Origin of the sequence: Aeromonas sp. FDAARGOS 1408 (assembly GCF_019048665.1) — a bacterium.
Lineage (GTDB): Bacteria > Pseudomonadota > Gammaproteobacteria > Enterobacterales > Aeromonadaceae > Aeromonas > Aeromonas dhakensis.
This window is the reverse complement of record NZ_CP077394.1, coordinates 1,075,406-1,131,386: the sequence shown is the minus strand read 5'-3', so window position 1 is coordinate 1,131,386 and position 55,981 is coordinate 1,075,406. Positions and strand designations below refer to the sequence as shown.

Sequence of the window (55,981 nt, the reverse complement as noted above, 5' to 3'; positions counted from 1 at the left end):
AGACCCAGCGTGGTCTGCAGCGCGGCGATCCCGGCGGTGGGGTTGATCACCGCCAGCGCAATGGAGCCCACCAGCCCGGCCAGAGTCATGGCGGAGCTGCTCGCCTGCGCTTCCATATAGCGGGCGATGTGGCGCTGGGTCACGTGGGTGATTTCGTGGGCCAGTACCGAGGCGAGCTCGCTCTCGCTGTCGGCATAGAGAAACAGACCGGTGTGCACCTTGACCCGCCCGCCGAGGAAGGCGGCCGCGTTGATGCTGGGGTCGTTGATGAGGAAGAAGGTGAACGGGAAACGCACCCCGTCGGCGTTGGAGAGCAGCCGCTGGCCCAGATCGTCGATGTACTGGCTCAACACGGGATCATCTATGATCGGCAAACCGGCCCGGGCAAAGCGCATGAAGGCGTTGCCGTAGCGCACCTCCTGCTCGATGGGCAGAGCGGCCACCCCGGCGGTGCCGATATCGGGAAGCTGGTTGCTGGCCTGGGCATGGAAAGTGGCGCCCATCAGGGAAGCCAGCAGGGGGAGCGATGCCATCAGGGGGGAAAAGCGTGCCACGTTATCTCTATCTCCAATCAGACCCTACCGGGACACCGGCAGAATACCCTTGCCCATCAAGGGCTACAAGCGTTGTTTCGTGCTCTCATCACGGCCATAATAGCCGCCATCACGCGCGATGGAGCCTCCATGGAATACCTCGACCTGACCCCCTGGCGTTGCCCCGAGCCGCTGATCCGGCTCAAGCTCTGGTTGCGCCAGGCCAAAACCGGTCAAGCCCTCGCCATCCGGCTGGCCGATGCCGGCTCCCGGCAGGACATTCCCGCCTATCTGCAGCGCCAGGGTCACCCCTTCACCTTGCAGGAAGCGCCGGACAATACCCTCTCTTTGCAGTTGGTGGTCGGGGCCAGGCACCACAGCCAGCCCCAGTAACGTAAAGGATGTCGCCATGTTAGAAGTCATCAAGCGCTGGTATCAGACCCGCTTCTCCGATCCCGATGCCGTCACCCTGTTTCTGCTGCTGGCGGCCTGTTTCGCCGTGCTCTGGCTGTTTGGCGATCTGCTGGCGCCACTGTTGGTCGCGCTGGTGATGGCCTACCTGCTGGAGTGGCCGGTGAGCCGGCTGCAGCGGGCCGGGCTCTCCCGCACCCTGGCTACCAGCCTTATCCTGCTGCTGTTCATCGCCCTCACCGCCATGGCGTTTCTCGGCCTCATCCCGACTCTGGCAAGCCAGGGGCTGAACCTGGCCAAGGAGTCCCCGGCCATGCTCTCCCATGCCCAGGACTATGTGCGCACCCTGCCGGAACAGTACCCCGAGCTGGTCGATGTCAGCCTGGTGGAGACCGTCATCGACAACATGCGACAGCGTATCCTGAGCGGGGGCGAGCAGCTGGTGACCGCCTCCCTCGGCTCCCTCATCAACGTGGTGGCCATCCTCATCTACGCCATCCTGGTGCCCTTGATGGTCTTCTTCATGCTCAAGGACAAAGAGATATTGATGGGGGGGCTGCGCCGCTTCCTGCCGCGCAACCGCACCCTGGTCAACCGGGTCTGGGTGGAGATGAACGAGCAGATCCTCAACTACATCCGCGGCAAGGTGATCGAGATCCTCATCGTTGGGGTGGCGACCTATATCCCATTCGCCCTGATGGGGCTGCGCTACTCGGCGCTGCTGGCGGTGGCGGTGGGCTTCTCGGTGCTGATCCCCTACATAGGCGCCGCCGCGGTGACGGTGCCGGTGGCCATGGTGGCCCTGTTCCAGTGGGGGCTGACCCCCGAGTTCACCTGGCTGATGGTGGCCTATCTGGTGATCCAGGCCCTCGACGGCAATCTGCTGGTACCTCTGCTCTTCTCCGAGGCGGTCAACCTGCATCCGGTGGCCATCATCGTTGCCGTGCTGGTGTTTGGCGGCCTGTGGGGCTTCTGGGGGGTCTTCTTCGCCATCCCCCTCGCCACCCTGGTCAAGGCGGTGCTCAATGCCTGGCCCAAGCGCGAAGAGCTGCCCGCCGTGCCCAAATAATGCGATAGTCGTGCCTGGCCATCGATGACAACGGAGTGTCCATGAAGATATTGCAAATGCTCACACGGACGGGGCTGGCTGCCCTGCTCCTGACCACCCTGCCGGCCCGGGCCGATCTCGATATCGGGGCGCTCAGCGCCTTCTCCAGCGACAGCCCCGACAGCCCCATCCCAAAAGGGTTGGTGCTGGGCGGGGCCGTCATCGGCGGTCAGGCCCGCTATCAGCACCAGGATGACACCCTGCTGCCGATCCCGGGTGCCCTCTACTTTGGCGACAACCTCATGTACCTGGGGGATCGGGCCCGCTACTACCTGAGCCGCAATGGCGGCCTCTCCACCTACGCCTTCGGCCGGATGCGCTTTGGCAATCTGGATCCGGACGATGATCCCTTCCTGCACGGCCTCGACAAGCGCAAGGGTGAGTTCGAAGCCGGGATCGGGGCCGATCTCATCACCCCCTATGCCCTCTGGAGCGTGCGGGCCACCAGCGACGTGACCGGCACCAGCAATGGCCAGGAGCTGATGCTGTGGGCCAACTTCCCCATCATCCGCGGCCCGCTGCTGCTGATGCCGGGGGCCGGCGTCATGCTGCGCAGCCACAACCTCGCCAACTACTACTTCGGCGGTGTCTCGCAAGATGAAGCGAGGGCGGACAGGCCGGCATGGAACACCGGCACCACCCTCTCCCCCATGGTCTCCCTCATCGGCAGCTATCGCTTCAACGCCAACTGGATCGGCGGCTTTGGCATCAACTACGAGCGCTATGACGGTGACATCGCGGACAGCCCCCTCGTCCAGCATCAGGGGGAACTCTATGCCGGGCTGGGGCTCGGCTATATCTGGTAACGCCCAGACCACACCCGCACCAAAGAGAAAAGGAGCCCATGGCTCCTTTTCTTGTTATCCGGCAGAGAACTCTGTCACAGGCAGGCCAGAAACTCGGCCAGCGCGTCGTTGACGAAGGCAGGGTTCTCCAGCGAGGCGATGTGGCCGGCCGCCGAGATCTCCTTGAACGGGCAGCCCAGCACCTCGGCCATCAGGTAGCCTTCCAGCACAGGGCGGGCCTTGTCCTGGCAACCCGTCATCACCAGCGCGGGCAGCCTCATTTCTTCCAGCCACTCGATGCGATCTTCGCGGGTCACGAAGCTGCGGCCCACCGCCACCATGGCGGCCACCTTGTCGGCCGGCCAGGCGGCGAGGCGCGTCTTGAAACCGCTCATCAGGGCGACATCCGGCTGGTCGGCAAAAAACAGCGGCGCCACCTGCTCGACGATGGGAGCCGGGATGGTGCCAAGCTGCTCGATCATGGCCAGCATGCCGAGGTAACGCTCGCAGGTGATCTGGGGCTCGAGGCCGACGAAGCTGTCCATCAGCACCAGTCCCTTGAGGCGCGCAGGCGCCATGCGCGCCAGCTCCACGCCCCACATGCCGCCGATGGAGAGACCCACCAGCACGAACTCGTCGATGCCGAGCGCATCGAGCAGGGCCAGGTGGTCGCGGGCCAGGGTCGCCAGGGTGCAGCCCCCCTCGGGCAGCGCATCGGAATCACCGTGGCCCCACAGTTCGGGCACGATGCAGCGGTACTGCCCCTTGAGGGCCTCCACCTGGGGCGCCCACATGGCGCTGTCCCACAGGTAGCTGTGACCAAACAGCACGACCGGGCCCTGCCCCTCGTCCAGATAGGCCATCTGGCGGCCCGCTATCTCCATAACTTGCTTCATGTTTTCTCCTGTTGCCAACAGCCGGTGATGAGACGGCAGTGCAAATCGCCATCACTGGCGTCATGTTTTTTCTATTGCCTGCCGGCGGCTCGTGAGGCGGCAGTGTAACACGACCCCCTTGGCAGTGACGCCCGCCTGGTGCAATCTGGAAAGGACTCAATAAGGAGACAATCATGCCGAAGGACAAGAGCAAGAAGCGCCCGCGCCTGGACAAGAAGACCTACGAGCACCACCTGGCCCATCTGCAGGAGGAGCTGGTCAAGCTGCAGGAGTGGGTCAAGCAGGAGGGGCTGAAGGTGGTGGTGCTGTTCGAGGGCCGCGACGCCGCCGGCAAGGGGGGCGTCATCAAGGCGATCACCGAGCCCCTCAACCCCCGGGTCTGCCGGGTCAGCGCCCTGCCAGCTCCCTCTGACCGGGAGCGCTCCCAGTGGTACTTTCAGCGCTACGTGACCCACCTGCCCGCCGCCGGCGAGATGGTGCTGTTCGACCGCTCCTGGTACAACCGGGCCGGGGTCGAGCGGGTGATGGGCTTTTGCAGCGACAACGAGTATCGCGAGTTTCTGCGCGCCTGCCCCGAGTTCGAGCGGATGCTGACTCGCTCAGGCATCACCCTCATCAAGTACTGGTTCTCGGTCAGCGATGAGGAGCAGGAGAAGCGCTTCAAGGAGCGGATCAACACCCCCATCAAACGCTGGAAGTTCAGCCCGATGGATCTGCAGTCCCGCTCGCGCTGGGTGGAGTACTCCCGCGCCAAGGACGACATGTTCACCTACACCGACACCGAGGATTGCCCCTGGTTCGTGGTGGAGGCAGACGACAAGCGCCGCGCCCGCCTCAACTGCATCTCTCACCTGCTGGGCAAGGTGCCCTACGAGGCGATCCACTACGAGCCCATCACCCTGCCCCCCATCAACACCGAGGGCTACGAGCGCCCGCCGCTCACCAGCCAGCACTTCGTGCCGGACATCACAGCCGCGCTCGAGGCCTGAGCCCTGCCACCTTGCCTGCCGTTCTCGCCAAACGGCAGGCAATAAAAAGCCGGTCTTGCGACCGGCAAAAAGGCATTGAATATAAAGAAAAGGAAACCTCGGCAGCCGCCCCTTGTCAGGTGCGGATGTATTTGGCCGTGCGCGGGAAGGCTTGCTCCTTGGCATCGAACAGGTAGCAGGCCTCGGCCGGGATCCCCACGCTGTAGGTCTGACCGGCCGCCACGTCCACGTCCGAGGTGGTCTTGACGGTGAAGTCGTGGCCTGCCACGTCCATGTAGACGAAGGATTCGGCCCCCAGGTGTTCAGCCACCAGCACCACCCCGCTCACGCGGCTGTCGGCATGGGCGTGATCGAGCGGCACCAGGTGCTCGGGACGAATGCCCAGCTCCACCTTGTCGCCAACCGCGCCGCGGCGGGCATCGACCCGCACCCGCACGCTGTCGCCCGTGGTCAGCTTGACCAGGCACTCCTGCTCGCCAATCTCCACCAGCTCGCCCGCCAGGAAGTTCATCTTGGGAGAGCCGATGAAGCCCGCCACGAACTTGTTGTCCGGGTTGTGGTAGAGCTCGAGCGGGGTGCCGAACTGTTCCAGGTTGGTGGTCGCGTCCGCCTTGAGCGGGCTCAGCACCACGATGCGGTTGGCCAGGGTCATGGCCTCCACCTGGTCGTGGGTCACGTAGATAATGGTGGAGTTGAGCTCCTTGTGCAGCTTGGCGATCTCGATGCGCATCTTGACCCGCAAGGCGGCGTCGAGGTTCGACAGCGGCTCGTCAAACAGGAACACCTGCGGCTGCTGGACGATGGAGCGACCGATGGCGACCCGCTGGCGCTGACCGCCGGAGAGCGCCTTGGGCTTGCGGTCCAGCAGCGGCTCGAGACCCAGGATCTCGGCGGCGCGCATCACCCGCTTGTGGATGTTCTCTTTGTCCATCTTCTTGAGCTTGAGGCCGAAGGCCATGTTCTCGTAGATGTTCATGTGCGGATAGAGGGCGTAGGACTGGAACACCATGCCCACGTTGCGCTCTACCGGCGGCACGTCGTTCATGTAGCGCCCGCCGATGGTCAGCTCGCCGCTGGTGATGTCTTCCAGACCGGCGATCATCCGCAGCAGGGTGGACTTGCCGCAACCGGACGGGCCGACGAAGACGATGAACTCCCCTTCCTTGATGGCCAGGTTGATATTGCGCAGGGTGTCCTTGTGGACAGCCGGGTCGTAATTTTTGCGAACGTTGTTGAGTACTACTTCAGCCATGTCGAGCTCCGCTCTTGAATCTTTGCAAATCGTGATGGCGGGGGGAGTCGGCTCCCCCGGCCATGAACCGTTAACCTTTCACGCCGCCGGCAGTGAGACCACCCACCAGCCAGCGCTGGGCGAGCAGGAAGACGACCGTGATGGGGAAGCCCGACAGCACGGCGGCCGCGGCGAAGTCACCCCACAGGTAGTTCTGCGGATAGAGGTACTGCTGGGCCCCGACCGCCAGGGTTAGGTTGTTCACATCCTGCAGCAGGATGGAGGCCATGGGCACCTCGGTGATGGAACCGATGAAGGCCAGGATGAACACCACCGCCAGGATGGGCACCGACAGCGGCAGCAGGATCAACCGGAACGCCTGCCACGGGGTGGCACCGTCGATGGCCGCCGCCTCTTCCAGGGAGGAGTCGATGGTCTCGAAGTAGCCCTTGATGGTCCAGACGTGCAGGGCGATGCCGCCCATGTAGGCCAGGATAAGGCCGCCGTGGGTGTTGAGACCCAGCCAGGGGATGTAGTCACCAATCTTGTTGAAGAGCGCATAGATGGCCACCAGTGCCAGCACCGCCGGGAACATCTGGAAAATCAGCATGCCCTGCAGGATGGTGGACTTGCCACGGAACCGCAGGCGGGCGAAGGCGTAGGCACAGGTGGTGGAGAGCACCACTATCATCAGGGCGGTGATGCCCGCGATCTTGATGGAGTTCCACAACCAGGTCAGCACCGGGAATGGCGGCGGCGTGATGCTGCCGTCGGCGTTGGTGATGGACATGCCCAGCGCCAGCTTCCAGTGATCCAGGGTTGGGTTGGAGGGGATGATCTCCCCTACCGCGAAGTTGCCGTTTCTAAACGAGATGGCGATGACCATGATCAGCGGGAAGATGATCAGTGCCAGGAAGCCCCACATCACCAGGTGGGTTGCCCACACCCGGTATTTGACTGATTTGGGTTGTACGATTGCCATGTTGAAGCCTCCTTACAGTTGCTTGTCGGCTTTGGACAATTTCAGGTTGAGCAAGGCCAGCGCACCCACGATGAGGAAGATGGCGGTGGCGATGGCACTGGCCAGACCGTAGTCCTGACCACCCGAGCCCTGGAACGCGATCCGGTAGGTGTAGCTCACCAGCAGGTCGGTGGTCCCGGCCGGGGTGCTGGCGCCAATGATGTCCGGCGCGCCGTTGGTCAACAACTGGATAAGCACAAAGTTGTTGAAGTTGAACGCGAACGAGGCAATCAACAGGGGCGTCAGCGGCTTCATCAGGAGCGGTACTGTGATCTTGAAGAAGTTCTGCACCGGACCGGCACCGTCCATGGCGGACGCCTCATAGAGATCTTCCGGAATGGCTTTGAGCAGGCCCATGCAGAGGATCATCATGTAGGGGTAGCCAAGCCAGGTGTTGACGATGAGGATCATCACCTTGGCCAGGAAGGGGTTGGTATACCAGTCAGGCTTGATGCCGAACGCCGCTTCCAGGAACAGGTTGATCTCGCCGAAGTTCTGGTTGAACAAACCCTTGAACACCAGGATGGAGATGAACGCCGGGATGGCATAGGGCAGGATCAACATGACCCGGTAGAAACCGCGCCCCTTGAGAGACTCCCACTGCACCAGACAGGCCAGCACCATGCCGATGGCCAGGGTGAAGCCCACCGAACAGGCGGAGAAGATCACGGTCCAGACGAAGATCTGCAGGAACGGCGCCTGGATACCCGGGTCGGTGACGATGCGGGCGAAGTTCTTCCAGCCCACGCTCACCACGAAACCGGGTGCCACGCTCTTGCCGACGAATTGGCCCTGCTCATCGACATATTGATAGAAGCCGGTGTCGCCGTTGGGCAGCATCAGCTCGCCGCTCTGGTTGTCACGCAGCAGATTGCTGTCTTTGATCACCACCCCGGACTTGAGCACGGCACCGTCCAGCAGACGGGTGTACTGCTGTTTCTGGGCGGCGAACTTGCGCAGGCTGCTCAGGGTCAGGTGGGTTCCGCCATCTGGCAGCACCAGATCGAGGGCGCTCAGGTGGGTGCGGTGGTCGACGATGGCCCGGATGGGCGCCACCTGATCCACGGCCTCACCGGCCAGGGGTTGCAGCTGAACAACTTGTACCTTGTCATGAACCCTGCCCTCGCGGACAGCCAGTTCACGGGCCTTGTTGTTCATCAGGGTAACGGGTTGACTGATAAAGGATTGGTCGTCCTGTTTCAGCAGCAGCTGAAACTGATTGTTCTCACCACCCAGGAGGGTGAAATCGAATTCACCGCCCGCCACCTTATAGGTTTTTTTCAGATGGTAATCCCGCGCCTGCTCGATGGAGAGCAGGTTGGATCCCGAATAGTTGGTGAAGGCGATGCCGATCGTGTAGGCAAGAGGGAAGATGATAAAAACAACCATGCCAGCCACACCGGGGAAGATATAGCGGTGGGCATAGGTCTTCTTGTTCATGAAGACATACAGACCGACGGAGACCACCACCAGATCAAGCAGAGCGAATACCCACTCACCGCTGGCGTACATCATCACGGCTGCATAACCGTTGAGGATGGCTACCAGGGCAGCAATGGTCCACTTAAGCCAGGTGTGCTTATCCTTCGGACCGGCATAGGATTCGATAGAAGGTACTACTTCCATGCCAATTAACCTTTATAACGCCAAGAGAGATTTGAGAGAGTGGGAGGCCGTTGCGGCCTCCCGGGTAGTACGTGCTTACTGAACGATACGCTTGGCAGCGGTATCCAGGGCTTCGTCAACGCTCTGACGGCCGGAGGTCACGTTCTTGAGGGCAGTTTCGAAGGAGGACCAGAAACGGCTCATTTCAGGCACGGACGGCATCGGCTCGCCATTCTGGGCGTTCACCATGGTGGCCTTGATGTGCGGATCCGCTTCCAGGGTCTTCTGGAAGGACTTCAGCGCCACGGCGCCCAGCGGCTTGTCGGCGTTGACCGGCGCCAGACCGGCGTCGGTCAGCAGGTAGTTTTCCAGGAACTCGATGGCCAGATCCTTGTTCGGGCTGGCGGCGTTGATGGTGGCACCCAGCACGCCGACGAAGGCCTTGGCCGGTTTACCCTTCAGGGTCGGCAGGGAGGCAACGCCGTACTTGATGCCGCTCTTGTCCAGGTTGCTCCAGGCCCAGGGACCGTTGATCATCATGGCCACTTCGCCCTTGTTGAACTTGGCGTCCATCACACCGTAGTCGATGCCTTTTTCCAGGTGACCGGACTTGATCATCTCGGAGATGTAGCCGACACCGGCCTTGGCACCCGCGTTGTTCACGCCGGTGTCTTTCACGTCATAACCGGTAGCGGTCTTCTTGAAGGCGTAGCCACCGTTGGCAGCCACCAGCGGGTAGCTGAAGTAGGGGGTGTCATAGGCCCACATGATGGCGCGCTTGCCGCTCTTCTTCAGGGTCTCGTCAATCTTGGCGATCTCTTCGAAGGTCTTCGGCGGCTCCGGCAGCAGATCCTTGTTGTAGATCAGGCTGACGGCTTCGACGGCAACCGGATAACCGTAGGTCTTGCCATCAACGGTCATGGCATCCCAGGCGAACTGTTCAAACTTGGCTTTGGTGGCGGCATTCGGGGTCACGGGGACCAGCAGACCGGCCTTGACCCACTCACCGTAACGGTCGTGAGCCCAGAAGAAGATGTCCGGGCCGTTGCCGGTGGCAGCGGCTTGCTGGAATTTCACTTCCACCTGATCAGGGTGAGCAACCGTCACCTTGATGCCGGTTTCGGCTTCAAATTTCTTACCTACTTCGGCCAGACCATTGTATCCCTTGTCACCGTTGATCCAGATGGTCAGTTGGCCTTCGTCAATGGCGGCAGTGGCAGAGCAAGCCACACCCAGAGTAGCCAGACCGATCAGGGATGACAGCAATTTCTTTTTCATGAGCCTTTCCTTGTATTAGTTCCGCGCTGCAAGAGCATTGTGTGCGAGATGAATATTATCCCAAGCCGTTACCGCCTCACATGACGCAACTCGCATTTTTGAAACGCAATTACGTATTTTCTTCCGGAAAGTTCTGAAAACATTTTCTTATTTCAGGGGGTTAACGCCATTTATTGGCATATTTATCGCCAAATTAAGAAATTAAATTACCAAAGAGAAATAAATAAACATGAATGAAAGGGTTTTCACCTCATTGAAAACCCTTTCACAGGGATTATTCTGTTTAATTTGTTAACAAATCACCGAGTTGGTTTCGCTGCCACCTACCCCGTTAAATAAAAAGACACCGCAGCAGGCTGCGGTGTCTTTTTGCCAAAAGTGGAAAGCAGATCACATTACGACTGGCGCAGCAACTGATCCTTGAGGTTGGGTGGCACCCCCTTGATGGTCAGGGTATCGGTCTGGGGATCGTAGAAAATCCGGCTGTTGAGCAGCTTCTGCTCGAAGCTCAACGTCAGCCCGCCACCGGAGCCGACGAACTTGGTCAGCCCGCGCAGGGTGGAGCGGTCCGCCGGGAAGCGCTCTTCCAGCTCGTACTCCTGACCGATGAAGCTGTAAAAATCGAGGTCGCCCTCCCCTGCTTCTTTTGACGAGAGCTCTGCCGACAGCTCCCTGATCTCGATCTCTTCACCGGCGCTGGCCTGCTCGGTGCAATATTTGAAGACCTGTTTCTTGTAGTCGTTGCGCTCGGCCGGCTCCAGCTGGCGGCTGTCGCAATAGTCGTCCACCGCCTGCAGCAACCCCTTGTTCTGGATCTTGGCATCCATCCCCTCGCGGGCCCCCAGCAGATCCATGAAAAAATCACCCAGCTTGCGACCGACCCGGCCCTTGCTGAAAGTGATGTAACGGCGCGAATCAGCCTGGGTTTTCCATTCGGTGAGATCGATGCGGGCCACCAGGTTCAATTTGCCGATATCCAGATACTGGATGTGGCGCAGTTCCAGCGCCTCGCTGACGGTGACGCTCTCCTTGCCCTCCAGCAGGGCGATCATCAGATAATCCACACCCACGTAGTTGTACTTGGCAAACAGCAGCACCCCCTGCTCGTCGAGGGCGTGCTCCACCAGCTGCTTGACCAGCAGCTGGGTCATCTCCACCGAGAAGGGAACGAATTCGAGCTGCTCGTCCAGCAGCTTTTCCAGCGCGATGCGAAACAGGGGAGAGGGCTGCTTGGGGGCCTCTTCCCCCTCTGCCAGCTCGGCGACGGCGGCCTCGGGGTCGGCGAAGAAGCCAAAGCCCTTGCCCCCCTTGCCGTTGTAAATGCGGTGCAGCTCCGCCATCAGCCCCTGTACCGCCTCATCGGCAGGCAGAAGCTGGCTGCGGGTGTCGGCGTGAGGTTGACCATCGCCGCCCTGGCGCAGGGAGTGAAGAATGATCTTGTCGATATCGAGACTCATGTCACAAAGCCATAGTGTTAGCCGAAAGGGTGAAGTATTATAAGGCGCTTTGAACCGAGATGAACCCAAGATTATGCCCATCGTATCAAAGTACAATAACGAGCAGTTTGACGCCCTGATGAACGACCTGATCACCGCCTTGGAGAAGCACAAGGCGCCGGTGGACCTCAGTCTGATGGTGCTCGGCAACCTGACCACCAACATCATCAATGGCATGGCCCCGGCCCAGCGTCAGGCGATCACCGAGAAATTCATCCAGGCGCTCACCGCCTCGGTCGATCATCGCCACGATGCTCATTGAGTCTCTTCGCATTCTTTGATGTTTTTCAAGCAGATGGATCACTATGGTCGAAACCGGCAACCCCTATCGTGATAATGTCTCTCGCCTGATCACCTGGGGGCATTGGTTCTCCTTCTTCAACATCATTCTGGCCATGCTGATCGCTACCCGTTATCTGGGGGCGATCAGCTGGCCGTCGACCACGCTCGGCGTGACCTATCTCATCATCAGCTGGATCGGTCACTTCTCGTTTCTGAGCTTTGTCACCTACCTGTTGACGATCTTCCCCCTGAGCTTCGTGCTGCCCAGGGAGAAACCATTGCGCTTCATCTCCGCCATCATCGCCACCCTGGCGCTGGTGCTGCTGCTTATCGACACCCAGGTGTTCCAGCTGTTCAAGTTCCACCTCAACGGTCAGGTGTGGCAGTTGCTGCTGGATCAGGCCCAGACCGAGGAGGGTTCGATCTGGAGCATCATCTTCGTGGCGGTGCCCACCATCTTCCTGGTGCAGCTGCTGCTGTCGGCCTATGTGTGGCGCAAGATCAACAAGCGCAAGCGCCGCCAGTACGGCAATCAGGTGGGGCTGGCCCTGCTGGTCTGCTTCATCCTGACCCACGTGGTCAACAGCTGGGCCGATGCCACCCTGTATCAGCCCATCACCATGCAGCGCGCCAACTTCCCGCTCTCCTACCCGATGACCGCCAAGAGCTTCCTCGCCAAGCACGGCTGGCTGGATCTGGATCAGTACGAGAAGAAGGCCGAGTCCCAGGATGGCGACAGTGCGAGCCGGCTGCGTTACCCGCTGCGCCCGCTCAGCGTCAACGCCCCGCTGACCCACAAGAACCTGCTGATCGTGGTGGTCGACTCCCTGCGGGCCGACATGCTCAACAACATCAACATGCCCAATCTGCAGCGCTATGCGGATCAGCACCTCAACTTTGCCAACCACATGAGTGGCGGCAACGATGACGCCATGGGGATGTTCAGCCTGTTCTACGGCCTGCCTGGTCACTACTACGACGACATTCGCAACGACAAGACCCCGCCGGTGCTGTTTGACGAGATGCTGCGCCAGGACTACCAGTTCGGCCTGTTCGGCGCGCTGGAAGATGCCCAGCAGTATCGCCAGAGCATCCTCTCCGGCCTGCGCAAACAGGTGTTCGTCTCCGAGCAAACCGACGATACCCAGCTTGTCGGCGACTGGCAGCAGTGGCTCGCCAAGCGCTCCCCTGACCGCCCCTGGTTCTCGCTGGTCTATCTGTCGAGCCCGGGCGACTACCAGCTGCCGGCCGGCATCAAGGGCCCCTTCCAGCCGGAGCTGACCAAGTTCAACCCGGCCACCGCCTATCAGGCCGAAAACCTGCAAAAGCTGGAAAATCGCTACAAGAACTCGGTCTTCTACACCGATCAGCTGCTGGAGCAGATGCTGACCCAATTGCAGCAGCAGGGCATTGGCGAGCAGACCATCGTCGTGGTCACCGCCAACCACGGCCAGGAGTTCAACGATACCCAGAGCAACAGCTGGGGCTATGGCACCAACTACTCGCCCTATCAGGTGCAGGTGCCCTTCGTGCTGGCCTGGCCGGGCAACGAGACCCTGCCGACGAGCCCGGTGAGCAGCCACCTGGATCTGGTGCCGACCCTGATGCAGGGGATGCTGGGGGTGCGCAACCCGCAGCGGGACTACAGCATAGGCCGCAACCTGTTTGACAACAGCCCGCGCAACTGGCTGCTGGCGGGGGATCAGCGCGACTTTGCCATCTATCAGGGCAACACCATCACCCACTTCAACAAGCAGGGTGACTTCGAGCTGCTGGAGCGCAACAGCTACCGTCCCATCAAACACGGCACCCCGGACATGGGGGTCATGATCCAGGTGATGAACGAGCTGAACCGCTTCTACCGCGCCCCCTGAGGCCCGTCCTGTATCCCTTGAAAACCCGCTCCTCGAGCGGGTTTTTTATTGCCGACATAACCTTGGCATGAGCTGCCAAACCCTCAGCCAACACCTTGCCACCCTCCCCTATTTCATCCCCCCGTCTGCCTGCCCTGCGTCCTGCAGGCGCAAACGTTGGCCCACTTTGCTACTGATGTCTTCATCAAAAAATGCAGCCTGATCAGGGTCATAAAAACAAAATGATAATGATTATCAATCATTGATCTGATTGAACCTCTCTGCAATAATCCGCAGCCTTCAGGCTTAAATAATAATTATTCTCAAAATGAAAACACTACTTCACTACTGGCCCATGCTGCTGTCCGGTACAGCGCTGGCCGCCGGCGACCCCGCAGGGATAGACACCTCCGGCACCACCCCGCCCAAGGCGCGCGAGACCATAATCGTCAAGGGTCAGCGGGTCGAGCAGAAACTGTCCGACATCTCGGGCTCCATCACCGTCATCACCGAAGAGGATCTGGAGCGCCAGATAGCCACCGAGCTCACCGACGTGTTCAAGAACGAACCCGGCGTCTCGGTGACCGGCTCGGCGGGTCGGCCGCAAAACATCAGCATCCGCGGCATCGGTGGCAACCGGGTACTGATCGTCAAGGACGGAGTCCGGGTCAGCGACGGCTTCGGTGCCGACGATCTCAACGACAAGGTGGGCCGCTTCAGCTTCGATCTCGATGACGTCAAGCAGATCGAGGTGGCCAAGGGAGCAGGCTCCGCCCTGCACGGCTCGGACGCCATCGGCGGCACCGTGGTCATCACCACCAAGCAGCCGGAAGATTACCTGCAGGGGCAGGATGCCTACCTCAGCAGCAAGGTGCTGCACGACGGCAGCAGCGACAAGCAGAAACTGAGCGCCACCGGCGCCGCCCGCTGGGGCGAGAGCGCCCACCTGCTGCGCCTCTCCGGCTGGCAGGGACACGAGACCGCCAACTACGACCAGAGCCGCATTCCGGCGGATCTCGATGGCCTGAGCGCCTCCACCAGCTCCAGCCTGACCCTCAATGAACGGCATCTGCTGCGCCTCGAGTTCGACTACTTCGAGGACAACGCCAAGCGGGATCAGGGGCCGCGCGAAATTCCCCAGCCCGACGGCAAGTGGCAGGTGCGCCAGTATCGCGAGAATGGCAGCCAGCGCTCCCAGGGCGGCAAGCTGAGCTGGGAGGCGCAGGATCTGGGCCACCCGCTGGCCGACCGCTTTACCTGGAACCTGCACGGCAACTATGCCAAGAACACCGCCAACAAGCGCAGCCTGCTGCAAAATGACGAGCTGAGCGGCTACCCCCGCTATCGCAGCGAGCGGGAGCTGGCCACCTTCACCGAGCACCTGCTCGGCAGCGAGCTGGATATCCGCCGTGACCTGGTCACCGGCGCCGTCGAGCACAAGCTGAGCTACGGCATCGAGCTGGCGCGCACCCGGCACGAGCGACCGGTGGAGAAGCTGATGCTGGAAGCCGGCATTCCCCAACCCACCCAGTCCGCCCCCTTCAGCAGCGCCCGCACCGATCGGGCCGGCATCTGGCTGGGGGATGTGGCGACCCTGGGCCAGTGGCAATTCACCCCGACCCTGCGCATGGATCAGCAGTGGCTGAGCCCGCAGGATGGCCGGGGCGAGAGCAACCACAGCTGGCACCTCTCCCCGAGTCTGGCCACCAGCTACCGCTTCAACGAGCAGTGGCGCAGCTGGCTGAGCTACGCCAACGGTTTCAGCGCCCCCTCCTACGACAAGGTGTACGGCAACATCCCCCACTACTTTGCCCTGCCGCCGTTCGAGATCATCGCCAACCCGGATCTCAAGGAGGAGACCAGCCACAGCTTCGAGTGGGGGGTGAGTGGCGAAGGGGACGAGTGGAGCATCAAGCCCGCCCTCTTCTACAACCGCTACTACAACTTCGTCGACTGGCGTCAGGTGGGCTTCCGCCTGCGGGACGGGGTCATGTTGCGTCAATATCGCAACGTCGCCAAGTCCGAGACCTGGGGCGCCGAAGTCGCCGCCAACTACTGGCTGACCCCGCAATGGGAGCTGGCCACCAAGCTGGGCTGGGTCGACGGCAAGACCAGCCAGGGCGAATCGCCGCGCAACCTCACTCCGCTCGAGGGCAACACCCGCCTCAGCTATCAGGCCAACGACTGGAGCCTGGGGCTGCAGGCCGACTACGCCGCCGCCATGAGCCGGGTGCCCAGCTGTGGCAACAGCCTGACCCAGCAGCAGGGCGAGTGCCTGAAAACCGCCGGCTGGCTCAGCTTCGCCCTGACCGCCGACTGGCAGATCACCGACGCTCTCAAGGCCAACCTCAAGCTCGACAACCTGCTCGACACCCGCTACACCCGCTATCAGGACGTCGCCGGGCTGGAAGCAGGCACGGATGCGGGCCTCTACACCCAGACGGGCCGCTCCCTGAGCGCCAGCCTGCGCTACACCTTCGTGGGGCTCTGATGCACGCACTCCTGATGCTGGCCAGCCTGCTGGCCACTCCGGCGCCCACCCAGCCTGCCGCCCTTGCAGCTGCCGGCGCCCCGAGCCAGGCCGTCGCCGCGTCGGCGCCGCTTATTCCTCACCGCCCGCTACCGATGCCGGGGGAGCGGGCCCGGCTCGATCCCTACGGCGGCTGGCGCGATGACAGCCGCCAGGATCCCGCCCTGCTGGCCCTGCTGGGCGAGCAGAACCGCTGGACCGAGCAGCAGCTCGCCGCTCAGCAGCCGCTGGAGCAGGCTCTGCAGGCAGAATGGCAGGCGCAAGCGCGCGGCGAGCCCATGCCGCAAGAGTGGTTGAGCGAGGCGGGCAGCCAGTGGCGGATGGAAGCCGACGGCAGCCTGTGGCAGCGCAGCGACGAGCAGGCTGAGCCCCGTCAACGGTTGGCGGCCCGTCAGCCGGCCAGCGGCTACTACGAGCTCGCCAGCTGGGCCCTGCACCCGAACGGGCGCTGGCTGGCCCTGGCCGAAGATCTGCAGGGCGATCGGGACTACCGCATCACCCTGCTCAATCTGGCCGACGGCCAGCCCCTGGCCACCCTGACGCACCGGGCCAGCGATCTGCTCTGGAGCCTGGACGGCAAGACCCTCTACACCATCGCCAACGAACCTCGCACCCTGCGCCCCTGGCAACTGTGGGCCTGGCGCGATGGCAAGGAGCAGCAGATCCACCAGGAGGCGGACCCTGCCTGGCTGCTCAGCCTCTATCGCACCACGGATCGACGCCACCTGCTGCTGCAGAGCAACAACCACGACAGCGCCGAGCAGTACCTGCTGGACGAGGGCAAACCTGCTCTGCTCAAGGCACGTCAGGCTGGCCTCGAGTACTACCTGGATACCCAGGGGGAGCGGGTGCTGCTCAAGAGCAACCGGGACGGTACCCTCGGCCTCTATCAGGTGGCCGACCTGAGCCAGGTGGCCAAGGGAGAGTGGCAGCCGCTCTGGTCCGGCGAGCAGAGGAGTCTTGAGAAGTGGCGCCTGTTTGCCGACTACACGGTGCTGCAGTATCGCCACAAAGGGGATGACTGGCTCGACGTGCTGGATGGCCGCGGCCGGCTCAGCCATCGTCTGCTGCTGACCGAGGGGGCCGGCACGGCCTGGATCCAGGGCGCTCACGACCCGGCCAGCGGGCAGATCCTGATCCGTCGCCAGGGCATGGCCGAGCCGCCGCACCAGCGCCTGCTCGATCTCGCCAGCGGCCGCTGGTTGCCGGATTCCCGGACCGCCCTCCCCTCCCCCTACCAGAGCGAGCGCCGCTGGGTGGTGGGCAAGGATGGCGTCAAGGTGCCGGTCTCCCTGGTGTGGCGCAAGGATATTCACACCCCCAAGGCCCTGCTGCTCTACGGCTATGGCGCCTACGGTACCCCCATGCGCCCCTACTACCAGCCGCAGGTGCTGAGTCTGCTGGATCGCGGCTTCGTCTACGCCATCGCCCACGTGCGCGGCGGCGGCATGCTGGGGGATGAGTGGTATCTGGCGGGGCGCGGTCGCCACAAACAGCAGAGCGTGGACGACTTCCTGACTGTGGCCGAGGCGCTGGCCCGGGATCCCGCCATCGACCCCGCCCGGCTGTTCGCCATGGGCGGCAGCGCCGGTGGCCTGCTGGTGGCGGCGGCCCTCAATCAGGCACCGACCCGCTTCGCCGGGGCCGTGCTGCAGGTGCCCTTCGTCGACCTCATCGGCACCATGAGCGATCCCGAACTGCCGCTTACCCGCCAGGAGTACGCCGAGTGGGGCAACCCGGCCATTGCCGCCGATTACGCCGCCATGCGCCGTCTGAGCCCTTACGACAACCTGCATGCGGCCCCCTATCCCCCCGTCTATGTGACGGCCGGGTTGCACGACAGTCAGGTGCCCTACTGGGAGCCACTCAAGTGGGTGGCCCGCCTGCGGGAACACAGCACGGGGCCGGGTCCCTATCTGCTCAGCACGGTCCTCGACGGCGGCCACCGTATAAGCCCGGGCAACGCGCGCCAGCAGGCGGCCCGCGAGTACGCCTTCCTGCTCACCCTGGCGGGTGCCGGCCGGTGATCCCTTTTCTCATTTTTGTGTTGGAGTAAACCATGAAACCCTCTTCCCTGGCCCTCTGGCTGGCGGCAACCCTGCTCTCCCAGCCGCTGCTGGCGGCCGAGCTGCAGTTTGTCGATGAACAACCGCTGACCACCACGCCAAAGCTCTGGCTAGAACAGCGCCTGGGTGTGAGCCTGGCTCCCGACTACGAGCGGGCCAGCCTGCTCGGCCATCACTACAGCTTCCGCCAGCTGGTCAACGGTCTGCCGGTAGCCACCATTCAGGCCGCCGTCAGCGTCGATTCGACCGGCAAGCCCTGGCGCATCTATCACAACAGCCGGCCGCTGGATAGCCGCGAACCCGGCTGCGATGCCGCCGGCAATCTGGATCCCCTGCTGGATCAACTGCGCGATGGCGGCAGCGAGATCGACCCCCTTGGTCCGGTCGAGGCCTGGTACTGGCGCGACGGCGACACCCTGGTGCCGGCCCTGCGCCAGCGGGTACGCGAGCATCAGGCAGGCAACGCCAAGGCCAGCCAGGTGCAGCTGTTCGCCAGCTGCGACGGCAGCCGCGAGCTCGGCCGCTGGATGGATGCGGCCACCACCCGGGCCAGCCGCACCGCCGACGCCGGCGACACCCAGCTGGAGGCTCGGGTATTCGATCCGGATCCCCGTACCCAGCTGCGCGACGCCGGTCTGGTGTGGCACGAATCCCTGCAACTGGCAGACGCCGCCTATCAGGACAAGGTACCGCTGCCGGTCACCCTGGCGGGCGGACGCTATCTGCTGAGCGGCCCCCACGCCCGGGTAGTGGATGCCATGGAGCCGGATACCGCCCCCTTCAGCGCCGACAGCCCGCTGGGGTTTCGCCTGACCCGCGATGATCGCGGCTTTGCCGACATCAACGCCTACTACCACCTGGATCTGGCCCAGCGTCACCTCAAGCGCCTCGGCTTTAGCGACCTCATTCCGGGGGCGCTCGACATCGACACCGAGGCCGGCTATCAGGACAACTCCCTCTACGATCCGTTCGAACGCCGGCTGGAGCTGGGTCGCAGCGGCGTGCCCGATGCCGAGGATCCCATGGTGATCTGGCACGAGTTCGGCCACGCGGTGCAGCATCACATAGTGCCGGATCTGGGGGACGAGGCGGACTGGGGCGCCATCGGCGAGGGCTTCAGCGACTACCTGGCCGCCAGCCACCGCCAGCGCAGCGAAGCCGGTCGCCAGTTCGAGCCCGCCATGGTGTTCAACTGGGATGCCCGCTTCACCGACCGTACCCCGCGTCAGCTGGACGATCTGCGCGCCCGCTACCACCCGGATTACAACTACCCGGCCCACCGCACCATCAACGGCAGCAATGGCGACCAGCTGTGGGGCACCCCGCTGTTCCAGGCGCTGCTGGCCGCGGTTGCCGAGCAGGGCGAAGGAGCGCGGGACGAGTTTGATCGCCTGATCATCGAGTCCCACTTCGGTCTTGGCCCGGCCATCCGCATGCCGCAGCTGGCCCGCATCACTGTGGATACAGCCGCCCGGCTCTACCCGGCGCGCCCCTATGCCAAGCTGCTGGAGCAGGCGTTCCGCCAGCACGGCCTGCTACAGGCACCGGTCAATGTGGGCCTGAGTGATGGCAGCGTCATCGAGCTGGGGCAGCGCCAGTCGGTGCAGCTGACCCTCACCAACCAGGGCAAGGCGCCGGTGACCCTCAATGAGCTGGCCCTCCAGCTGCCAAGCGGGCTGCAGGCCGATCCTTACAGCTGGCAACCGGCGACCCTCGCGGCGGGTGCCAGCATGACCACCACCCTGCGCCTGCTGGCCCAGAGCCCGCTCGCCTGTGGCGACGAGGTGGCGCTGCCGGTCAGCCTCGCCATGAGCGGCACCAGCCCGACCGAGCGCCAGTGGCAGCAGTCGCTGACCCTGCCCATCGGCGCCCCCATCGTCAGCCGCGCCAGCGGTCAGCCGCTCACCTTGAGCGATGCCATCAGCGACGAGGTGCGTGGCCTCAGCGAAACCAGCCTGCTGATAGAGAGCAGCGAGGCCAGGGTGAGCGATCGGCTGCAACTGAACCTGGATCTGCAGCACCCGGCGCTCGATGAGCTGGAGATCTGGCTCAACTCCCCCTCCGGCACCCGCATCCAGATCTGGGACAAGGGCTACAGCCCGCTGCCGCGCCTCAAGGGGGTCTTCCCCACCGAGCTGCTGCCCCTGCAGCCCTTCAGCGCGCTGGAAGGGGAGCCGCTGGCCGGTCGCTGGACCCTGGAGATAGTGGACAGCAAGCCCGGCAATCAGGGCCGCATCAACGGCTGGAGCATCAGCCAGCGGACCGGCGCCCAGTGCAGCAAGCCGGTCACCCCGCCCGATGACGGCATCATCCACTTCCAGGTGGACGACGGTAGCGGTGGCGGTACGACCAACCTGCTCTGGTTGCTGCCGCTGGCCCTCTGGCGCCGCCTGCGCCAGCGCACCTGAATCCACCCCATCCATATATAAGAAGAGGGGGCCAAGGCCCCCTCCCTAAGGACTAGAGATGACACCACATTACTCCCGCCTGGCCTGCCTGCTGGCCCCCCTGCTCACCGCCTGTGGCGGTGGTGGCTCGGACGAGGCGCCGCTGGCAGTCCCCGACTACAGCCTGACCGTGACCCTGCCCGAAGCCGGCACCCTGTGCGTCAACCTCAACCAGAATGCATCTTGTGATGCGGGGGAGCCCAGTGTCAGCGGCGCGGCCGGCACTCACCGGCTGAGCGGCAGCGCCCCGGCCCTGTTGACCAGCACCTTGCTGTTCTTGCCAAGCAACCCGGCCGCCCCCGTGCTGCTGCATCCCGCCGCCCGGCTCGATGATCAGCACCTGACCCCCAGCCCGCTCAGCACCCTGCTGCAATACCGCATCGCCGAGGGGCAGCCCCCGAGGCAAGCCCTCGGCGAGCTGCTCAGTGCGCTGGCGCCGCTGCAACCGGGCCAGGATCTGGCCGCCCTCTCCCGGTTGAGCGACTTCAACCTGGCGCTGGGCCAGCTGCTGCAGGCAGTCGTCGAGACCGACCTACAGGCCCAGGAGGGCTTCTCGACCGCCACCCTGCATATGCTGGTGTGGCCTGCCATCGGCAGCCTGCTGCCCGAGCTGGCCAGCCACTTTGCCCTGCACGGCGAACTGGCCAGCCAGCAGGCAGACGTCCGCGCCCGGCTGCTGCAACAGCACTCCCATCCACTGATCACCGGCAGTGGCGTCACCACCTACACGGACGGGGTTGACTACCTGCTCACCCAGGAACCCGCCGACCACCCGGGGCAGGAGGCCAGCCTCAACAAGGCGCCGCTGCGCTATCGCAAGCTCGACGGCAAGGGACAGCCGCTGGCCGATGACGCCCCCGCCTGGGAGTGCGTGGAGGATCTCAATACCGGCCTGGTCTGGGAAAAAAAGCTCGATGATCCCGCCAGTCCGCGGGATCTGCACCGCACCTTCGCCTGGGAGCTTGACGACTATCACCCCACCCAGCAGGAGCTGGACTACGCTTGCCCGGATGGCGAGGCCATCTGCACCACGGAGCAGTACCGCCAGTGGCTCAACGCCCAGCAGCTGTGCGGCATCACTCACTGGCGCATGCCCCACTCGCGCGAGCTGATGAGCCTGCAGCACTACGGCTCCCTCGCCCGCCAGGACGACCAGCCGGTGAGCATGGACGTGCGCTACTTCCCCGATGTCGGCACCACCAGCAAGGATTTCAGCGGCTACTACTGGAGCCAGACCCTGACCCCTTCGCGTCGGCTGGAGAGCGCCCCCATCAGCGCCATCGCCCACATCTTCCTTGGCGATGACGCCGGCACCGACTACGCCACCACAGTTCAAAACAGCGATGATGCCAACGGTCTGCAACTACGACTGGTGGCGGAGGTAACCCGATGAACCGCTTGATGTTGACCCTGCTGCTGACCCTTGGCAGCCCCCTCGCCCTGGCCACCGCCATCTGTGATGACAACATGCCCAGAACCAGTCCCACCGCCCGCTTCATCGACCGCGGCAACGGCACCGTCACGGATCGCTCCACCGGCCTGACCTGGATGCGCTGCCAGCTCGGCCAGACCTGGCGCAACCAGAGCTGCCAAGGCGAGCCGACCCGGCTTTACTGGCAGCAGGCCCTGCTGACCGCCGAGCGGATCCGTACCGAGCCGAGCCATGCGCTGTACAACTTCGGCGGCCACGGCGGCTGGCGCCTGCCTACCATCAAGGAGCTGGCCAGCGTGCTGGAGTCCGCCTGCTACAAACCGGCGCTCAACGAAACCATCTTCCCCCGCGCCATGGCCGGTGACGGCAAAGAGGTGAACGACGGTTACGTCTACCTCTGGTCCTCCACCCCGGTGCCGGCCAGCAAGGGGGTCGCCTATCTGGATATCACCAGCGGCGCCGTCGGCATGCGGGCCCCCGGCGCCTGGGCCAAGCAGGTGCTGCTGGTGCGCTGATGGAGTCGGGTGGCCAGGGGATCCCGATGAACACAGGATCCCGGCTGGCCACCCGCGTTTGCGGCCCGGCCTGTCGTTCGGCGGATCTGCGCCCTGTCAGAAAATAGCCAGAAGACGTCATTGTGTGCCGGATCTGCATCATTTTACGCAGTTTTTACGTAGCAGATCGCTGGCATGAAACGGGCAGAGCGGTTAGTCTAGCGGCGTTGAACCAACCCCATGAGGTACAGATGAAAACCGTATTGCGTTTTAGCCTGCTGGGCGCCTTGTTGCTGGGCGGCCATGCCTTCGCCGCCGAACCGAAAAAATTTGATATCAGCATGTTCCCGGCCGCCGAAGTGAACCAGGAACGTGTGGTGATCCGCCTGCCGGAAGTCGAAAACGAAGCCGACATGATGGTCGAGCTGCAGGTCGGCAAGAAAATGATGGTCGATTGCAATGTGCCGCGCTTTGCCGGCAACCTGGAACAGCACAGCGTCAAAGGCTGGGGCTACAACTACCTGATGCTCGGCAAGGTGTCCGATCCCATCAGCACCCTGATGGCCTGCCCGGATGGCCAGAAGAAAGAGACCTTCGTCCAGATCTACGGCCAGGGCTTCTTCGTGAACTACAACTCCAAGCTGCCGTTCGTGCTCTACGTACCGCAGGAGTATGAAGTGCGCTACCGTCTGTGGCGTGCCGATACCCTGGCTCAGCCAGCCATGATCGAGTGAGTCTCTACCGAGACCAAACCTCCCGCTTTGGTTCATGAATGACATCAAATAGAGCGCCGAATGGCGCTTTATTTGTAACAAACTGTGCTGTTTCCCACCCCGCCAACCTTTATAGAACCTGACATAACTCCGCTTTTTTTCTCACTTTTTTGCCCTTTTCAGCCGACCCGGGCCCATGGATCCGCGGCAAATCACTTTCGATGAAAGAGATTTATCAATATAGTGAAAAAATTGATTTTGCACTCTGCGACGGCCTGATGATACTTGCCCGCAAAGGTCAAACTAACCAGAAAAAGAGCACTATGAGCTTCGAATCAGACAAGCGTTTCAACGACTTCAAACATTTTCCCCGTGGCCTGCGTCGCAGTGGCGAATTCACTGTGGCCGAAGCGGACAGTCTGGAAAAATACGGTACCGCCATGCTGGCGCTCTATCAGGGCAACCTGGCCGCGCGCGATGACGTGGAAAGCGCCTTCATCGAGCAGGTCAAGTCCGGCGCCGCCGGCAACAACCCCCACGCCAAGGTGTGGTTCAAGTATCTGAAGGTGATCGGTCCCAAGCGCGTGCACCGTCTGTGCACCGTCGCTGGCGGTGCCAACGAGGAAGCGAGTGGCGGCGGTTTTGAAGGTGGCAGCGGTAGCGACGAGTCCATCGATTAATGGATACCGAACTGCTTCGGACCTTTATCGAGGTCAGCAAGACCCGGCACTTCGGCCGGGCTGCTGAAAATCTCTACCTGACCCAGTCGGCTGTGAGCTTTCGGATCCGCCAGCTCGAACAGCAACTCGGGGTCAGTCTGTTTGCCCGCCATCGCAACAACATCCGCCTGACCGCCTCCGGTGAGCGTCTGCTGCCCTACGCAGACGCCATCTTACATACCCTGGGCCGCGCCAAGCAGGATGTGGCCCTCTCCCCCGGTTTCAGCCAGCAGCTCGCCATCGGCGCCCCCGCGGTGTTCTGGGAGCTCGACTTCAATGACTGGCTCAACCATGTCTATGCCCTGGCCCCCGGTCTGGCGGTGCGGCTCGAGACCGCCTCCCGCGAGCACCTGTGCCGCCAGCTGCTGGAGCGCTCCCTCGATCTCGCCCTGCTCTCGGAGCCGACCAAGATCGACGAGATTGCCCTGCACCCCATCGGCGAGCTGGTGTTCGAGCTGGTGAGCCGGGATGGCGCGGCCAACGCCGACAGCCTGATGCAGATGCCGCACATTCATCTGGATTGGGGCACCAGCTTTGAGCCGCAACCCAGCCGGCTGCAGAGCCTGCAAAAGACCCCGGTGCTGCACTCGAGCTCCGCCAACATGGCGCTGCAGTTCGTGCTGGCCAACGGCGGCGCCGCCTACCTGCCAAGGCGCATGGTAAGCCCTTTCCTCGAGCAGGGGCGCCTGCACCTGGTGGAAGGCGCCCAGGCCTTGAGCCGTCCGCTCTACCTTGCCTACCTGGAAAAGTCCGATCGGCGGGAGCTGATCGATCAGCTGCTGACCCTGCCGCTGGGCTGGGATGGCGCCGATCTGCGCTTGCCACAGCCGGAATAGAGGTGGCGCAACGCGCGCTGGCATGCAAAAGCAAAAGGGGCCTGTCGGCCCCTTTTGCTTTTGGTCATCGTCAGCCGTGATGGCGACGATCGTTGGCCTGGGCCAGCAGGGTGCGACTCTCGCGCAGGAACTCGTCCGCCCGCTCGCCAAAGAAGCCCGAAACCTGGCTGAAGGCCTCGATGAAGCCCTCCCTGTCTCCCCGCTCCAGCAGCCCCAGCGCCTCACCGAAGTTCTGGTAGTAGCGGCGGATCATCGCCAGATTCTGCGGCGACGACAGTATGATGTCGGCGTAGAGGTGGGGATCCTGGGCGAACAGCCGTCCCACCATGGCCAGCTCCAGCCGGTAGATGGGGGAGCTCAACGCCAGCAGGCGGTCGAGGTTGGCCTGCTCGCGGGAGAGGTGCCAGCCGTAGGCGAAGGTGGCAAAGTGGCGCAGCGCCTGGATAAAGGTCATCGCCTCGTCGTGGGCCCTGGCCTCCACCTGCTGCAAACGCGCGCCCCAGATGGTCATCTGCTCCAGCAGCCACTGGCTGGCATCGTTGTCACGCCCCTGACAGCAGACGATCACCTGCTTGGCGAGGCTCGCCACGTCCGGCCCGAACATGGGATGCAGCCCCAGCACCGGCCCCTTGTGCACCGCCAGCATATGCTCGAGCGGTTCGCCCTTGACGCTGGTCACATCCACCAGCAGACAGTCCGCCGGCAAGTTGCCAAGCCGATCGATCACCTGGCAGGTGACGTCGATGGGCACCGCCACCATCACCAGCCCGGCCCCGTGCAGGATCTCGTCGGCGCGCGGCCAGTCGGCCTGACCCAGGGTCTCGACCCGGTAGCCCGAGAGGCTGAACAGGTTGCCGAACAGGCGACCGAGCTGACCCTGACCACCGATGATCACCACCTTGCCAAGGTCCGGCTTCATGCACTTGAAGTGGTGCTCCTTGTCGCTGGCGGACTCCAGGATATAGGACTCGCGCATCACCCGGCGCAACACGTCTTCAATGAGATCCCCCGGCACTCCCAGAGCCTCGGCCTCGGCGCGGCGGCGGGCCAGCATGCTCGCCTCCCGATCCGGTGCATAGATGGGCAGGCCGTGCCGGCTCTTCACTTCCCCCACTTCCCCCACCAGGGCGAGACGGGCGGCCAGCAGATCAATCAGCTGCTTGTCCACCGCATCGATTTTGTCCCTGAGGGCATTCAACTCTTCAGCCATATCCGGTCCCTGCGGCGCCGCCCGCAGCGACGCCCTGTGATTCAAGAGGCAACGAGGTGCCACCGCCTCGGCCGGTGACACCTCGATTGTTCAGTCAGTGCTGACAAGATACCACGGCTTATGCCTTGGTTCTGGCCAAAAGTGGCGCCGCCAGCTGGCTGTGGCAACGGGCCAGCAGTGCGTCCGTGGTCTCCCAGTCGATGCAGGCATCGGTGATGGAGACGCCGTAGCGCATCTCACACTTGGGCTGTTCGCTGGACTGGTTGCCCTCGAACAGGTTGGATTCGAGCATCACCCCTATGATGGAGCGGTTGCCCTCCTCAATCTGATGGATCACGTTGTCAGCCACCTTGGGCTGCAGGCGGTGATCCTTGCTGGAGTTGCCGTGGCTGCAATCCACCACCAGGCCGGGCAGCAGGCCTGCTTTCTCCAGCGCCTCTTCCGCCAGCGACACATTGACCGAATCGTAGTTCGGGTGCTTGCCGCCGCGCAGGATCACGTGACCATCCGGGTTGCCCTGGGTTTGCAGCAGCGCGACCTGGCCCTGCTGGTTGATCCCCATGAAGGCATGAGGGCTGGAGGCGGCCTGCAGCGCATTGATGGCGGTGCCCAGGTTGCCGTCGGTGCCATTCTTGAAGCCAACCGGCATGGAGAGGCCGGACGCCATCTCCCTGTGGGTCTGGGATTCGGTGGTACGGGCACCGATGGCCGACCAGGAGAAGAGCTCCGCCAGGTATTGCGGGCTGATGGGGTCGAGCGCCTCGGTGGCCAGCGGCAGCTCCAGCTCGGCCAGCCAGCAGAGCAACTCGCGGGCCCGGTGCAGCCCCAGCTCCACGTCGAAGGTACCGTCCAGGTTAGGGTCGTTGATAAAGCCCTTCCAGCCGACCGTGGTGCGCGGCTTTTCAAAGTAGACCCGCATGACAATGTAGAGAGTGTCCTGATAGGCGTCATGCAGCGCTTTGAGTCTGGTTGCGTACTCTTTGGCGGCGTCCATATCGTGGATGGAGCAGGGACCACAGATCACCAGCAGACGGTGATCACGACGGTGGATGATGTCGGCGATGGTATTGCGGGCCCCTTGCACGAATGCCAGCGCGCGATCGGAGATGGGCAGTTTCTCCTTGAGCTGGGCAGGCGTGATCATCACTTGTTCGGACTGGATATGGATGTTGTTGAGGGGGTCTCTTTGCATTTTCTCATTCTCTCTACTGTTTCAAGCCAACTGCGCCGACCGTTCATTTTTATTTACACAAGTCAGCGATTTGTTACGCAACCGCCCCCACCTTACCAATTAAAAACAAACAATCAAGTGAAACTAGCGGATTTATTCGCTAGCAGATGGATAAATGACCACAAAGGAGACCCTTTCGGCCAGAAAGTAGTGCTCGCCATATGCTCAAAACACCAAAATCGTAAATATATAATTACACCCTTACTGATTTCCCTTGCCAGCAGACATAAAAAAGCGGGGCACCTGGCCCCGCTTGCATTCCCGTGTTGCTCTTCTTTTATTATTTGCCGTGCGCCTTGATCACCTCGACCGCCTTGTCGGGGAAGTCGCTGAACACGCCATCCACATCGGCCTGATAGAGGAAGATGTTCAGCAGATCGGTGAAGTCTTTCGCGTAGGCCGGGATCTGGCCCTCATCCTGACGGAAAGTATAGGGATGCACCTTGAGGCCGGCCGCATGGGCCTCTTTCACCATGCCGGTGAAGGTCGGCTTGCCCAGGGTACCCGGCTCCGGCACTATCATCGGCTTCCAGGGGCCGATCCCCTCGGCGTAAGCGGCGATCTCCTTCATGGCGCCCGGCTTGAACATCCAGTCATAGTTGTAGGGGGTCGCCTTGCCCTTGGCGTCGTAGACCATGGTCTCGTTCCAGTCGGTCTCGGCCATCAGCTGCACCAGCTTCAAGTCCATCCCCATGGCAGGCATCAGCTCGCTGTTGATGCGCTTGAGCTCGTTGGTATCGAAACACTGCAGATAGACCTTGTCGTTCTTGCTGGTGTAGCCGTACTCCTTCAGCACCTTGAGCACCGCCTTGGAGATGTCCTTACCTTCGTGGCGGAACAGCCAGGGGGCCTTGATCTCCGGGTAGATGCCGATGTTCTTGCCGGTGCTCTTGTTGAGCCCCTGGATCATCTCGATCTCTTCCTGGAAGGTGTGGATCTTGAAGCTGGACTTCCACAGCGGGAAGCGGGCCGGATAGACGGGCACCTGCTTGCCGTCCACCAGCTGGAACGGCTCGGTCATGCGCAGGGAGCGCACCTCGTCCAGGGTGAAATCCACCACATAGTAGCGACCATCCGGGCGTGCCCGGCCGGGGAAGCGCTCGGCCACGTCCGTGATGCCATCGAGGAAGTGATCGTGCATCACCACCAGCTGGTCATCCTTGGTCATCACCAGATCCTGCTCCAGGTAATCGGCCCCCATGCCGTAGGCCAATGCCTTGGCCTCCAGGGTGTGCTCGGGCAGGTAACCAGAGGCGCCCCGGTGGGCGATCACGATTTTGCCTTCCTCGGCGGCCAGCGCGGGCAATGCCAGGGCAGCCCCCAGACCAAGGGCAATCAGGGAGCGAGTATGTTTTTTCATGCGCGGTGCTCTTTGTTATTGTTTATGGGATGTAGGTTATTGTTATAACAGAGGTTTATTGCAGTTTTACGGCGGGCGGCCGAGGCCGCCCGCAGGGGGTCAGCTCGCTTTTGGCAGGGCGTGGTGGTGTTCGCTCAGCCAGGCAGCCAGTTGCTGCTGCTCGGCGTCGGAGAGGCGCAGCCCCAGCTTGCTGCGGCGCCACAGGATGTCTTCCAGGGTGCAGGCCCACTCCCGCTCGATAAGGTAGCGCACCTCGGCTTCGTACAGACCGGCACCAAAGTGCTGACCACGGGGCTCCTTGAGCCAGAGGCGGGCATGGGCGCCATAGGCCTCGGCAATGCGCAGGGCGCTGCGATCATCGAGCCAGTCGAACTCCAGCGCAAAGGCGCGCGCCAGTTCGCGCACCGAGCAGTCGAACTCGCCACCGGGCAACCGGCTGTTGGCGGTCCAGTCATCCCCCATCTGGCTGAACCAGGGCTTGAGCTTGTTGCAGGCAGCCTGAGCCAGCTTGCGGTAGGTGGTGAGCTTGCCGCCGAACACCGACAAGAGCGGCGCGCCATCGGATTCGCCACTGAGCTCCAGCGTGTAGTCGCGGGTCACCGCCTGCGGCGAGTCGGACTCGTCATCGCACAGCGGGCGCACCCCGGCGTAGGTCCAGATCACGTCTTTGGGGGCGATCTGGCGGGTGAAGTGGGCGTTGACCACCTTGCACAGGTAGTTGATCTCGGCGTCGCTGATCTTGGCTTCGCGCGGGCTGCCCTTGTGCTCCACGTCAGTGGTGCCGATCAGCGAGTAGTCCTGCTGATAAGGGATGACGAAGACGATGCGGTTGTCCTCGTTTTGCAGGATGTAAGCCTCTTCGCGCTCATGGATGCGCGGCACTATCATGTGGCTGCCCTTGATGAGGCGAATGCCGCGTGGGGATTTCTCGTGCAGGCTCTCGTCATAGAAGGTCTTGACCCAGGGGCCGGCCGCATTGACCAGACCACGGCAGGTGACGTTGAACTGCTCGCCCCCTTCCCGCTCCAGAGTCAGGGTCCAGTGTTTGGAGCCGCGCACCGCCTTGACGCAGCGGGTGCGGGTCTGCACATCGGCCCCCTTGTCGCGCGCCATCATGGCGTTGAGCACCACCAGCCGGGCGTCGTCGACCCAGGCGTCCGAGTACTCGAACCCCTTGCTGATGCCGGCGGTGAGGCCATCCTGTGGCAGGAAGCGCACGCCGCAGCTGCCCTTGAGCTTGTCGCGCTTGGCCAGGTTGTCATAGAGGAACAGGCCGGCGCGGATCATCCAGGCCGGACGCAGGTGCGGGCGATGGGGCAAGCGAAAACGCATGGGGCGAGCGATGTGAGGGGCCATGCCGAGCAGCACTTCCCGCTCCGCCAGCGCCTCTTTCACCAGCCGGAATTCGTAGTGTTCGAGATAGCGCAGGCCGCCGTGGATCAGCTTGCTGGAGTTGGAGGAGGTGGCAGAGGCGAGATCGCGCGCCTCGAACAGGGCAACCTTCAGACCCCGCCCTGCCGCATCAGCCGCAATGCCTACCCCGTTGATGCCGCCGCCGACGACGACCAGATCATAATGTTCGCTCATGTTCACCTACTTTCTTATTTTGATCTTGCGAAACCGTCGCAATGTTTGATTTCGCTCATATTAGAGCATGAAAAAATGATAAACGAACATTTTATGGAGAAAATGTGATCGCGATTGTTTTGGCAATGCTAAAAATGCTGCCGGTCGGTGATAAAGCGGCAGGGCATGGGGAAAACGGGGGCGAGGCTGTGAGCGAGTTCGCGCTTTTTGGGGTGATCAGCGCGGCATCGGCAGTGGAATGAGGGCAAGCAGAAAGGCGGGAGGCTGAAAACGAAGCGGCCGCCCGATGGCGGCCTGATGCTGGAGCGGATTAACGGCGACTCAGCAGATGTGACACTCGATCTGATGCTGGGACATCAGCCGCATCAGCTTCTCCGGCGGCTCCTGATCGGTGAACAGGGCGTGGATCTGGCTGAGGTTGCCGAGGTTGACCATGGCGTTGCGGCCGAACTTGGTGTGGTCGGCGGCCAGGAACACCTGGCGGGAGTGGGCGATGATGGCCTGGGCGATCTTCACCTCGTGGTAGTCAAAATCGAGCAGTGAGCCGTCGCTGTCGATGCCAGAGATGCCGATGACGCCGTAGTCCATCCGAAACTGGCCGATGAAGTCGCGGGTCGCCTCCCCCACGATGCCGCCGTCCCGGTTGCGAATTTCGCCGCCGGCGATGATGACGGTGAAGTCATCCTTGGCGGTGAGGATGCTGGCCACGTTGAGGTTGTTGGTGACCACGCGCAGCTCGCGGTGATCGAGCAGGGCGCGGGCGATGGCTTCGGTGGTGGTGCCGATGTCGATGAACAGCGACGAGCCGTCGGGGATGTTGGCGGCCACTTCCCGGGCGATGCGCTCTTTCTCCTTGAGCTGCATCACCTTGCGGGCGCTGTAGGCGGTGTTGACGGTACTCGAATGCAGGGAGGCCCCGCCATGGTGGCGCCGGATCTTGTTCTGCTCGGCAAGATCGTTGAGATCCCGGCGAATGGTCTGGGGGCTGACGTCAAAATGGGTCACCAGATCCTCGGTCGAGACAAAGCCCTGCCGCGTCAGGACGTCCAGGATCTCCAGATGTCGTTGGGTTTGCTTCACGCTTGAACTCCGATGATGAGACGAAAAAAGGCCCCGGCAGATGCGGGGCCTTGGGCAGTTTACCTGATCCCTTTTCCAATCGATAAGGGCAGGATCACGTTTTATGCCTTATGAACAGCAGCCTTGGCGGCAATCGACTCGTTCTCATGCTTGAGGGTCATCGCCAGCAGCACGATGGAGAGCAAGCAGGAGGCAGTCAGCACCATGAAGCCGCCGTCCCAGCCGAAGTGGTCAACGGTGTAACCCAGCATGGCGTTGGCCGCAACCGCGCCACCCAGGTAACCGAACAGACCGGTGAAGCCCGCCGCGGTACCGGCCGCCTTCTTCGGTGCCAGCTCCAGGGCATAGAGGCCGATCAGCATGACGGGGCCGTAGATGAGGAAGCCGATGGCGACCAGGGCCATCATGTCGATGGTCGGGTTGCCGGCCGGGTTGAACCAGTAAACCAGCACGGAAATGGTCACCAGCACCATGAACAGGATACCGGCCGGAGCGCGGCGGCCCTGGAACATCTTGTCGGAGATCCAGCCGCACAGCAGGGTGCCCGGAATACCGGCCCACTCATAGAGGAAGTAGGCCCAGGAGGACTTGTCGACGCTGAAGTCCTTGGCCTCTTTCAGGTAGGTCGGCGCCCAGTCCAGCACACCGTAGCGAATGAGGTAGACGAAGGCGTTGGCGATCGCGATGTACCACAGCAGCTTGTTGTGCAGCACGTACTTCATGAAGATTTCCTTGGCGGAAAACTCCTGCTCGTGGCTCTCGTTGTAATCCTTCGGATAGTCGTTCTTGAACTCTTCGATGGGCGGCAGGCCCACCGACTGCGGGGTGTCACGCATCACGAAGAAGGCGATCACCGCGATGGCGGCAGCCGCAGCGGCCGGCACGTAGAAGGCACTGCGCCAGTCATTGAACCAGCCCATCCCCAGAATGAACAGCGGGCCTATCATGCCGCCACCCACATTGTGGGCCACGTTCCAGACCGAGACGATTTCGCCCCGCTCTTTTTGCGACCACCAGTGCACCATGGTGCGACCGCAGGGCGGCCAGCCCATGCCCTGTGCCCAGCCGTTCAGGAACAGCAGCACGAACATGATGGCGATGCTGGAGGTTGCCCAGTGCATGGTCCCCATCATGAACATGATACCGGCCGACAGCAGCAGACCGGCGGAGAGGAAGTAACGGGCGTTGGAACGGTCCGACACGTTCCCCATCAGGAACTTGGAGAGACCGTAGGCGATGGAGACGCCGGACAGGGCCAGGCCCAGATCACCGCGGGAGAAGCCCTGCTCGATGAGATAAGGCATCGCCAGGCTGAAGTTTTTCCGTACCAGGTAGTAACCGGCATAACCGAAGAAGATCCCGAAGAACACCTGCCAACGCATGCGTTTGTAGAAGGGGTCGACCTTGTCAGCCGGGAGCCTGTCTATGTGTGGTGCAGGCCTGAAGAGACTAAGCATGTTCTGCTTCCTTATTGTTGTTGTGGGCGGTTGAGGGTGCCCTGTCCATGCTGACCAATCAGAGGAGTCCCGATTCGAAAGCGAGCCTATTGTGCTCATATGTGAACATTTAATCTGTGATGTAGTCGGAAATATTGCAGTTTTATTACAAAAGAAAGTGTCAGATGAGTAATCACTCATCAGCCGCAATCCCTTGTGTAGCAAGGCTTATAGGTACCCACTAAGTGGTATAATCACGGTATCAACTTGCTTTCCGTCACATTTTCTTAGCAATGAGTGGGATCTTGTCCACATTTCCTGCGGGGAGGGAGTGGTGAATGGTCGATTTCGGTTTATTTTCTCTCTCGTCCGAGAACGAGCGTAAACGAGCATAACGTTTGCTCCAGCTCAAAAAACAAGAAGAAACGTTTTCGGGCGCAACAATGGGAATGAAAAACAACAAAACGGAACATCAAACCTACTCTGGGTGGATATAAGGAATAACGGTATGAGCATACAAAGACCCAATACCCTGCTTGGCGAGTGCATCGCCGAGTTTATCGGAACCGGCCTGCTGATCTTCTTCGGCGTCGGTTGCGTGGCCGCACTGGTGCTGGCCGGTGCCAACTTCGGGCAATGGGAAATCTCCATTACCTGGGGTCTGGGCGTCGCCATCGCCATCTATGTGACCGGCGGCATCTCAGGTGCCCACCTCAACCCGGCGGTCACCCTGGCGCTGATGACCTTCTGCGGGTTCGACAAGCGCAAGGTAGTGCCCTACATCATCGCCCAGGTGGCTGGCGCCTTCTGCTTCGCGGCGCTGGTCTACTTCCTCTATGGTAACCTTTTCAGCCAGTGGGAAGTGACCCACAACGTGGTACGCGGCAGCGTCGAGAGCCTCGGCACCGCCGGCATCTTCTCTACCTACCCGAATGCACTGCTCTCCAACATGCAGGCCTTCACCGTCGAGCTGGTGATCACCGCCGTGCTGATGCTGGGCATCATGGCACTGGGTGACAACAACAACGGCGCCCCCAAAGGCTTCGCCGCTGCCCTGCTGATCGGTATCCTGATCGCGGTGATCGGCGCCTCCCTTGGCCCGTTAACCGGTTTTGCCATGAACCCGGCTCGTGACTTCGGCCCCAAACTGTTCGCCTTCCTGGCCGGCTGGGGTGACGTGGCCCTGACCGGTGGTCGTGACAACCCCTACTTCTGGGTTCCCATCCTCGGCCCCATCGTCGGCGCCCAGATTGGTACCGCCCTCTATGTGAAAGTGTTGGCTCCCTGTGTGCCGGGCAACCGTGTTGCCGCCACCGAGCAAGCTGCCCAAACCGCCAAAGAAGAGGCCGCCGCCTAAGAGCGGCCCTCCCCAACGTGTAAAAACGTGGAAAATAAAAACGTGGAGAACATCATGTCTGCTGAAAAGAAATATGTCGTCGCTCTGGACCAGGGTACCACCTCCTCCCGTGCCATCGTGTTTGACCAGGACGCCAACATAGTCGGTACCTCCCAGCGCGAATTCACCCAGCACTACCCGAAAGCGGGCTGGGTGGAGCACGACCCGATGGAGATCTGGGCGACCCAGTCCTCCGTCTTCACCGAAGTGCTGGCCAAGACTGGCCTGCGCAGCGAAGAGATCGCCGCCATCGGCATCACCAACCAGCGTGAAACCACCGTCGTCTGGGAAAAGGCCACCGGCAAACCCATCTACAACGCCATCGTCTGGCAGTGCCGTCGTACCGCGGCCATCTGTGAAGAGCTCAAGGCCCGCGGCCTGGAAGAGTACGTGCGTGAAAACACCGGTCTGGTGCTGGATGCCTACTTCTCTGGCACCAAGGTGAAGTGGATCCTCGACAACGTCGAAGGGGCCCGCGAGAAGGCGATGAACGGCGAGCTGCTGTTCGGTACCATCGACACCTGGCTGGTGTGGAAGATGACCAACGGTGAAGTACACGTCACCGACCCGACCAACGCCTCCCGTACCATGCTCTACAACATCCGCGACCTGAAGTGGGATCAACGCATGCTGGACGAGCTGGGCATCCCTGCCTCCATGCTGCCGGAAGTGAAGCCCTCCTCCGAGGTGTATGGCTACACCACCCGTGGCGGCGGCTCCCGCATCCCCATCGCCGGTATCGCCGGTGACCAGCAGTCTGCCCTGTTCGGCCAGCTCTGCTTCGAGAAAGGGATGGCCAAGAACACCTATGGCACCGGCTGCTTCATGCTGATGAACACCGGTACCGAGCCGGTTCGCTCCAGCAACGGCCTGCTGACCACGGTCGCCATCGGCCCGAAAGGGGAAGTGAACTACGCGCTGGAAGGTGCGGTGTTTATGGGCGGCGCCACCATCCAGTGGCTGCGTGACGAGCTCAAGATCATTCACGATGCTCGCGACACCGACTACTTTGCCTCCAAAGTGGGCGACACCAACGGCGTCTACCTGGTACCGGCCTTCGTCGGTCTGGGCGCCCCCTACTGGGATCCGTATGCTCGCGGCACCATGGTCGGCCTGACCCGCGGCGCCAACCGCAACCACATCATCCGTGCCGCGCTGGAATCCATCGCCTACCAGAGCCGCGATGTGCTGGACGCCATGCAGCAGGACTCCGGCATCAAGCTGGCGGCCCTGAAGGTGGACGGTGGCGCGGTAGCCAACGACTTCCTGATGCAGTTCCAGGCCGACATGATGCACACCCCGGTAGTGCGTCCGACCCGGATCGAGACCACCGCCATGGGCGCCGCCTTCCTGGCCGGCCTCGCCGTCGGCTTCTGGAAGAGCTCGGAAGAGCTGGAAGACAAGTTCAGCGTGGACCGTGAGTTCATCCCGCAGATGGACCGCGACGATCGCGCCAAGCGCTACAACGGCTGGAAGAAGGCGGTGGAGCGTTCACGCCGCTGGGCCGAAGAGGAGTGATCGGGCAACCGATATCCTTGAAATAAAAACTGAAGGGGCCGACAGCAATGTCGGCCTCTTGTTTTATGGCCTGCCGCCCCCTGCCAGCCGCCCCTGCCTTGATGACGATTTCATGTCAGCCATTCTCAATTGAGCTATCTATCTATAATCATCTCTTGGGTCGCATATGCGACCTTATTTAATACAGGAGAGCGTTATGGAGCGGGCGATACACCTTGTTAGATTGCAATCACTCTGGTCGGGGCTCGGGATCCGCAGCCGGATCCTGCTCGGAGTAGCCATCCTGATGATCATTGCCATCAGCTGCATCACCCTGATCCTGGAGCAGATCTCCCACGACCAGGCACAGCAGCGGGTGGAGCGCTATGAGCTGCCAAGCAGCGTGGAGCGCATCGCCAACCAGCTGACCGCCGAGCTGACCCAGCACCTGACCGAGGCCGAGGCACTGGCCGGCAACAGCTTTGTCATCGACTGGCTTAGCCAGGAGATGCCCGCCGAGCAGTGGCCGGTCATGGAGCGCTATTTTCTGGCACTGCAGCAACGCATCGGGGGCAATGTGTTTATCGCGCCGCGCCAGAGCGCCACCCTGCTCAACTTCAGCAACGGCACCACGGCCCAGAAGAAACTGAGCGCATCGGATCCCAAAGACGAGTGGTTTTACGGCTTTCTGAAACGGGGCAAGCCCTACGAGCTGAACCTCGACATCTCCGACTTTGACAAGCGTGCCTCCCTCTATATCAATACCGCCGTCACGGCAGGGGGCAAGACTCTGGCGGTGGCCGGCACCTCCATCGACATGAGCGCACTGCGCAAACTCATCAGCAGCTACCGGATAGGCAAGAGCGGGCAGGTCTATCTGGCCGACATGGAGGGTCATATCGAGATCCACCCAGAGCAGGAGCTCAAAGAGGCTGCCCACCATCAGAGCGCCTTCCTCGACACCGTCAGGGCGCTGATCCCGGCAGCCAGAGAACAGGTCGCGGTCCAGGCCCTTACGCTTGGGAAAGAGACCTATCTGATCGCCGTGCGCTACATTCCGGCACTCAATCGCCTGCTGATAGGCGAGATCAATGCAGCCGAACTGGAGGAGGGGCGCAGCGAATCCCGCCGGCTCATCATCATGGTGTCGCTGGCTATCGGCGGGCTCGCCATGCTGGCCTCCGCCTGGCTCGCCCACTCCATCAGCCGCCCCATTCGCCAGGCCGCCGACGGCATGCACCACATCACCGCCGATCGGGATCTGGCAACCCGCCTGGACTTCTCGGATCAGTCGGAGCTGGGCCAGATGGCGCAGAGCTTCAACCGCTTGATCCAGAGCCTGAACCAGAGTTTCTCCCGCTTCCAGCAGTCAGGCAGCGCCCTCTCGGCCCAGTCCTCCCAATCCCTGCATCAGGCGCAGGCCCTGGCAGGAGAGGCCTGCCAGCAGGCCCAGAGCATCCAGGAGCTGAGCAGCGTGGTCGCCCTTATCGGCGACAATGCCGAGCAGATTGCAGGTCGCTCGGAGGGGGTCAACGAGGTGACCCACCGCATCGCCGATCACATGCTCGCCATCGAGCGGGACGTCAGTCAGAGCGCCCAGCAGCTCGACACCCTGCGCAGCAGCATCGGCAGCTCCTCCGCCCTGCTCGAAGAGGTGGTCAAGGACAGCAACAACATCACCCAGATCATGAACCTCATCCGTGACGTCTCGAACCAGACCAACCTGCTGGCGCTCAATGCCGCCATCGAGGCGGCGCGGGCGGGCGAGATGGGGCGCGGCTTTGCCGTAGTGGCCGACGAGGTGCGCCAGCTGGCGGTGCGCACCCAGACCGCCACCAAGGATGTGCAGGATCTCATCCTGCGTCTGCAGGAGGGTACCCGTCAGGCCAGCGGCTCCATGGCTGATTCCCGCACCCTGAGTGAAGAGAGCCATGACCGCATGCATCAGGCCAGGGCGGTGTTGATGGATGCCAGCCGCCAGATCAAGCAGACCGCCCTCGAGATAAACGAGATCAGTGCGCTGGCCCAGGCGCAGGATCAACAGATGGGACAAGCCAGAACAGCGCTGGACGAGCTGGCCATGGTGGCCGAGCATCAACGGGAACACGCAGAAGAGAGCAATGCCGCCAGTCGCGAGCTGTTCGAACTGGCCAAGGCGATAGACGAGCAGATCCGCCAATACCGGATCGGCTGAGCCGCCGTCGGTCAGACAAGACGCCACCCTGGGGTGGCGTTTTCATTTTGCGAACGATTCTGCATCACTCCCGAAACGGGAATGGCACGAACACACACAACTATTTGATAAGTAACACGAAAAACTTTGGAACGGCCATTGCTAGTCATCGTTGAGTCATATCAGACGCAACCCAGGGACATCGCCATGAAGCCGACCACCACTCACACCCCCGCCGCCCAAACCTGTGTCACCCACAAGGCGGCGCTGACCCCCCGTGAAGGCACCTTGCTGATGATGGTTGCCCAGTTGCTGGTGCTCACCTGCATCGTCCTGGCCGCCACCCTGGCTGAGCTCCCCTGGTATGGGACGCTGTTGCTGGCCGTGCCGCCTGCCATCGGTGGCGCTCTGCTCAGCCGGGTATGGGGCAGATTGCCCCGCTAAGCCCACCCCACCTTCCCAGGCAGACGGCCGCCCCTTGAGGCGGCCGTCTGCTTATCCGGTGCGGCCCCTGCCCCCTTCACCCGACCGCAGGATCACAGGGCATGGCTTCCCAGCTGCTCCTTGAGAAAATCGAGCCAGACCCGCAGCCGGATGTCGCGCTGGGCATCGGAGTAGAAGACCGCATTGATGGGGCGCGAGGCGCCGCTGTTGCTGCGGGCCAGCACCTCCACCAGAGCCCCGCTCGTCCGATCCGGCCCGGTCATGAAATCCGACAGACAGACGATCCCCTGCCCCCGCAGCGCCAGCTGGCGCAGAGTTTCACCGCTGCTGGCGCGCAGGGTCGGGGTGATGGGAAAGCGATCCCCCTGCTCCTGGCTCAGAAGCGGCCAGTGGTTGAGGTGATCGGGGTGCAAAAAGCCGAGCAGCTCGTGCCCGCTCAGCAGGTCCGCCGGCTGGCGCGGGGTGCCGTGCTCGCGCAAATAGTCGGGGGACGCCAGCAGCCGCAGCCGCGAGCGGCCCAGCGGCAGCGCCCGCAGGGAGGAGTCGGTCAGCTCGCCGATGCGAATGGCCATGTCCACCCGCCGCTCCATCAGGTTGATAAAGCCCTCGGAGCTGTGCAGTTGCAGCTCGATGGCGGGATAACGGCGGCGAAACTCGCCGATGATGGGCACAAGCCGGTGCAGGATGAAAGGAGTGGCGGCATCGACCCGCAATACCCCCTCCGGCTGCTCGCGGCGCATCAGCAGCAGCCCCTCCGCCTCGCTCATCTCGGTCAGGATCTTCACCGCCCGCTGATAGAACCAGCCCCCCTCCTCGGTCAGGCTGACCCGCCTGGTGGTGCGATTGAGCAGCACGGTGGCGAGCTTCTCTTCCAGCCGCTTGATGCCGCGGCTCACCACCGAATTGTCCATGCCGAGGTTCTCCGCCGCCTGGCGAAAGCTGCCCGCCTCCACCACCGCCACAAACAGGGTCAGTTCATCAGAATGGGTCTTCATTGCTGCAATCCAGACAAGAGTAATGGGCCTTTATAGGCGCAATGTCCTTGGGTTGGCAAGGGACCTCTGGCAGCCGTGCCGGTATTTCAGGGAGAAAAACCAGATATGCGCGCTATCCCTCAACCTGCTTAATCCGTAGAATGCCGCAAAAAAAGCACCATATGACGCCGCTGCGATATAAGGCAAATCAATGACATTTGAAGAACGGCTGGCCATCGCCCATCAGACTCTGGCTGACCAAGGCATCAAGGAATCCGACTACAACCCATGGGGGTTCAAGTTGCTGCGCAAACTCGGCTGCACCGTCAAGCCACCTTATTACGCGGGCTGGCTGGTCAATTTTCTTTATGCCAGCCTCAGTATCGCGCCGATCTGGGGTCTGATTATGTGGACGTTCGTTTGGCACCCAGAGGGAAGATCCTTCGTATCATCCTTGTTCAGCACAGCTCTATTCGCTGGTCTGTTTGGTCTCGTTACCTTAATCAGGCTCTGGCAAAGGCGCAGGCAGCTTGATTTGACCCCATGGGAACAGCTAGCACGCCAACCCATCCGTGAAAGCGCGGCAGGAAAAGGCTGAAACCCCGCCGCAAATTGGCACCAGATGTAATACAGGCTACAGATACGGACCCCCACCTTGCCCGATTTCGTCAAATTCATGATCAGTTTTTCAGTTAACTGCTTCATTCAAACCGCAATTTGTCTTGTGGTTCTCACCTACCGGCTGTTCCGCCACCATAATGGCAACTGGCGCAGCTATCGACGCAGCCGGGATCCTCTCCCTATCTTCATCTCCATTTTACTTGGCATGGTGGTCGCTAGAAGGCTTCATCCAGCCATCATGGCGGCCCTGGCGTGATGGGTAACCACAGCCTGAGATGGTCAGGCCGTCACGACAAGGAGATAACGTGACGGCACGCTCACATGCCACTCGGGGTTTGCCAGTAGAATGCGGCAAGCCGGCATCGTATGGCACCAAACACCTCAAGGAAAAACATCATGGAATTCGAACGTAGACTGGCGGCCGCCCACCGGGAGCTGGCAGAGAAAGGCGTGCAGACGCTCAACTACAACCCGCCGATCACCTGGCTGCTGCGAAAGGCGGGGTTCACCATCAGACCGCCCCACTACGAACGCTTTCTGGTCAATGTCCTTGCTCTGGGGATCCCCACTGGCGCTATCTGGGGGGTGTTGATGTGGTTCTTCGGCTGGCAAGATGAGGTAACGCCAGCATTCGCCCTGCGCCAGAGCCTGCTGTTTGGCATAGGGTTTGGTCTGCTGATGGCGACCTGGCTCTGGTTTCGGCGCAAGCAGCTCAAACTGACTCCTTGGGACGCTTTGCCCCACTCCACGATCCGCACGCAAAAACGCTGGCAACCGAAATAATCACCGACAAGGAGATCCTCATGATCAGGGCCCATGAAAAACTGAACTATGTGGAGTTTGCGGCCAGAGATCTTGCCGCCACCAAGGCCTTCTTTCAGGCCGCTTTCGGCTGGCAATTTGCCGATTATGGCCCCGATTATTGTGCCTTCGAGGGAGAAGGGCTGGATGGCGGCTTCTATCGCGCAGACCTCTGCAGCCAGAGCGCGCAAGGCGGCGCCCTGCTGGTGTTCTACAGCGCCGATATTGTCGCAACCCAGACCAAGGTGACCTGCGCTGGAGGCACCATAGTTCGCCCCCTGTTCGACTTTCCCGGTGGCCGCCGCTTTCACTTTGTCGAGCCCAGCGGCAATGAATTTGCGGTTTGGTCCGAGCCGGCCGATATCTGAGAAATAGATAGAGCAAAATTCATGCATAAAATTTTGATAAGCAATAATAGATGCGAGTTAATCTGTATTTATACACTTTCAACGGTTTCATATTATTTATTATCGTTTTTATAACTGAAGCCAGAAGATATGCCAACTAATATACCCCACCCTTACGACTTAAAAACTAATAGGTACAAGAATTGGACTATCTTACTAAGGCAGATATAATATTCTCAGACTTAGATGAAATTTACTTTCAGATTATGAACTCAAGGCGAAAGCCTAAACACTTCCGACACTTATTTGAACAGTATATAGTTAAAAGTCAGCAACTTACTGATGTGATGAGAAGGGAATTCAAAAATCTTACTGGTCGTTCATGGAGTGCCAGTGATTTTTTAGAATGGACACTATACACAAAGATATTGAAATCTTTACGTAATGCAGCTTTACACGGTGAGCCTATAATCTTTAACGAAGTTATTATCTCTATTTATCCAGCTGTCGAATTTTCGATTGATACTGAGCCTTTAGATGAAGAAGAGTTGACTCGAGGATTTAGAGTCTTTAAGGCTACTTGCTTCATTGACAACCCATTTGCTGAGGAATTCATTACGCCGCATCAATGCTATCAATTAAAATACAGGACTCACCCTAATGAGCGAAGTATGGAAAACTATGCCGTACCAATTAAAGAGTTTGTATCTTATCAAATACAGTGGCCGCTAAGTATTGAGGTTTTAAAAGGAAGTAGCATGTCTTGTCTGGATGCAGTAAAGCTCTTACTAAAAGCACATCCAACATTAAGGAAATATATAAAATTTTACAGAGAACAACTTCAAGTGAGATAGTTAGTTATATAACTCACTTCTTATCTTAAATTAATATTTAATATCGTTAATAATTTTAATTATTGATTGCTGCTCTTATCTCAATAGTGTTTTGCGACAGCGGCCCTGTTTCGGGCAAGTCTAGGTGGGCATACTGACCCTTCGTTTTTGCAAGGAGGTTCCGATGTCTTCCCCCGTGATTGTGATTGCCCAGCTTGAAGCCAAACCCGAATTCGCCGCCCAGTTTCGTGCCGCCCTGGACCCCTTGATCGCGGCCACCTTGCAGGAGGCTGGCTGCCTGCGCTACCAGTTGCATCAGGATCTGGACAATCCCCACAGCTGGATGCTCTACGAGGTGTGGGAGAGCGAAGCCGCCCTCAGCGCCCATCAGGGCCAACCCCATTTCACCGAATTTGTCACCACGGCCGAGCCCTGGTTTGCCGGCAGCACCATTCGCCGCTATCAACCGCTGGACGCCTGATGTGCCGCGCCGCTGAGCGCCCTTTTGCCACCTATTTGAGGAACAACATGATGAAGATGCCCAACCTGGGTCTTGGTACCTTTCGCCTGACCGGCCAACCCCTGCGCGACTCCCTGCTGCAGGGGCTCGAGCTTGGCTACCGCCATATCGATACCGCCCAGATCTACGCCAACGAGGCCGAAGTGGGCCAGCTGATGCGCGAGAGCGGCGTGCCCCGCCAGGATATCTACCTGACCACCAAGGTGTGGACCAGCGAGTTTGGCCCGGGCAAGGTGATCCCGAGCCTGGAGGTGAGCCTGGAAAAACTGGGCACCGACTATCTGGATCTGGCGCTGATCCACTGGCCATCCCCTAGGGATGAGGTGCCGATGGCGGTCTATCTGGAGCAGCTGGCCGAGGCCAAGGCCCGGGGTCTGACCCGGGAGATCGGGGTCTCCAACTTTACCGTGGCCCAGCTCAAACAGGCCATCGAGATCCTAGGGCCGGGCGCCATCGCCCACCAGCAGGTGGAGATCCATCCGCTGCTGCAAAACCGCAAGGTGGTGGAGTTCTGCAAGGATCACGGCATCGCCATCACCGCCTATATGCCGCTGGCCTATGGCAAGGTGCTCACCGAGCCGCTGCTGATGGAGATCGGCAAGCGCCACGGCGTCTCGGCGGCCCAGGTGTCGCTGGCCTGGCTGCTGGCCCAGGGCATGACGGTGATCCCGAGCTCCACCAAGCGGGAGAATCTGGCCGCCAACCTGGCTGCGCTGAAGGTCACCCTCACTGCCGACGAGCTGGCCACCATCGCCACCCTGGAGCGGGGCGAGCGCTGCGCCGACCCGGACTTTGCGCCAGATTGGGATTAAAGGGGAGTGGAGCCATGCCCTCTCGCTTAGGCGGCGGATAGCGGCAACCCGCACGAGCCTATTGCAGCCACGGGCTATCCCCTCTCCCTGTGGGAGAGGGTCAGGGTGAGGGCAAGCTCCTCTTTTTATGTCATCAGGCCTTCAACCAGATAGCCCCTCATCCCCAACCCTTCTCCCGCAAGGGGAGAAGGGAGCAAAGAAAACCAGACAACATCGACGAGAACCTGAGCGGGAGGCATGATGCCCCCCGCTTTTTTGTCTCCAACACAGCGCCACTGCCGCCCGTGCCGATCTCCCAGCGCCTTCCCTCAACCATTTGTTTCTTAACTCTTTCCTCTTAACTCTTTCCTCTTAACTCTTTCCTCTTTTCTCGTTGTCCTGGCTCGCTATGCACGGATTGCTGCCGTGCGCGTTGTCTCTACCCCCATCTCGTGCGCTACCAGTTGTACTTGCCGCGTTGCCTCAGCCACTCCAGCAACCCCATTTCACGGCGCATTGCTGCTGATTTGGCAAAAGTAATTTGATGTCGCCGTCATTTTTGCCAACAAACCACCTCGGCATACTGGCGCCACTCTCCCGTCGGGAGTCCCTATCCAAGGAGTTGTTATGCCACTGGCGTTGTTTGCCCTCACCTTAAGTGCCTTTGCGATCGGCACCACCGAATTCGTGATCGTGGGGCTCATCCCCACCATCGCCGAGCAGCTCAATGTCTCGCTCCCCTCGGCGGGCCTCTTGGTCAGCCTCTATGCCCTTGGGGTGGCCATCGGCGCCCCCGTGCTCACGGCGCTGACCGGCAAGGTACCGCGCAAGTGGCTGCTGGTAGGGCTGATGGCGCTCTTTACCGCCGGCAACCTGTTGGCCTGGCAGGCCCCCGGTTACGAGAGCCTGATCCTGGCCCGCATCCTGACCGGGCTGGCCCACGGGGTCTTCTTCTCGGTAGGCAGCACCATCGCCACCGGCCTAGTGGCCAAAGAGAAAGCGGCCAGCGCCATCGCCATCATGTTCAGCGGCCTCACCATCGCGCTGGTGACCGGCGTCCCGCTCGGCACCTGGATTGGTCAGGTCTTCGGCTGGCGAGACACCTTTCTGGTGGTGAGCCTGCTGGGGCTGGTCGCCATGGTGGGCAGCCTGCTGCTGATCCCCAATAACCTGCCCAAAGGAGCCGCCTCGACTATCCGCGAGCAGCTCTCGGTGCTCACCAAAAAGCCGCTGCTGCTGGTCTACGCCAAGACAGCGCTCGGTTACGGCGGCGCCTTCACCGCCTTTACCTTCCTCGCCCCCATCTTGCAGCAGGTGAGCGGCTTTAGCGCCGGCGCGGTGAGCCTCATTCTGCTGGTGTACGGAGTGTCGGTCGCCGTCGGCAATATCTGGGGCGGCAAGCTGGCCGATCGCATGGGCCCGCTGCCTGCGTTGAAGCTGCTGTTTGCCGGTCTCGCATTGGTGCTGCTGGTGCTCACCTTCACCGCGCCACACCCGGTGCTGGCGGTGCTCACCGTGCTGGTGTGGGGCGCTTTTGCCTTTGGTAACGTACCGGGCCTGCAGGTGCTGGTGGTGAAACAGGCCGAGCAGCACACGCCGAGGGCGGTGGATGTGGCCTCCGGCCTCAATATCGCCGCCTTCAACGTCGGCATCGCGCTGGGCTCCGTGGTCGGCGGCCTGGTGGTGGAGCACCTTGGCCTGATGCACACCCCCTGGATCGGCGCGCTGATCGTGCTGCTGGCCTACGGCCTCACCCATGTCAGCGAGCGGCAAGCCGCCCGGATGGCACAAGCCTGCCCCCAGTACTGAAACCGCAGGCCTTTGCTCTGCAAAATAAAAACGAGCGGCTGATGCCGCTCGTCTCGCTTTCACGCTCTGCTCATTCGTTTTTGTTATGCCGCTTGCGGCCCGGCCTTGCCCGTCACGGCGCGTGCCAGCCAGTAGTCGAGGCTGACGTAGCGCCCGCCGCCGTACACCAGCAGTACCAGCAGCATCACGAAGTAGGTGGCGGCAAACTCCATCCCGTTGTTGAGCATCACGGGATCCCCAAGCTCGGTGATGTAGTTGTAACGACCGGGGAAGTTGGCGGCCAGCCACTCGATAAAGCCGTTGAGGCGCAATGTCGCCTCCATGCTGCCGGTGGCGATGGCATCCCAGCCGTGCTTCCAGTGCACCATGGCGCTCGCCACGCTCATCAGGAAGATGGTCGGAATGGCCATGACCCGGGTAAAGAGACCAAGGGCGATGCAGATGCAGCCCAGCACCTCGGTGCCCGCCGCCAGAAAGGCGAGCAGGGTCGGGAACGGCAGGTTGAGCCCCCCTTCCGAGGCTGGTGCACCAAACCAGGCAACCGTGCCGGCAAACCCCACCACCTTGGAGTGGGCCCCCACATAGATGACCGGGATGAGGTAGAGGCGAATGGCCAGCAGGGCCAGAAAATCGAGCCGCTTGCACTGGGCTGCGGCCCGCTCGTACCAATGGATAAGGGTGTTGTTCATGGGATGTCTCCTTGGAAAGGGGGTTCCTGACGTTCAATGGATATGGGTTCTATGGATGGCGGTTGAGTAGCCAGCAGGCCGAGCCGGTGAAAATGGCGGGCCCACTCCAGCAGATCAAAACCGCTGCGATAGGGGTGCACCTGGGCGGCCAACCCGGCCACACTGACCCCTTGCTGCTGCCCAAGCAGCTGCAGCAGGGCCACATCGAATTCGCGCAGCGCCTGGCTGACCAGCTGATGGGCAGGGCAGCGAAACAGGGCGCAGAGCTCGGGAGCCTGACCGGCCGCCACCACCCGCCCCTGCTGGAACACAAATGGCAGCGTCAGCAACTGCAAGGTGGGGTTGAGCCAGAGCAGGCTGCCCATCTCCACCGCTTCCCCTGCGAGCGGGCGCGGCACCTGCGCGTCGTCAATCTCGACGCACAGGCAGGCCCACTCATACTCCAGCAGCGCCAGCCGCAGCCCGGGCCAGTTGAGCCGACCCGCCCCCTGGCCAAGCTGCACATGGCGCACCAGCTCGGTGGCAATCTGGTGAAAGGTGGGCTCGATCGCGCCATGGTGGGCGACGAAGCCATTCACCAGCACATCGCGCTCAGCCAGCGTCAGGTGGTTCAGGGTGAGCGCGAAGGTACTCTCCAGCACCGCCTCGACATTGGCCCGCACACTGCGCACATAGTGGGGGGCGAGTTCGGCTGCCGACTCTCGTATGCAACCGGCCAGCCACTCGGTCTGCTGCCACAGCCGGGGCGGGACCGCCGTGGCAGGCCATGCCGCTTGCTCTCGCCTAGTCATGACACACCTCCCGACCCGCAGGATGCGCCGTCGCCTCGCAGCAGGCCTGATGGACCCGGGCCAGTTCGGCCTCCAGCACGGGCAAGGGGGGCAGATGGTGATCCCGCTCCAGCAGCAGGGGGCGCAGGCCGTGGGTCTGCACCGTATAACGGGCCAGCGCCACCACCTCCTCGCAGACCGGACGACCATGGGTATCCAGCAGGGTGCCGTCCGCCTCTTCCAGATGGCCGGCGATATGGAAGTAGCGGATCGCCTGGCCCGGCAGCCCGGCAATCATCCGCTCAGGGCAGTAGCCGTGGTTGCGGCTGTTCACAAAAACGTTGTTGATGTCGAGCAGCAGCTCGCAGCCGCTGCGCGCCACCAGCTCGGTCAGAAACGCCTCCTCTGCCATCTCGTGCTCATAGCCGTGGTAGTAGGAGATGTTCTCCAGCACCAGCGGGCGGGCCAGCGCATCCTGTACCTGCCGGATCCGATCCGCCAGATAAGTGAGGTTCTCCCACTGGCGCGGCACCGGCAGCAGCTCGTAGAGATAGCCCCGGGCATCGCGGGAAAAGCTCAGGTGCTCGCTGTAGATGTCGATGGCAAACTCGTCGAGAAAAGCGCGGATATGGCCGAGCAGGGTCATATTGAGCGGCTGGCAATCGCCGAGGGAGAGGCTGAGCCCGTGGGCCACCAGTGGATAGCGCGCGGCGATCTGCTGCAGTTGCTCCCGCCTGGCGCCGCCAATGGCCATCCAGTTCTCCGGCGCCAGCTCGAGAAAGTCGATGCCGGGGCGGGCAGGCGCCACACAGAGCTGGGCCAGATGCTCCTGGCGCAGCCCCACGCCACGGCTGCTGGCGCTTATTGGCCGCATACCCCCTCCGTCATCTTGCTCTCCTGGCGCTGGGCCTCGCCGTTGCTCCCCTGCTCCGCCAGACCACACTTGCCATCGCGGGCGCGCACCAGCCGGCCCTGTGGATCGCTGTCGAGGGCCTGCTTCTCGAAGCGCTTCTCGGTGCCGCACTTGCCGGCCGCACACTTGCCGCCGTGCTGTTCGCTCGGCGCCGCCTTCACCGGCGCCTCGCTCGGGGTAGCCGCCAGCGCAAGCCCGGGGGTCAGCGCAATCAGGCCGGTCATGGCGATGGAGAGGCTCAGTTTGCAGGAGGTTTTGATGCTGCTTACGTTACTCATGGCTGGACTCCTTGACGGATGAAACGGGGTAACTGGAGAGATCGCGGGCGGCCACCACCTGGCCGTGGAACTGCTGCTTGACGATGGCCATCGCCTCCTTCTTGTGATTGAGACCGACCCCCATCCAGTGGTTCAGCACCAGCAGCTTGGGATTCACTTCGGCGGCAATGTTGGCGACCACCGAGGGCTTGGCATGGAGCGAGGCGGAGACGGGATCGGCGCCCTCGTGGATGGCGAGCGGCATCACCAGGATGTCGGCCCCCTTGGCAAACGGCACAAAGGCCGGATTGCTGCCGTTCTGATCCGCCGAGATGACGATGGTCCCCTCGGCGCTCTCGATGCGATAGGCCAAACAGGGCACGTCCCCGTGAGGGATGCCGAGCGCCGTGATGGTCAGGCCATCCTGCTGATAGACCTGTTGCGGCCGAGGTGTCTGGTAGGGCACATCGTGCACATTGATGGGGAAGAGACCATCGGTGCCATCCTTGAAGCCGCTGAGGTAGGCATAGGCCCCCTTGCTCGGGTTGAACAGGGCGTCAAAGTAGCCGCTCATGCTGGGGAAAGCCGAGCCGGCTTGCGGCCCCGCCAGATCGAGGGGATCGCTGCGCTTGAAGAAATAGGCCCCCTTGAGCAGCGCGGGCAGGTCGGTCACATGGTCGGTGTGAAAGTGGGTGATGCCAATGAAGTCGACCTCTTCGAGCTTGGCGCCCGCCTGGCCGAAGCGCAGATAGACGCCGCCACCGGCATCGATCAGGATGCGCGATTTGCCCTTCCACCAGATCACCTCGCTGGAGGAGGCGCGCAGATCGTCGGAGATGGGGCCGCCGCTGCCGAGCACCTGCAGGGTGAATGCCTTGTCCAGTGGCGTCAGTTGTACGGGCTCGGCCCAGGCCGGCGCGGTGGCGAGCGCGCAGCCGATGGCCAGCGTCACCGCTTTGATTGTCTGTTTCATAACGGATTACCTGTCGGTTGGATGACAAGAGAAAGGGGTCGGGGCGAGGCAGTGTCTGCCCTCCCCGACCGAGGGGGATCAGGGTTGAGAGCGGGGCTCATCCCGTTCATCGGCTGCCCAGCGTGCTTCCAGCCAGAGCAGGTTGCACAGGCCCAGCAGCAGGGCGAAACCCAGGCCCAAAATCCAGGTGAAGTACCACATAGCGGCTCCCTTGGGGTCAGTAGAGTTGATGGCTGTCGCGCTTGATGCCGGCACGATCCAGCTTGCCGCGCACCACCCGGTAGACCCAGCCGGTATAGCCGAGGTTGATGGGCATCAGCACCAGCACGATCCCGAACATGATGATCAGGGTCTTGAAGCTGGAGGTGCCGTCCCACAGGGTCAGGCTGCTGGCCGGATCCAGCGACGAGGGCAGCACGAAGGGGAACAGGGCGATGGCCACCGAGCAGAGCATGGCGGCGCAGGCCAGGCCGCTGGCCAGCAGCGCCAGTCGTCCCTTCTCCTGCCAGGCGGCGATGCCGCTGGCCAGCGGTGCCAGGGCGCCGATGAGGGGCACCAGCCACAGCAGCGGGTAGTCAAAGTAGTTGCCAAGCCAGCCGCAGGCGTGGGGGATCACCCCCTTCATCAACGGGCTGATGGCGGCATTGGGGTCAAAGGGCTGGCCCGCCAGGCCGGTCAGTTGATAACCCGGCAACCCCAACAGATGCCAGCCGGCCAGCAGATAGCAGAGGGTCACCAGCGGTGCCAGCAGGATGGCGAGGCCACGGGCCCGCAGTGCAGGGGTCCCCGTTACCTTGGCCTGCAGGAAGCTGGCGCCGTGCAGCAGCAGCAGGCTCACCCCGGTCGCCACCACGCTGGCAATCCAGCTCCAGTGGAAGTCGAAGGCCCCGTAGTGCAGGCGCAGTGCGCTGTCGAAGCGAAACGGCAGGCCCTGCATCACCAGCGCGATGGCGGCAGAGAGCACCAGGGTCGGCACCAGACCACCGGCCACCAGGGCGCGATCCCACCAGCGGCGCCAGAGGGGATCGGCCAGCTTGCTGCGATAGTCAAAGCCCACCGGGCGCAGGAAGAGGCCAAGCAGCAGCACTATCATGGGCACATAGAGCGCCGAGAAGGCGGCGGCGTAGACCAGCGGCCAGGCGGCGAACAGGGCGCCGGCGCCGGCGATGAGCCACACCTGGTTGCCCTCCCACACCGGCCCCACGCTGTTGATCACCAGTCGGCGGTCTTCATCCTCTTTCGAGACCACCGGCAACAGCATGGCGATACCGAGGTCGAAGCCATCCATCACGATGAAGCCGACCAGCATGAACAGCACCAGCCCCCACCAGATGAGTTTCAGGGTTTCATAATCCATCAGGCGATCCTCGCAAGTTCGGGTTGTTCACCGCTGTAGCGGCCGGTATGCAGCACGGCGGGCCCCTGGCGGATCACGCGGCGCAGCAGGAACAGCTCCACCACCAGCAGGCAGGAGTAAATGAGACAGATGGAGATCAGGCTGAACCAGAGCTGGCCCGGCTGCAGCAGCGACACCGAGGCCGACACCGGCAGCACGTCGCTGATGGTCCAGGGCTGGCGACCGAACTCGGCCACGAACCAGCCCGCCTCGATGGCAATCCAGGGCAGCGGAATGCTCCACAGCAGCGCCTTGAGCAGGCGGGGCGAGGCGAGCAGCCGGTTGCGGCAGAGCTGAACGAAACCCGCCACGAACAGCCCGAGCATCACGACCCCCAACCCGACCATGATCCGAAAGCCCCAGAACAGCGGCGCCACCTGCGGCACCGAGTCTTCCACCGCCCTGGCGATCTCGGCCTCACCGGCCTTGGCGATGTTGCTGGCATAGGGGGTGAGCAGCAGCCCGTAGCCGAGATCCTGGCCGTGCTTGTCGAACAGCGCACGGTTCTCGGCCGAGTCGTTGCCGGCGCGGATCTGCTCGAGCGCACCGGCGGCCACCATGCCGCTGCGAATGCGGGTCTCGTGCTGGGCCTTGAGATCCTTGATGCCGGTCACCGCCTCATCGAGGGAGCGGGTGGCGATGATGCCCATCAGATAGGGGATTTTGACCGCAGCGTGGGTGGTCTCGGCCCCCTGATCCGGGAAGCCGAACAGGGTGAAGGCGGCCGGCGCAGGTTCGGTCTCCCACTCCGCCTCGATAGCGGCCAGCTTGACCTTCTGCACCTCGCCGGTGCGATAACCCGACTCGTCACCCAGCACGATGACCGAGAGAATGGCGGCCAGCCCAAAGCCCGAGGCGATGGCAAAGGAGCGCAGGGCGAAGCGCACTTCCATGCGGCGCAGCAGATACCAGCTGCTCACCCCCATCACGAACAGGGAGGCGGCCACATAGCCCGCCGCCACCGTGTGCACGAACTTGACCTGGGCCACCGGGTTGAAGATCACCGCGGCCACGTCCACCAGCTCCATGCGCTGGGTCACCAGGTTGAACTCGGCGCCCACCGGGTTCTGCATCCAGCCGTTGCCGATCAGGATCCAGAGCGCGGAGAGGTTGGAACCGAGCGCCACCAGCATGGTCACCAGCAGATGCTGACCGCGGGAGAGCTTGTCCCAGCCGAAGAAGAAGAGTCCCACCAGGGTCGACTCGAGGAAGAAGGCCATCAACCCCTCCACCGCCAGCGGGGTGCCGAAAATGTCCCCCACATACTGGGAGTAGTAGGCCCAGTTGGTGCCGAACTGGAACTCCAGGGTGATGCCTGTGGTCACCCCCATCACGAAGTTGATGCCAAACAGCTTGCCCCAGAAACGGGTGATGTCCTTGTAGATCACCTTGCCGGTCATCACATAGGCCGACTCTGCGATCACCAGGATCCAGGACAGCCCCAGCGTGAGGGGCACAAACAGGAAGTGGAACATGGCCGTGGCGCCAAATTGCAGGCGCGACAGGCTGACCACGTCATCCGGATTGATCATGCGTCACTCTCTTTTGTTGTATTTACCTTGCACGTTTTGTGCGAGACAAGTACACCACGGAGCATGACACCTATAACAGATGCAGTTATATTGAATTACACCTATAACAGTTACTGCATCACATGTCCCTTTACCGTCAGCTGGCCGACCGCCTGCAACAGCAGATTGAAGCCGGGGTGTGGCAACCCGGCGAGCGCATTCCCTCCATCCGCCAGAGCTGCAAGACCCATGGTCTGAGCCCCATGACGGTGCTGCAGGCCTATCAGCTGCTGGAGAGCCAGGGGCGGATCCTCGCCCGCCCCCAGTCCGGCTACTACGTCAAGGCGGCGCCTTCCCGCCCTGCCGCCAGCCTGCCCCAGCAGGCGCACTACAGCGGCTCGGTGGACATCAACGATCTGGTGTTCGAGGTGTTGCAGGCGAGCAAGTCACGGGGGCTGGTGCCCCTTGGCATGTCGGTGGCCGACCCCACCCTGTTCCCTCATCCCCAGCTTGGCCGGGCGCTGGCCAGCTGCATGCGCCGGCTCGACCCCTTCAGCACGGTGGCAGACCTGCCCCCCGGCAACGAGGCGCTGCGCCGGGCCATCGCCCAGCGTTACGCCAGCGAGGGGCTGGCGGTGGATCCCCAGCAGATCATCATCACCACCGGCGCCATGGAGGCGCTCTCCCTCAGTCTGCAGGTGCTGACCGAGCCCGGTGACTGGGTAGTGGTGGAGTCCCCCACCTTCTATGGCGCCCTGCAGGCCATCGAGCGGCTCAAGCTCAATGCGGTGGAGATCCCGGTGATCCCGGGGGTGGGCATCGATCTCGCCCTGCTGGAGGAGGCCCTTGCCCAGCGCCCCATCAAGGCGTGCTGGCTGATGGGCAATGTTCAGCACCCGCTCGGTCACACCATGCCGGATGAGCACAAGCAGGCGCTGATGGCGCTGCTCAACCGACGCGGGGTGGCGCTGGTGGAGGACGACGTCTATGCCGAGGTCTATTTTGGTCGTGAGCGGCCAAGGCCCATCAAATATTGGGATACCAGTGGCGAGAGCCTGCTGTGCAGCTCCTTCTCAAAGTGCCTGGCACCGGGCTTTCGGGTCGGCTGGGTGGTGGCCGGTCGCCACGCCGAGCGGGTGCAGCGGCTGCAGCTGATGTCGACCCTCTCCACCAATGTGCCCAGCCAGCTGGCGCTGGCCGAGATGCTGCGCCAGGGCGGGGTGGATGCCCACTTTCGCCGGCTGCGCCACACCCTGGCCCAGCGCCAGCAGCAGATGCGGGCCGCCCTGCTGCGCCTGCTGCCGGGGGAAGTGAGCATCTCCTCCCCCGATGGCGGCTACTTTCTCTGGCTCGAGTTTGACCCGCGCTTCGACAGTCGCGCCCTGCACGCCCAGGCGCTGGCCAGCGGTTTCTCGCTGGCCCCCGGCGCCCTCTTCTCCAGCAAGGGGCTGCACAATCACTGCCTGCGGCTCAACAGCTCCCATCCCTGGAGCGAGCAGCTGGAGGCGGCCCTCACCCGGTTGGCCGAACTGATTCACCAACAGCTGGACACAGCTCCCGTCAAAGACCAAAAGGCCCCATGACGTGGCCTTTTTCTTGCGAAATTATCTGGTTGAAACGGGCTTATCTGGCCATGGTCTGTGACAGCATCTTGAACCCCAACCTCTCGTAGAGCGCCTTGGCGCGCTCGTTGAATGCCATCACCTCCAGCCGCAACTGGCTGGCACCCTGCGCCTTGCCCCACTCATCGCAATGGGCGATCAGCGCCTTGCCGATCCCCCGGGAGCGGTGCCCCTCATCGACCACCAGGGTGCCGATACGGCAGATGGGCTCCTTGCTCAGAAACGGGATGGTCTCGTTGATGTCGATGCGGGCGGTCAGAAAGCCCACCACGGTCCCCTCCTGCTCGGCCACGCAAAACAGGCGCCCTTCGGCGGCGATGGCTGCCAGCAAAAAGGCCCGCTCCTCGGGGGATGGCGGGCAGAATACCTGCGGCGCCTGCGCGAAGTGGATCTCCCCTATCTGCCGGTTCAGCTCGAGGATGGCGTCGATGTCCTGCTCACGTGCCTTGCGTATTTCCAATGAATGCTCCTTGCCTCTGTGTCCTGACGATGATGTGTCCTGGCGATGAGACGGTCTCATCTGCTCCCTTTGACCTGGGTTCCATCATAGTGGCTGCCGAGCCAGACAAGCCAGACAAGCCAGACAAGAAGTGCCGCAGCAGCCTTTGGCAGGCATCTGAAAACAACAAGGCCCCGTCACGGGGCCTTATCGACAATCCATGTACTGAGCGGGGGTCAGGCGGGGGCATCCAGCTGGGCCACCTGGCGCTCAATGCTGCCTTTGAGGTTTTCATCGAGCTTGAGGGCGCGCGCCAGCTCGTCCAGATAACCGCGCTCCATGAAGTGATCCACGTCGATGGCAAGCAGGGAGGCGAGATAGACCTCGGTGGCCAGCTCCATGTCGGTCACCTCCCGCGCCAGGGCGTGGGGATCCAGGGGGCGGGCCAGTTCGGCATCTATCCAGCGGGCCGCATCGCTCTGGCCCTGCTCGGTCAGGTACTGCTGGATCTTCTGACGCTCGTCGGCGTCGATATGGCCGTCGGCCCGGGCCGCCGCCACCATGGCGCGCACCAGAAGCGCGGCTCTGGCATCCAGCGCATTGCCCTGCAGGGTATCGAGGGGCCGGGTCGGCTGCGCCGGGCTGCCCTGCTGTGCCTGCCAGTCCTGATAGAGCTTGTAGGCCAGCCCGCCGAGGGCCGCCGCGCCGCCCACCGCCGCCACCTTGCCGCCATATTTGCGCACCTTCTTGTTACCAAGCAGCAGGGCCATGGCACCGGCGGCGAGGCCCCCTTGCGCCATCCCCTTCATCTGCGCCTTGCGGCTGTCGCCACCTTCGTTGAGCCAGCCCTTGCCAGCTCCCATCAATTGCTCCAGCATTTGTTTCATGGGACCTCCTCGTTGGATGGTGAACCATGCTGAACCTGCCCCACTGAACTCAAGGTGAATGGATGCCGCTGCCCCGCCTGCTGTTGCTGACCCTGCTGACCCTGATGGCGTTCGCCGCCAACTCGGTGCTCTGCCGGCTCGCCCTGTTCGAAGAGCGGATGGATCCCGCCCTCTTCACCCTGCTGCGCCTGACCAGCGGCGCCCTGGTGCTGGTGCTGCTGTGCGGCGCGCGCCAAAAATCCCCCCGCCAGGGGGACTGGGGCGGCGCCCTGGCCCTCATCACCTATGGCGCGGCGTTCTCGTTCTCCTACCTCACCCTGACCGCGGGCACCGGCGCCCTGCTGCTGTTTGCCGCCGTCCAGCTCAGCATGCTGGCGCCGCCCCTGCTGCGCGGGGAGCCCCTGCCCCGCCGCCAGTGGCTCGGCCTGCTGCTCGCCATGGCGGGCCTGGTGGTGTTGCTGCTGCCCGGCCTCAGCGCGCCGGATCCGCTGGGGGCGGCCCTGATGATAGTGGCCGGCATCGCCTGGGCCGGTTATACCCTGCGGGCCTCGCGCTTTGCCGCCCCGGTCGCTGCCAACGCCGGCCACTTTCTGCGCGCAAGTCTGCCGGCGGCCCTGCTCTATCTGTTGCTCGGGCAGTTGCAGACCAGCCCCGCCGCCATCGGTTATGCCCTGGCCTCGGGGGCGCTGGCCTCCGGCCTTGGTTATGCACTCTGGTATCTGGTGCTGCCCCATCTTGGCCGCACCCTGGCCGCCAGCGTCCAGCTGCTGGTGCCTCTGCTCGCCGCCCTGGCCGGGCTCATCTGGTTGGATGAGTCCTGGTCACTGCGCTTGGTATTGTCGACCCTGGGCATCCTGGGGGGGATCGCCCTGGTCATTGCCGGACGCCCCCCTTCAGGAGAAAAATCATCATGAAGATGCTCGTACTGCTGCTCGGTTGTACCCTCTCTAGCCCCCTGCTGGCCGCAGTGGAGGACAGGGATGCCAAACAGGCCAAGCTGGATGCGGCCTGCCAGCAGGCCCAGCAACAGCTGGTCGAACAGGGCAAGCAACAGCGGATCGACGCCTGCATCAAGGCGGGCGGCAAGGCTGCCAAGTGCCAGCAGGAGTTCGCCAGCTTCGGCCAGCGCGAGGGCAACAAACGGCCCGATCTCAACAACCTGGCCCCCTGCCAGCAGGCAGACGCCTATCGCAAGAGCTACCGGCAATGACCCTCAATCAAGGAGACCCCATGACCCCACCCCGCGAGCTGACCCTGCAGTTTCTGGCCGAGCCCGCCGATGTGAATTTCGGCGGCAAGGTGCACGGCGGCATGGTGATGAAGTGGATCGATCAGGCGGGTTACGCCTGCGCCGCCGGCTGGTGTGGCGGCTATGCGGTGACCGTCTATGTGGGGGGGATCCGCTTTTTGCGCCCCATCCAGATAGGCCAGCTGGTGGAGGTGCACGCCCAGGTGATCCACACCGGCACCACCAGCATGCACCTGGCGGTGGATGTCTACAGCCGCCACCCGACCCAGCAGGAGCGCCACAAGACCACCCACTGCATCATCATCTTCGTGGCCATGGACGAACACGGCAAGCCGACCCCGGTGCCCCAGTGGCAACCGCAGAACGAGAGCGATCGGCAGTTGCAGCAGTACGCCCTCAAATTGATGGCCCTGCGCGAGCAGATCGACCAGGAGATGCGC

Annotated in this window: 55 protein-coding genes (2 of these 55 cut by a window edge); 31 read left to right on the top strand and 24 right to left on the bottom strand. The window is 62.3% G+C overall.

Annotation, left to right across the window (positions count from 1 at the left end; genetic code table 11):
* A protein-coding gene (locus I6L38_RS05445) for a M48 family metalloprotease (protein WP_010634365.1) crosses the window boundary here: on the bottom strand, positions 1-554 show its start. Its footprint begins 901 nt before the window's first position; only the first 554 of its 1,455 coding nucleotides appear in the window; the start codon lies at positions 552-554; its stop codon lies beyond the left edge, outside the window.
* Positions 555-683: 129 nt separating this feature from the next.
* Between I6L38_RS05445 and I6L38_RS05440 the strand changes: the two genes are divergently transcribed.
* The 3 genes from I6L38_RS05440 to I6L38_RS05430 are packed head-to-tail and all read left to right on the top strand — an operon-like array spanning position 684 to position 2,858.
* Positions 684-926 (top strand): sulfurtransferase TusA family protein, encoded by a 243-nt coding sequence (locus I6L38_RS05440; RefSeq protein WP_017779381.1) that lies wholly within the window; start codon positions 684-686, stop codon positions 924-926.
* A gap of 16 nt (positions 927-942) precedes the next feature.
* Positions 943-2,013: an AI-2E family transporter gene (locus I6L38_RS05435; RefSeq protein ID WP_017786655.1), complete on the top strand. Its 1,071-nt coding sequence runs from the start codon at positions 943-945 to the stop codon at positions 2,011-2,013.
* Positions 2,014-2,069: 56 nt separating this feature from the next.
* Positions 2,070-2,858 (top strand): MipA/OmpV family protein, encoded by a 789-nt coding sequence (locus I6L38_RS05430; protein ID WP_010634368.1) that lies wholly within the window; start codon positions 2,070-2,072, stop codon positions 2,856-2,858.
* A gap of 74 nt (positions 2,859-2,932) precedes the next feature.
* On the opposite strand, the gene I6L38_RS05425 is transcribed toward I6L38_RS05430, so the two are convergent.
* Positions 2,933-3,733 (bottom strand): alpha/beta fold hydrolase, encoded by an 801-nt coding sequence (locus I6L38_RS05425; protein ID WP_216989260.1) that lies wholly within the window; start codon positions 3,731-3,733, stop codon positions 2,933-2,935.
* Between the two features lie 173 nt (positions 3,734-3,906).
* Between I6L38_RS05425 and ppk2 the strand changes: the two genes are divergently transcribed.
* Complete coding sequence (gene ppk2 / locus I6L38_RS05420; RefSeq protein ID WP_216989259.1) at positions 3,907-4,722, top strand: polyphosphate kinase 2; 816 nt, start codon at positions 3,907-3,909, stop codon at positions 4,720-4,722.
* Between the two features lie 115 nt (positions 4,723-4,837).
* On the opposite strand, the gene I6L38_RS05415 is transcribed toward ppk2, so the two are convergent.
* From I6L38_RS05415 to yejK, 5 genes are all read right to left on the bottom strand, one after another.
* Positions 4,838-5,974, bottom strand: a complete 1,137-nt coding sequence (locus tag I6L38_RS05415; RefSeq protein ID WP_043170925.1) for an ABC transporter ATP-binding protein — start codon at positions 5,972-5,974, stop codon at positions 4,838-4,840.
* Positions 5,975-6,044: 70 nt separating this feature from the next.
* Positions 6,045-6,935, bottom strand: coding sequence for a maltose ABC transporter permease MalG (malG, locus tag I6L38_RS05410; RefSeq protein ID WP_005299600.1), 891 nt, complete (start codon positions 6,933-6,935; stop codon positions 6,045-6,047).
* A 12-nt stretch (positions 6,936-6,947) separates the two neighbouring features.
* Complete coding sequence (gene malF, locus I6L38_RS05405; RefSeq protein WP_024942187.1) at positions 6,948-8,600, bottom strand: maltose ABC transporter permease MalF; 1,653 nt, start codon at positions 8,598-8,600, stop codon at positions 6,948-6,950.
* Between the two features lie 75 nt (positions 8,601-8,675).
* Positions 8,676-9,857 (bottom strand): maltose/maltodextrin ABC transporter substrate-binding protein MalE, encoded by a 1,182-nt coding sequence (gene malE / locus I6L38_RS05400; RefSeq protein WP_005299593.1) that lies wholly within the window; start codon positions 9,855-9,857, stop codon positions 8,676-8,678.
* A 395-nt stretch (positions 9,858-10,252) separates the two neighbouring features.
* Positions 10,253-11,314, bottom strand: a complete 1,062-nt coding sequence (gene yejK / locus I6L38_RS05395) for a nucleoid-associated protein YejK (protein ID WP_026140927.1) — start codon at positions 11,312-11,314, stop codon at positions 10,253-10,255.
* A gap of 73 nt (positions 11,315-11,387) precedes the next feature.
* Here yejK and I6L38_RS05390 point away from each other — a divergent pair, with 73 nt between their 5' ends.
* The 10 genes from I6L38_RS05390 to hdfR all read left to right on the top strand — a co-directional run bounded on the left by I6L38_RS05390 (position 11,388) and on the right by hdfR (position 24,725).
* Positions 11,388-11,615, top strand: a complete 228-nt coding sequence (locus I6L38_RS05390; protein ID WP_005299589.1) for a YejL family protein — start codon at positions 11,388-11,390, stop codon at positions 11,613-11,615.
* Between the two features lie 43 nt (positions 11,616-11,658).
* A complete protein-coding gene (locus I6L38_RS05385) occupies positions 11,659-13,509 on the top strand; it encodes a DUF3413 domain-containing protein (protein ID WP_201881719.1) in 1,851 nt (616 codons plus the stop codon).
* A gap of 307 nt (positions 13,510-13,816) precedes the next feature.
* Positions 13,817-15,979, top strand: a complete 2,163-nt coding sequence (locus tag I6L38_RS05380) for a TonB-dependent hemoglobin/transferrin/lactoferrin family receptor (RefSeq protein ID WP_216989258.1) — start codon at positions 13,817-13,819, stop codon at positions 15,977-15,979.
* Positions 15,979-18,045, top strand: a complete 2,067-nt coding sequence (locus I6L38_RS05375) for a prolyl oligopeptidase family serine peptidase (RefSeq protein WP_216989257.1) — start codon at positions 15,979-15,981, stop codon at positions 18,043-18,045. Before I6L38_RS05380 ends, I6L38_RS05375 begins: the two co-directional genes overlap by 1 nt.
* A gap of 32 nt (positions 18,046-18,077) precedes the next feature.
* Complete coding sequence (locus tag I6L38_RS05370; protein ID WP_216989256.1) at positions 18,078-20,492, top strand: proprotein convertase P-domain-containing protein; 2,415 nt, start codon at positions 18,078-18,080, stop codon at positions 20,490-20,492.
* Positions 20,493-20,550: 58 nt separating this feature from the next.
* Positions 20,551-21,924 carry a DUF1566 domain-containing protein gene (locus I6L38_RS05365; protein ID WP_054545136.1) on the top strand — a complete coding sequence of 458 codons (1,374 nt, stop codon included), beginning with the start codon at positions 20,551-20,553 and terminating at the stop codon, positions 21,922-21,924.
* Positions 21,921-22,478 carry a DUF1566 domain-containing protein gene (locus I6L38_RS05360; RefSeq protein ID WP_005299575.1) on the top strand — a complete coding sequence of 186 codons (558 nt, stop codon included), beginning with the start codon at positions 21,921-21,923 and terminating at the stop codon, positions 22,476-22,478. Before I6L38_RS05365 ends, I6L38_RS05360 begins: the two co-directional genes overlap by 4 nt.
* A gap of 230 nt (positions 22,479-22,708) precedes the next feature.
* The gene (eco, locus tag I6L38_RS05355; RefSeq protein WP_005299572.1) at positions 22,709-23,191 is read left to right on the top strand and encodes a serine protease inhibitor ecotin; all 483 of its coding nucleotides are present in this window, start codon (positions 22,709-22,711) and stop codon (positions 23,189-23,191) included.
* A gap of 302 nt (positions 23,192-23,493) precedes the next feature.
* Positions 23,494-23,850 (top strand): DUF413 domain-containing protein, encoded by a 357-nt coding sequence (locus tag I6L38_RS05350; RefSeq protein WP_010634377.1) that lies wholly within the window; start codon positions 23,494-23,496, stop codon positions 23,848-23,850.
* A complete protein-coding gene (hdfR, locus tag I6L38_RS05345) occupies positions 23,850-24,725 on the top strand; it encodes an HTH-type transcriptional regulator HdfR (RefSeq protein ID WP_005299567.1) in 876 nt (291 codons plus the stop codon). Before I6L38_RS05350 ends, hdfR begins: the two co-directional genes overlap by 1 nt.
* Before the next feature lie 70 nt (positions 24,726-24,795).
* Here the strand turns inward: hdfR and tyrA are convergent, their stop codons facing one another.
* The 4 genes from tyrA to glpD all read right to left on the bottom strand — a co-directional run bounded on the left by tyrA (position 24,796) and on the right by glpD (position 30,113).
* The gene (tyrA, locus tag I6L38_RS05340; protein ID WP_054545137.1) at positions 24,796-25,935 is read right to left on the bottom strand and encodes a bifunctional chorismate mutase/prephenate dehydrogenase; all 1,140 of its coding nucleotides are present in this window, start codon (positions 25,933-25,935) and stop codon (positions 24,796-24,798) included.
* A 118-nt stretch (positions 25,936-26,053) separates the two neighbouring features.
* Positions 26,054-27,127: a 3-deoxy-7-phosphoheptulonate synthase gene (locus tag I6L38_RS05335; RefSeq protein WP_017779394.1), complete on the bottom strand. Its 1,074-nt coding sequence runs from the start codon at positions 27,125-27,127 to the stop codon at positions 26,054-26,056.
* Between the two features lie 319 nt (positions 27,128-27,446).
* Complete coding sequence (glpQ, locus tag I6L38_RS05330) at positions 27,447-28,526, bottom strand: glycerophosphodiester phosphodiesterase (protein ID WP_211050988.1); 1,080 nt, start codon at positions 28,524-28,526, stop codon at positions 27,447-27,449.
* Between the two features lie 99 nt (positions 28,527-28,625).
* The gene (gene glpD, locus I6L38_RS05325; RefSeq protein WP_017779396.1) at positions 28,626-30,113 is read right to left on the bottom strand and encodes a glycerol-3-phosphate dehydrogenase; all 1,488 of its coding nucleotides are present in this window, start codon (positions 30,111-30,113) and stop codon (positions 28,626-28,628) included.
* Positions 30,114-30,217: 104 nt separating this feature from the next.
* Between glpD and I6L38_RS05320 the strand changes: the two genes are divergently transcribed.
* Positions 30,218-30,355 (top strand): hypothetical protein, encoded by a 138-nt coding sequence (locus tag I6L38_RS05320; RefSeq protein WP_017765987.1) that lies wholly within the window; start codon positions 30,218-30,220, stop codon positions 30,353-30,355.
* A 79-nt stretch (positions 30,356-30,434) separates the two neighbouring features.
* Here I6L38_RS05320 and I6L38_RS05315 read toward each other — a convergent pair whose 3' ends face one another.
* On the bottom strand, positions 30,435-31,193 hold the full coding sequence (locus tag I6L38_RS05315) for a DeoR/GlpR family transcriptional regulator (protein ID WP_005299558.1): 759 nt from the start codon (positions 31,191-31,193) through the stop codon (positions 30,435-30,437).
* A gap of 101 nt (positions 31,194-31,294) precedes the next feature.
* Complete coding sequence (glpT, locus tag I6L38_RS05310) at positions 31,295-32,650, bottom strand: glycerol-3-phosphate transporter (RefSeq protein ID WP_005299556.1); 1,356 nt, start codon at positions 32,648-32,650, stop codon at positions 31,295-31,297.
* 487 nt (positions 32,651-33,137) lie between these two features.
* Here glpT and I6L38_RS05305 point away from each other — a divergent pair, with 487 nt between their 5' ends.
* The 4 genes from I6L38_RS05305 to I6L38_RS05290 all read left to right on the top strand — a co-directional run bounded on the left by I6L38_RS05305 (position 33,138) and on the right by I6L38_RS05290 (position 38,139).
* Entirely contained in the window at positions 33,138-33,986 is an 849-nt protein-coding gene (locus tag I6L38_RS05305) for an MIP/aquaporin family protein (protein WP_005299554.1), read from the top strand.
* A gap of 54 nt (positions 33,987-34,040) precedes the next feature.
* Positions 34,041-35,543, top strand: coding sequence for a glycerol kinase GlpK (gene glpK / locus I6L38_RS05300; protein ID WP_005299552.1), 1,503 nt, complete (start codon positions 34,041-34,043; stop codon positions 35,541-35,543).
* A 196-nt stretch (positions 35,544-35,739) separates the two neighbouring features.
* Positions 35,740-37,716 carry a methyl-accepting chemotaxis protein gene (locus I6L38_RS05295; RefSeq protein WP_208199563.1) on the top strand — a complete coding sequence of 659 codons (1,977 nt, stop codon included), beginning with the start codon at positions 35,740-35,742 and terminating at the stop codon, positions 37,714-37,716.
* A gap of 186 nt (positions 37,717-37,902) precedes the next feature.
* The gene (locus I6L38_RS05290; protein ID WP_017779399.1) at positions 37,903-38,139 is read left to right on the top strand and encodes a hypothetical protein; all 237 of its coding nucleotides are present in this window, start codon (positions 37,903-37,905) and stop codon (positions 38,137-38,139) included.
* 92 nt (positions 38,140-38,231) lie between these two features.
* Here I6L38_RS05290 and I6L38_RS05285 read toward each other — a convergent pair whose 3' ends face one another.
* Complete coding sequence (locus tag I6L38_RS05285) at positions 38,232-39,134, bottom strand: LysR substrate-binding domain-containing protein (RefSeq protein ID WP_005299545.1); 903 nt, start codon at positions 39,132-39,134, stop codon at positions 38,232-38,234.
* A 190-nt stretch (positions 39,135-39,324) separates the two neighbouring features.
* Between I6L38_RS05285 and I6L38_RS05280 the strand changes: the two genes are divergently transcribed.
* The 8 genes from I6L38_RS05280 to I6L38_RS05245 all read left to right on the top strand — a co-directional run bounded on the left by I6L38_RS05280 (position 39,325) and on the right by I6L38_RS05245 (position 44,835).
* The gene (locus I6L38_RS05280; RefSeq protein WP_216989255.1) at positions 39,325-39,711 is read left to right on the top strand and encodes a DUF6404 family protein; all 387 of its coding nucleotides are present in this window, start codon (positions 39,325-39,327) and stop codon (positions 39,709-39,711) included.
* Positions 39,712-39,768: 57 nt separating this feature from the next.
* The gene (locus I6L38_RS05275; RefSeq protein WP_216989254.1) at positions 39,769-39,990 is read left to right on the top strand and encodes a hypothetical protein; all 222 of its coding nucleotides are present in this window, start codon (positions 39,769-39,771) and stop codon (positions 39,988-39,990) included.
* 140 nt (positions 39,991-40,130) lie between these two features.
* On the top strand, positions 40,131-40,517 hold the full coding sequence (locus I6L38_RS05270) for a DUF6404 family protein (protein WP_216989253.1): 387 nt from the start codon (positions 40,131-40,133) through the stop codon (positions 40,515-40,517).
* Between the two features lie 20 nt (positions 40,518-40,537).
* Positions 40,538-40,903: a VOC family protein gene (locus I6L38_RS05265; RefSeq protein ID WP_216989252.1), complete on the top strand. Its 366-nt coding sequence runs from the start codon at positions 40,538-40,540 to the stop codon at positions 40,901-40,903.
* Between the two features lie 182 nt (positions 40,904-41,085).
* Entirely contained in the window at positions 41,086-41,736 is a 651-nt protein-coding gene (locus tag I6L38_RS05260; RefSeq protein WP_216989251.1) for a hypothetical protein, read from the top strand.
* A gap of 163 nt (positions 41,737-41,899) precedes the next feature.
* Positions 41,900-42,196: a putative quinol monooxygenase gene (locus tag I6L38_RS05255; protein WP_216989250.1), complete on the top strand. Its 297-nt coding sequence runs from the start codon at positions 41,900-41,902 to the stop codon at positions 42,194-42,196.
* A 47-nt stretch (positions 42,197-42,243) separates the two neighbouring features.
* A complete protein-coding gene (gene dkgB, locus I6L38_RS05250) occupies positions 42,244-43,047 on the top strand; it encodes a 2,5-didehydrogluconate reductase DkgB (protein WP_216989249.1) in 804 nt (267 codons plus the stop codon).
* Positions 43,048-43,653: 606 nt separating this feature from the next.
* On the top strand, positions 43,654-44,835 hold the full coding sequence (locus I6L38_RS05245; RefSeq protein WP_005299532.1) for an MFS transporter: 1,182 nt from the start codon (positions 43,654-43,656) through the stop codon (positions 44,833-44,835).
* Between the two features lie 83 nt (positions 44,836-44,918).
* On the opposite strand, the gene I6L38_RS05240 is transcribed toward I6L38_RS05245, so the two are convergent.
* The 8 genes from I6L38_RS05240 to I6L38_RS05205 form a co-directional block, all read right to left on the bottom strand.
* Positions 44,919-45,524 carry a DoxX family protein gene (locus I6L38_RS05240; protein ID WP_216989248.1) on the bottom strand — a complete coding sequence of 202 codons (606 nt, stop codon included), beginning with the start codon at positions 45,522-45,524 and terminating at the stop codon, positions 44,919-44,921.
* Complete coding sequence (locus I6L38_RS05235; RefSeq protein WP_216989571.1) at positions 45,521-46,264, bottom strand: DUF2063 domain-containing protein; 744 nt, start codon at positions 46,262-46,264, stop codon at positions 45,521-45,523. Before I6L38_RS05235 ends, I6L38_RS05240 begins: the two co-directional genes overlap by 4 nt.
* A 43-nt stretch (positions 46,265-46,307) precedes the next feature.
* Entirely contained in the window at positions 46,308-47,168 is an 861-nt protein-coding gene (locus I6L38_RS05230) for a DUF692 domain-containing protein (protein ID WP_216989247.1), read from the bottom strand.
* Entirely contained in the window at positions 47,156-47,485 is a 330-nt protein-coding gene (locus I6L38_RS05225) for a hypothetical protein (RefSeq protein ID WP_216989246.1), read from the bottom strand. Before I6L38_RS05225 ends, I6L38_RS05230 begins: the two co-directional genes overlap by 13 nt.
* Positions 47,478-48,437: an MBL fold metallo-hydrolase gene (locus tag I6L38_RS05220; protein WP_017766000.1), complete on the bottom strand. Its 960-nt coding sequence runs from the start codon at positions 48,435-48,437 to the stop codon at positions 47,478-47,480. Before I6L38_RS05220 ends, I6L38_RS05225 begins: the two co-directional genes overlap by 8 nt.
* A gap of 78 nt (positions 48,438-48,515) precedes the next feature.
* Positions 48,516-48,638 carry a cytochrome bd oxidase small subunit, CydX/CbdX family gene (locus I6L38_RS05215; protein WP_005299522.1) on the bottom strand — a complete coding sequence of 41 codons (123 nt, stop codon included), beginning with the start codon at positions 48,636-48,638 and terminating at the stop codon, positions 48,516-48,518.
* Positions 48,639-48,654: 16 nt separating this feature from the next.
* Positions 48,655-49,794: a cytochrome d ubiquinol oxidase subunit II gene (gene cydB / locus I6L38_RS05210; RefSeq protein WP_216989245.1), complete on the bottom strand. Its 1,140-nt coding sequence runs from the start codon at positions 49,792-49,794 to the stop codon at positions 48,655-48,657.
* The gene (locus I6L38_RS05205; RefSeq protein ID WP_042050823.1) at positions 49,794-51,365 is read right to left on the bottom strand and encodes a cytochrome ubiquinol oxidase subunit I; all 1,572 of its coding nucleotides are present in this window, start codon (positions 51,363-51,365) and stop codon (positions 49,794-49,796) included. The genes cydB and I6L38_RS05205 overlap by 1 nt, the downstream gene beginning before the upstream one ends.
* A 122-nt stretch (positions 51,366-51,487) precedes the next feature.
* Between I6L38_RS05205 and I6L38_RS05200 the strand changes: the two genes are divergently transcribed.
* A complete protein-coding gene (locus I6L38_RS05200; RefSeq protein ID WP_216989244.1) occupies positions 51,488-52,927 on the top strand; it encodes a PLP-dependent aminotransferase family protein in 1,440 nt (479 codons plus the stop codon).
* 40 nt (positions 52,928-52,967) lie between these two features.
* Here I6L38_RS05200 and I6L38_RS05195 read toward each other — a convergent pair whose 3' ends face one another.
* Together I6L38_RS05195 and I6L38_RS05190 are read right to left on the bottom strand one after the other, a co-directional pair.
* Positions 52,968-53,486: a GNAT family N-acetyltransferase gene (locus I6L38_RS05195; protein WP_216989243.1), complete on the bottom strand. Its 519-nt coding sequence runs from the start codon at positions 53,484-53,486 to the stop codon at positions 52,968-52,970.
* A 155-nt stretch (positions 53,487-53,641) separates the two neighbouring features.
* Positions 53,642-54,292, bottom strand: coding sequence for a tellurite resistance TerB family protein (locus I6L38_RS05190; RefSeq protein WP_216989242.1), 651 nt, complete (start codon positions 54,290-54,292; stop codon positions 53,642-53,644).
* A gap of 62 nt (positions 54,293-54,354) precedes the next feature.
* Here I6L38_RS05190 and I6L38_RS05185 point away from each other — a divergent pair, with 62 nt between their 5' ends.
* The 3 genes in view from I6L38_RS05185 to I6L38_RS05175 are tightly spaced (at most 20 nt apart) and all read left to right on the top strand, a layout consistent with a single transcriptional unit that may run on beyond the window.
* Entirely contained in the window at positions 54,355-55,206 is an 852-nt protein-coding gene (locus I6L38_RS05185; protein WP_216989241.1) for a DMT family transporter, read from the top strand.
* Positions 55,203-55,502: a hypothetical protein gene (locus I6L38_RS05180; RefSeq protein WP_216989240.1), complete on the top strand. Its 300-nt coding sequence runs from the start codon at positions 55,203-55,205 to the stop codon at positions 55,500-55,502. The genes I6L38_RS05185 and I6L38_RS05180 overlap by 4 nt, the downstream gene beginning before the upstream one ends.
* Positions 55,503-55,522: 20 nt before the next feature.
* Positions 55,523-55,981, top strand: the 5' portion of a protein-coding gene (locus I6L38_RS05175) for an acyl-CoA thioesterase (protein WP_017781751.1). Its footprint extends 12 nt past the window's final position; the window shows 459 of its 471 coding nt (coding positions 1-459); the start codon lies at positions 55,523-55,525; the stop codon falls past the right edge of the window.

Excerpts from the sequence above, each read along its gene's own strand:
- dkgB (WP_216989249.1), top strand. The coding sequence starts at position 42,244 with ATGATGAAGATGCCCAACCTGGGTCTTGGTACCTTTCGCCTGACCGGC.
- hdfR (WP_005299567.1), top strand. The coding sequence starts at position 23,850 with ATGGATACCGAACTGCTTCGGACCTTTATCGAGGTCAGCAAGACCCGG.
- I6L38_RS05385 (WP_201881719.1), top strand. The coding sequence starts at position 11,659 with ATGGTCGAAACCGGCAACCCCTATCGTGATAATGTCTCTCGCCTGATC.
- malE (WP_005299593.1), bottom strand. The coding sequence starts at position 9,857 with ATGAAAAAGAAATTGCTGTCATCCCTGATCGGTCTGGCTACTCTGGGT.
- I6L38_RS05200 (WP_216989244.1), top strand. The coding sequence starts at position 51,488 with ATGTCCCTTTACCGTCAGCTGGCCGACCGCCTGCAACAGCAGATTGAA.
- I6L38_RS05195 (WP_216989243.1), bottom strand. The coding sequence starts at position 53,486 with ATGAGACCGTCTCATCGCCAGGACACATCATCGTCAGGACACAGAGGC.
- I6L38_RS05440 (WP_017779381.1), top strand. The coding sequence starts at position 684 with ATGGAATACCTCGACCTGACCCCCTGGCGTTGCCCCGAGCCGCTGATC.
- I6L38_RS05360 (WP_005299575.1), top strand. The coding sequence starts at position 21,921 with ATGAACCGCTTGATGTTGACCCTGCTGCTGACCCTTGGCAGCCCCCTC.
- I6L38_RS05190 (WP_216989242.1), bottom strand. The coding sequence starts at position 54,292 with ATGAAACAAATGCTGGAGCAATTGATGGGAGCTGGCAAGGGCTGGCTC.
- I6L38_RS05230 (WP_216989247.1), bottom strand. The coding sequence starts at position 47,168 with ATGCGGCCAATAAGCGCCAGCAGCCGTGGCGTGGGGCTGCGCCAGGAG.
- I6L38_RS05350 (WP_010634377.1), top strand. The coding sequence starts at position 23,494 with ATGAGCTTCGAATCAGACAAGCGTTTCAACGACTTCAAACATTTTCCC.
- cydB (WP_216989245.1), bottom strand. The coding sequence starts at position 49,794 with ATGGATTATGAAACCCTGAAACTCATCTGGTGGGGGCTGGTGCTGTTC.
- I6L38_RS05215 (WP_005299522.1), bottom strand. The coding sequence starts at position 48,638 with ATGTGGTACTTCACCTGGATTTTGGGCCTGGGTTTCGCCCTGCTGCTG.
- I6L38_RS05180 (WP_216989240.1), top strand. The coding sequence starts at position 55,203 with ATGAAGATGCTCGTACTGCTGCTCGGTTGTACCCTCTCTAGCCCCCTG.
- I6L38_RS05415 (WP_043170925.1), bottom strand. The coding sequence starts at position 5,974 with ATGGCTGAAGTAGTACTCAACAACGTTCGCAAAAATTACGACCCGGCT.
- I6L38_RS05390 (WP_005299589.1), top strand. The coding sequence starts at position 11,388 with ATGCCCATCGTATCAAAGTACAATAACGAGCAGTTTGACGCCCTGATG.
- I6L38_RS05205 (WP_042050823.1), bottom strand. The coding sequence starts at position 51,365 with ATGATCAATCCGGATGACGTGGTCAGCCTGTCGCGCCTGCAATTTGGC.
- I6L38_RS05255 (WP_216989250.1), top strand. The coding sequence starts at position 41,900 with ATGTCTTCCCCCGTGATTGTGATTGCCCAGCTTGAAGCCAAACCCGAA.
- malF (WP_024942187.1), bottom strand. The coding sequence starts at position 8,600 with ATGGAAGTAGTACCTTCTATCGAATCCTATGCCGGTCCGAAGGATAAG.
- I6L38_RS05220 (WP_017766000.1), bottom strand. The coding sequence starts at position 48,437 with ATGAAACAGACAATCAAAGCGGTGACGCTGGCCATCGGCTGCGCGCTC.
- yejK (WP_026140927.1), bottom strand. The coding sequence starts at position 11,314 with ATGAGTCTCGATATCGACAAGATCATTCTTCACTCCCTGCGCCAGGGC.
- I6L38_RS05380 (WP_216989258.1), top strand. The coding sequence starts at position 13,817 with ATGAAAACACTACTTCACTACTGGCCCATGCTGCTGTCCGGTACAGCG.
- I6L38_RS05225 (WP_216989246.1), bottom strand. The coding sequence starts at position 47,485 with ATGAGTAACGTAAGCAGCATCAAAACCTCCTGCAAACTGAGCCTCTCC.
- tyrA (WP_054545137.1), bottom strand. The coding sequence starts at position 25,935 with ATGGCTGAAGAGTTGAATGCCCTCAGGGACAAAATCGATGCGGTGGAC.
- I6L38_RS05285 (WP_005299545.1), bottom strand. The coding sequence starts at position 39,134 with ATGAAGACCCATTCTGATGAACTGACCCTGTTTGTGGCGGTGGTGGAG.
- glpT (WP_005299556.1), bottom strand. The coding sequence starts at position 32,650 with ATGCTTAGTCTCTTCAGGCCTGCACCACACATAGACAGGCTCCCGGCT.
- glpQ (WP_211050988.1), bottom strand. The coding sequence starts at position 28,526 with ATGAAAAAACATACTCGCTCCCTGATTGCCCTTGGTCTGGGGGCTGCC.
- I6L38_RS05335 (WP_017779394.1), bottom strand. The coding sequence starts at position 27,127 with ATGCAAAGAGACCCCCTCAACAACATCCATATCCAGTCCGAACAAGTG.
- glpD (WP_017779396.1), bottom strand. The coding sequence starts at position 30,113 with ATGAGCGAACATTATGATCTGGTCGTCGTCGGCGGCGGCATCAACGGG.
- I6L38_RS05370 (WP_216989256.1), top strand. The coding sequence starts at position 18,078 with ATGAAACCCTCTTCCCTGGCCCTCTGGCTGGCGGCAACCCTGCTCTCC.
- I6L38_RS05240 (WP_216989248.1), bottom strand. The coding sequence starts at position 45,524 with ATGAACAACACCCTTATCCATTGGTACGAGCGGGCCGCAGCCCAGTGC.
- I6L38_RS05375 (WP_216989257.1), top strand. The coding sequence starts at position 15,979 with ATGCACGCACTCCTGATGCTGGCCAGCCTGCTGGCCACTCCGGCGCCC.
- I6L38_RS05245 (WP_005299532.1), top strand. The coding sequence starts at position 43,654 with ATGCCACTGGCGTTGTTTGCCCTCACCTTAAGTGCCTTTGCGATCGGC.
- I6L38_RS05435 (WP_017786655.1), top strand. The coding sequence starts at position 943 with ATGTTAGAAGTCATCAAGCGCTGGTATCAGACCCGCTTCTCCGATCCC.
- I6L38_RS05185 (WP_216989241.1), top strand. The coding sequence starts at position 54,355 with ATGCCGCTGCCCCGCCTGCTGTTGCTGACCCTGCTGACCCTGATGGCG.
- I6L38_RS05295 (WP_208199563.1), top strand. The coding sequence starts at position 35,740 with ATGGAGCGGGCGATACACCTTGTTAGATTGCAATCACTCTGGTCGGGG.
- I6L38_RS05425 (WP_216989260.1), bottom strand. The coding sequence starts at position 3,733 with ATGAAGCAAGTTATGGAGATAGCGGGCCGCCAGATGGCCTATCTGGAC.
- ppk2 (WP_216989259.1), top strand. The coding sequence starts at position 3,907 with ATGCCGAAGGACAAGAGCAAGAAGCGCCCGCGCCTGGACAAGAAGACC.
- glpK (WP_005299552.1), top strand. The coding sequence starts at position 34,041 with ATGTCTGCTGAAAAGAAATATGTCGTCGCTCTGGACCAGGGTACCACC.
- malG (WP_005299600.1), bottom strand. The coding sequence starts at position 6,935 with ATGGCAATCGTACAACCCAAATCAGTCAAATACCGGGTGTGGGCAACC.
- I6L38_RS05290 (WP_017779399.1), top strand. The coding sequence starts at position 37,903 with ATGAAGCCGACCACCACTCACACCCCCGCCGCCCAAACCTGTGTCACC.
- eco (WP_005299572.1), top strand. The coding sequence starts at position 22,709 with ATGAAAACCGTATTGCGTTTTAGCCTGCTGGGCGCCTTGTTGCTGGGC.
- I6L38_RS05270 (WP_216989253.1), top strand. The coding sequence starts at position 40,131 with ATGGAATTCGAACGTAGACTGGCGGCCGCCCACCGGGAGCTGGCAGAG.
- I6L38_RS05305 (WP_005299554.1), top strand. The coding sequence starts at position 33,138 with ATGAGCATACAAAGACCCAATACCCTGCTTGGCGAGTGCATCGCCGAG.
- I6L38_RS05365 (WP_054545136.1), top strand. The coding sequence starts at position 20,551 with ATGACACCACATTACTCCCGCCTGGCCTGCCTGCTGGCCCCCCTGCTC.
- I6L38_RS05265 (WP_216989252.1), top strand. The coding sequence starts at position 40,538 with ATGATCAGGGCCCATGAAAAACTGAACTATGTGGAGTTTGCGGCCAGA.
- I6L38_RS05430 (WP_010634368.1), top strand. The coding sequence starts at position 2,070 with ATGCTCACACGGACGGGGCTGGCTGCCCTGCTCCTGACCACCCTGCCG.
- I6L38_RS05280 (WP_216989255.1), top strand. The coding sequence starts at position 39,325 with ATGACATTTGAAGAACGGCTGGCCATCGCCCATCAGACTCTGGCTGAC.